The 57,671-nt window shown below is 37.0% G+C and carries 53 protein-coding genes and 1 tRNA gene (2 of these 54 only partly in view); 28 read left to right on the top strand and 26 right to left on the bottom strand.

From position 1 onward, the window contains the following. The 6 genes from D9O48_RS07550 to D9O48_RS07525 form a co-directional block, all read right to left on the bottom strand. Nucleotides 1–99 carry the 5' end (the start) of a PadR family transcriptional regulator gene (locus D9O48_RS07550; protein WP_126972264.1) on the bottom strand. It extends 258 nt beyond the left edge of the window, so only the first 99 of its 357 coding nucleotides appear in the window; the start codon lies at nt 97–99; its stop codon lies beyond the left edge, outside the window. Nucleotides 100–111: 12 nt separating this feature from the next. Then, nucleotides 112–330 (bottom strand): hypothetical protein, encoded by a 219-nt coding sequence (locus D9O48_RS07545; protein WP_126972262.1) that lies wholly within the window; start codon nt 328–330, stop codon nt 112–114. Between the two features lie 232 nt (nt 331–562). Beyond that, the gene (locus tag D9O48_RS07540; protein WP_126972260.1) at nt 563–1,966 is read right to left on the bottom strand and encodes a COG3014 family protein; all 1,404 of its coding nucleotides are present in this window, start codon (nt 1,964–1,966) and stop codon (nt 563–565) included. Between the two features lie 26 nt (nt 1,967–1,992). Further along, nucleotides 1,993–2,580, bottom strand: a complete 588-nt coding sequence (locus tag D9O48_RS07535; RefSeq protein ID WP_126972258.1) for a penicillin-binding protein activator LpoB — start codon at nt 2,578–2,580, stop codon at nt 1,993–1,995. Nucleotides 2,581–2,609: 29 nt separating this feature from the next. Continuing rightward, on the bottom strand, nt 2,610–2,957 hold the full coding sequence (locus tag D9O48_RS07530; protein ID WP_126972256.1) for a hypothetical protein: 348 nt from the start codon (nt 2,955–2,957) through the stop codon (nt 2,610–2,612). 203 nt (nt 2,958–3,160) lie between these two features. Continuing rightward, nucleotides 3,161–4,249 (bottom strand): S41 family peptidase, encoded by a 1,089-nt coding sequence (locus tag D9O48_RS07525; RefSeq protein WP_126972254.1) that lies wholly within the window; start codon nt 4,247–4,249, stop codon nt 3,161–3,163. A gap of 268 nt (nt 4,250–4,517) precedes the next feature. Between D9O48_RS07525 and D9O48_RS07520 the strand changes: the two genes are divergently transcribed. Continuing rightward, complete coding sequence (locus D9O48_RS07520; RefSeq protein WP_126972252.1) at nt 4,518–5,741, top strand: serine hydrolase domain-containing protein; 1,224 nt, start codon at nt 4,518–4,520, stop codon at nt 5,739–5,741. A gap of 146 nt (nt 5,742–5,887) precedes the next feature. Here the strand turns inward: D9O48_RS07520 and asnS are convergent, their stop codons facing one another. Further along, the gene (asnS, locus tag D9O48_RS07515; protein WP_126972250.1) at nt 5,888–7,324 is read right to left on the bottom strand and encodes an asparagine--tRNA ligase; all 1,437 of its coding nucleotides are present in this window, start codon (nt 7,322–7,324) and stop codon (nt 5,888–5,890) included. A 224-nt stretch (nt 7,325–7,548) separates the two neighbouring features. Here asnS and feoB point away from each other — a divergent pair, with 224 nt between their 5' ends. Together feoB and D9O48_RS07505 are read left to right on the top strand one after the other, a co-directional pair. After that, nucleotides 7,549–9,672 carry a ferrous iron transport protein B gene (gene feoB / locus D9O48_RS07510; protein WP_126972248.1) on the top strand — a complete coding sequence of 708 codons (2,124 nt, stop codon included), beginning with the start codon at nt 7,549–7,551 and terminating at the stop codon, nt 9,670–9,672. Between the two features lie 602 nt (nt 9,673–10,274). Further along, the gene (locus tag D9O48_RS07505) at nt 10,275–11,831 is read left to right on the top strand and encodes a hypothetical protein (RefSeq protein ID WP_126972623.1); all 1,557 of its coding nucleotides are present in this window, start codon (nt 10,275–10,277) and stop codon (nt 11,829–11,831) included. Nucleotides 11,832–12,257: 426 nt separating this feature from the next. On the opposite strand, the gene D9O48_RS07500 is transcribed toward D9O48_RS07505, so the two are convergent. The 5 genes from D9O48_RS07500 to D9O48_RS07480 all read right to left on the bottom strand — a co-directional run bounded on the left by D9O48_RS07500 (nt 12,258) and on the right by D9O48_RS07480 (nt 16,788). After that, nucleotides 12,258–13,400, bottom strand: coding sequence for a methionine aminotransferase (locus D9O48_RS07500; RefSeq protein ID WP_126972246.1), 1,143 nt, complete (start codon nt 13,398–13,400; stop codon nt 12,258–12,260). A gap of 6 nt (nt 13,401–13,406) precedes the next feature. Then, entirely contained in the window at nt 13,407–13,769 is a 363-nt protein-coding gene (locus tag D9O48_RS07495) for an MmcQ/YjbR family DNA-binding protein (protein ID WP_126972244.1), read from the bottom strand. A 5-nt stretch (nt 13,770–13,774) separates the two neighbouring features. After that, nucleotides 13,775–14,488, bottom strand: coding sequence for a 3'-5' exonuclease (locus D9O48_RS07490; RefSeq protein ID WP_126972242.1), 714 nt, complete (start codon nt 14,486–14,488; stop codon nt 13,775–13,777). Nucleotides 14,489–14,654: 166 nt separating this feature from the next. Further along, a complete protein-coding gene (locus D9O48_RS07485) occupies nt 14,655–15,740 on the bottom strand; it encodes a mannose-1-phosphate guanylyltransferase (RefSeq protein ID WP_126972240.1) in 1,086 nt (361 codons plus the stop codon). A gap of 82 nt (nt 15,741–15,822) precedes the next feature. Continuing rightward, on the bottom strand, nt 15,823–16,788 hold the full coding sequence (locus D9O48_RS07480) for a KpsF/GutQ family sugar-phosphate isomerase (protein ID WP_233589202.1): 966 nt from the start codon (nt 16,786–16,788) through the stop codon (nt 15,823–15,825). 441 nt (nt 16,789–17,229) lie between these two features. On the opposite strand from D9O48_RS07480, the gene recQ reads away from it, so the two are divergent. The 4 genes from recQ (at nt 17,230) to D9O48_RS07460 (ending at nt 21,844) form a co-directional block, all read left to right on the top strand. Then, nucleotides 17,230–19,509, top strand: coding sequence for a DNA helicase RecQ (gene recQ, locus D9O48_RS07475; protein ID WP_126972236.1), 2,280 nt, complete (start codon nt 17,230–17,232; stop codon nt 19,507–19,509). 143 nt (nt 19,510–19,652) lie between these two features. Then, nucleotides 19,653–19,725, top strand: a tRNA-Phe gene (locus D9O48_RS07470). Nucleotides 19,726–20,051: 326 nt separating this feature from the next. Continuing rightward, on the top strand, nt 20,052–21,170 hold the full coding sequence (locus D9O48_RS07465) for a hypothetical protein (RefSeq protein ID WP_126972234.1): 1,119 nt from the start codon (nt 20,052–20,054) through the stop codon (nt 21,168–21,170). 23 nt (nt 21,171–21,193) lie between these two features. Beyond that, nucleotides 21,194–21,844 (top strand): porin family protein, encoded by a 651-nt coding sequence (locus tag D9O48_RS07460; protein ID WP_126972232.1) that lies wholly within the window; start codon nt 21,194–21,196, stop codon nt 21,842–21,844. 144 nt (nt 21,845–21,988) lie between these two features. Here D9O48_RS07460 and D9O48_RS07455 read toward each other — a convergent pair whose 3' ends face one another. Next, nucleotides 21,989–22,480, bottom strand: coding sequence for a hypothetical protein (locus D9O48_RS07455; RefSeq protein ID WP_126972230.1), 492 nt, complete (start codon nt 22,478–22,480; stop codon nt 21,989–21,991). A gap of 265 nt (nt 22,481–22,745) precedes the next feature. Here D9O48_RS07455 and D9O48_RS07450 point away from each other — a divergent pair, with 265 nt between their 5' ends. Continuing rightward, on the top strand, nt 22,746–24,116 hold the full coding sequence (locus D9O48_RS07450) for a hypothetical protein (protein ID WP_126972229.1): 1,371 nt from the start codon (nt 22,746–22,748) through the stop codon (nt 24,114–24,116). A 442-nt stretch (nt 24,117–24,558) separates the two neighbouring features. On the opposite strand, the gene D9O48_RS07445 is transcribed toward D9O48_RS07450, so the two are convergent. From D9O48_RS07445 to D9O48_RS07430, 4 genes are all read right to left on the bottom strand, one after another. Beyond that, nucleotides 24,559–25,170, bottom strand: a complete 612-nt coding sequence (locus tag D9O48_RS07445) for a Panacea domain-containing protein (RefSeq protein ID WP_126972227.1) — start codon at nt 25,168–25,170, stop codon at nt 24,559–24,561. A 218-nt stretch (nt 25,171–25,388) separates the two neighbouring features. Next, a complete protein-coding gene (locus D9O48_RS07440) occupies nt 25,389–26,144 on the bottom strand; it encodes a LytR/AlgR family response regulator transcription factor (RefSeq protein WP_126972225.1) in 756 nt (251 codons plus the stop codon). Nucleotides 26,145–26,156: 12 nt separating this feature from the next. Next, nucleotides 26,157–27,665 (bottom strand): histidine kinase, encoded by a 1,509-nt coding sequence (locus D9O48_RS07435; RefSeq protein ID WP_126972223.1) that lies wholly within the window; start codon nt 27,663–27,665, stop codon nt 26,157–26,159. A gap of 46 nt (nt 27,666–27,711) precedes the next feature. Next, nucleotides 27,712–28,380, bottom strand: a complete 669-nt coding sequence (locus D9O48_RS07430) for a DUF2306 domain-containing protein (RefSeq protein ID WP_126972220.1) — start codon at nt 28,378–28,380, stop codon at nt 27,712–27,714. Between the two features lie 296 nt (nt 28,381–28,676). Between D9O48_RS07430 and D9O48_RS07425 the strand changes: the two genes are divergently transcribed. The 7 genes from D9O48_RS07425 to D9O48_RS07395 all read left to right on the top strand — a co-directional run bounded on the left by D9O48_RS07425 (nt 28,677) and on the right by D9O48_RS07395 (nt 36,168). After that, nucleotides 28,677–30,734, top strand: a complete 2,058-nt coding sequence (locus tag D9O48_RS07425; RefSeq protein ID WP_158624843.1) for a tetratricopeptide repeat-containing sensor histidine kinase — start codon at nt 28,677–28,679, stop codon at nt 30,732–30,734. An 18-nt stretch (nt 30,735–30,752) separates the two neighbouring features. Continuing rightward, complete coding sequence (locus D9O48_RS07420) at nt 30,753–31,505, top strand: LytR/AlgR family response regulator transcription factor (RefSeq protein ID WP_126972216.1); 753 nt, start codon at nt 30,753–30,755, stop codon at nt 31,503–31,505. A gap of 171 nt (nt 31,506–31,676) precedes the next feature. After that, on the top strand, nt 31,677–32,207 hold the full coding sequence (locus D9O48_RS07415; RefSeq protein ID WP_126972214.1) for a hypothetical protein: 531 nt from the start codon (nt 31,677–31,679) through the stop codon (nt 32,205–32,207). A gap of 242 nt (nt 32,208–32,449) precedes the next feature. After that, nucleotides 32,450–32,851, top strand: a complete 402-nt coding sequence (locus D9O48_RS07410; RefSeq protein WP_199750526.1) for a nuclear transport factor 2 family protein — start codon at nt 32,450–32,452, stop codon at nt 32,849–32,851. Nucleotides 32,852–33,510: 659 nt separating this feature from the next. After that, complete coding sequence (locus D9O48_RS07405) at nt 33,511–35,088, top strand: M28 family metallopeptidase (RefSeq protein WP_126972212.1); 1,578 nt, start codon at nt 33,511–33,513, stop codon at nt 35,086–35,088. Between the two features lie 155 nt (nt 35,089–35,243). After that, entirely contained in the window at nt 35,244–35,669 is a 426-nt protein-coding gene (locus D9O48_RS07400; RefSeq protein ID WP_126972210.1) for a hypothetical protein, read from the top strand. A 73-nt stretch (nt 35,670–35,742) separates the two neighbouring features. Further along, complete coding sequence (locus tag D9O48_RS07395) at nt 35,743–36,168, top strand: hypothetical protein (protein WP_126972208.1); 426 nt, start codon at nt 35,743–35,745, stop codon at nt 36,166–36,168. Between the two features lie 84 nt (nt 36,169–36,252). Here the strand turns inward: D9O48_RS07395 and D9O48_RS07390 are convergent, their stop codons facing one another. Further along, complete coding sequence (locus D9O48_RS07390; RefSeq protein ID WP_126972206.1) at nt 36,253–37,299, bottom strand: alkaline phosphatase family protein; 1,047 nt, start codon at nt 37,297–37,299, stop codon at nt 36,253–36,255. A gap of 334 nt (nt 37,300–37,633) precedes the next feature. Continuing rightward, the gene (locus tag D9O48_RS07385) at nt 37,634–38,716 is read right to left on the bottom strand and encodes a PIN-like domain-containing protein (protein ID WP_126972204.1); all 1,083 of its coding nucleotides are present in this window, start codon (nt 38,714–38,716) and stop codon (nt 37,634–37,636) included. A 478-nt stretch (nt 38,717–39,194) separates the two neighbouring features. Here D9O48_RS07385 and D9O48_RS07380 point away from each other — a divergent pair, with 478 nt between their 5' ends. Beyond that, nucleotides 39,195–39,473 (top strand): hypothetical protein, encoded by a 279-nt coding sequence (locus D9O48_RS07380; protein WP_126972202.1) that lies wholly within the window; start codon nt 39,195–39,197, stop codon nt 39,471–39,473. A gap of 34 nt (nt 39,474–39,507) precedes the next feature. On the opposite strand, the gene D9O48_RS07375 is transcribed toward D9O48_RS07380, so the two are convergent. Next, nucleotides 39,508–39,849, bottom strand: a complete 342-nt coding sequence (locus D9O48_RS07375) for a DUF3127 domain-containing protein (protein ID WP_126972200.1) — start codon at nt 39,847–39,849, stop codon at nt 39,508–39,510. Between the two features lie 337 nt (nt 39,850–40,186). Between D9O48_RS07375 and D9O48_RS07370 the strand changes: the two genes are divergently transcribed. After that, on the top strand, nt 40,187–41,494 hold the full coding sequence (locus D9O48_RS07370) for a DEAD/DEAH box helicase (RefSeq protein WP_126972198.1): 1,308 nt from the start codon (nt 40,187–40,189) through the stop codon (nt 41,492–41,494). Between the two features lie 139 nt (nt 41,495–41,633). After that, nucleotides 41,634–42,080: a hypothetical protein gene (locus tag D9O48_RS07365; RefSeq protein ID WP_126972196.1), complete on the top strand. Its 447-nt coding sequence runs from the start codon at nt 41,634–41,636 to the stop codon at nt 42,078–42,080. A gap of 131 nt (nt 42,081–42,211) precedes the next feature. On the opposite strand, the gene D9O48_RS07360 is transcribed toward D9O48_RS07365, so the two are convergent. Then, complete coding sequence (locus D9O48_RS07360) at nt 42,212–42,484, bottom strand: hypothetical protein (protein ID WP_126972194.1); 273 nt, start codon at nt 42,482–42,484, stop codon at nt 42,212–42,214. A gap of 157 nt (nt 42,485–42,641) precedes the next feature. Here D9O48_RS07360 and D9O48_RS07355 point away from each other — a divergent pair, with 157 nt between their 5' ends. Further along, nucleotides 42,642–44,297 carry a M28 family metallopeptidase gene (locus tag D9O48_RS07355; RefSeq protein WP_126972192.1) on the top strand — a complete coding sequence of 552 codons (1,656 nt, stop codon included), beginning with the start codon at nt 42,642–42,644 and terminating at the stop codon, nt 44,295–44,297. A gap of 83 nt (nt 44,298–44,380) precedes the next feature. Here D9O48_RS07355 and D9O48_RS07350 read toward each other — a convergent pair whose 3' ends face one another. Beyond that, nucleotides 44,381–44,857, bottom strand: coding sequence for a regulatory protein RecX (locus tag D9O48_RS07350; protein WP_126972190.1), 477 nt, complete (start codon nt 44,855–44,857; stop codon nt 44,381–44,383). A gap of 120 nt (nt 44,858–44,977) precedes the next feature. Here D9O48_RS07350 and dnaN point away from each other — a divergent pair, with 120 nt between their 5' ends. From dnaN to corA, 4 genes are all read left to right on the top strand, one after another. Further along, a complete protein-coding gene (gene dnaN / locus D9O48_RS07345) occupies nt 44,978–46,093 on the top strand; it encodes a DNA polymerase III subunit beta (RefSeq protein ID WP_126972188.1) in 1,116 nt (371 codons plus the stop codon). Nucleotides 46,094–46,234: 141 nt separating this feature from the next. After that, a complete protein-coding gene (locus tag D9O48_RS07340; protein WP_126972186.1) occupies nt 46,235–47,053 on the top strand; it encodes a sterol desaturase family protein in 819 nt (272 codons plus the stop codon). Nucleotides 47,054–47,079: 26 nt separating this feature from the next. Continuing rightward, nucleotides 47,080–47,814 carry a 3-deoxy-manno-octulosonate cytidylyltransferase gene (gene kdsB / locus D9O48_RS07335; RefSeq protein ID WP_233589201.1) on the top strand — a complete coding sequence of 245 codons (735 nt, stop codon included), beginning with the start codon at nt 47,080–47,082 and terminating at the stop codon, nt 47,812–47,814. Nucleotides 47,815–48,034: 220 nt separating this feature from the next. After that, nucleotides 48,035–49,075 (top strand): magnesium/cobalt transporter CorA, encoded by a 1,041-nt coding sequence (gene corA / locus D9O48_RS07330; RefSeq protein ID WP_126972184.1) that lies wholly within the window; start codon nt 48,035–48,037, stop codon nt 49,073–49,075. Nucleotides 49,076–49,183: 108 nt separating this feature from the next. Here the strand turns inward: corA and D9O48_RS07325 are convergent, their stop codons facing one another. Next, a complete protein-coding gene (locus D9O48_RS07325; protein WP_126972182.1) occupies nt 49,184–49,696 on the bottom strand; it encodes a DUF2480 family protein in 513 nt (170 codons plus the stop codon). A gap of 109 nt (nt 49,697–49,805) precedes the next feature. After that, nucleotides 49,806–51,923 carry a peptidylprolyl isomerase gene (locus D9O48_RS07320; RefSeq protein ID WP_126972180.1) on the bottom strand — a complete coding sequence of 706 codons (2,118 nt, stop codon included), beginning with the start codon at nt 51,921–51,923 and terminating at the stop codon, nt 49,806–49,808. Between the two features lie 570 nt (nt 51,924–52,493). Between D9O48_RS07320 and nadA the strand changes: the two genes are divergently transcribed. Next, nucleotides 52,494–53,495 carry a quinolinate synthase NadA gene (gene nadA, locus D9O48_RS07315; protein ID WP_126972178.1) on the top strand — a complete coding sequence of 334 codons (1,002 nt, stop codon included), beginning with the start codon at nt 52,494–52,496 and terminating at the stop codon, nt 53,493–53,495. A gap of 199 nt (nt 53,496–53,694) precedes the next feature. Continuing rightward, on the top strand, nt 53,695–54,171 hold the full coding sequence (locus D9O48_RS07310) for a GAF domain-containing protein (RefSeq protein WP_126972176.1): 477 nt from the start codon (nt 53,695–53,697) through the stop codon (nt 54,169–54,171). A 14-nt stretch (nt 54,172–54,185) separates the two neighbouring features. Here the strand turns inward: D9O48_RS07310 and mnmG are convergent, their stop codons facing one another. Next, nucleotides 54,186–56,045, bottom strand: coding sequence for a tRNA uridine-5-carboxymethylaminomethyl(34) synthesis enzyme MnmG (gene mnmG, locus D9O48_RS07305; protein ID WP_126972174.1), 1,860 nt, complete (start codon nt 56,043–56,045; stop codon nt 54,186–54,188). 169 nt (nt 56,046–56,214) lie between these two features. Beyond that, the gene (ybeY, locus tag D9O48_RS07300) at nt 56,215–56,640 is read right to left on the bottom strand and encodes an rRNA maturation RNase YbeY (protein ID WP_126972172.1); all 426 of its coding nucleotides are present in this window, start codon (nt 56,638–56,640) and stop codon (nt 56,215–56,217) included. Between the two features lie 93 nt (nt 56,641–56,733). On the opposite strand from ybeY, the gene D9O48_RS07295 reads away from it, so the two are divergent. The 3 genes in view from D9O48_RS07295 to D9O48_RS07285 are tightly spaced (at most 7 nt apart) and all read left to right on the top strand, a layout consistent with a single transcriptional unit that may run on beyond the window. After that, nucleotides 56,734–56,958: a FeoA family protein gene (locus D9O48_RS07295; protein ID WP_126972170.1), complete on the top strand. Its 225-nt coding sequence runs from the start codon at nt 56,734–56,736 to the stop codon at nt 56,956–56,958. A gap of 7 nt (nt 56,959–56,965) precedes the next feature. Continuing rightward, the gene (gene nadD / locus D9O48_RS07290) at nt 56,966–57,538 is read left to right on the top strand and encodes a nicotinate (nicotinamide) nucleotide adenylyltransferase (RefSeq protein WP_126972168.1); all 573 of its coding nucleotides are present in this window, start codon (nt 56,966–56,968) and stop codon (nt 57,536–57,538) included. Nucleotides 57,539–57,545: 7 nt separating this feature from the next. Beyond that, a protein-coding gene (locus tag D9O48_RS07285; protein WP_233589200.1) for a chromate transporter crosses the window boundary here: on the top strand, nt 57,546–57,671 show its 5' portion. It continues 1,134 nt past the right edge of the window; only the first 126 of its 1,260 coding nucleotides appear in the window; its start codon is at nt 57,546–57,548; its stop codon lies beyond the right edge, outside the window.

Genomic DNA, 57,671 nt, shown 5'->3' with positions numbered 1-57,671 from the left:
GATATCACTGGGGTAAGCTTCTCCCCTCCTGATAATCGAAAGAATACAGAACTCCAATATGCCCTTTTTCATTTGACTTTGAGTATTCTCTATATTCATTGCTTGGCATTTTTACTTATTTGCAGTGTTCTCCTTTGTACTGCTTAACCCTTTGTGTAATAGTTGAAAGTATTTCATCTCTTCGCCTACCTGGTCGATTTTTTTCATGGCTATACCCGACTTCGAAATGATGGTGGCAGAAGTAGTAGTTGGCTCCGCAGGAGGAGGATCTTTCGTTCCGAAAGCGATGAATGAACTCATCAACACTGCAAATAAGATTGAAAAAAACATGGCTTACTGATTTTGTAATACAAAGCTAATACAAAAAACAGTACTATGCAATACAAAGTACCTTTTTTTTTAAGGTTGTGGACATACTCTAATAGCTTCCATTACCTAATACACTGAAAATCAATATAAATACTTTTCAAAAGTTTTTTTGTTTTGATAAACGGTAAAAAAAAGCACCTGAAGTACGTCATTTACTTCAAGTGCTTCATCAATAATTAATTGTATTGCTCAACTATTGGGTAATGGTATAATTGGCGATGGTAAGTTGGTCCTGCGCATTAAACTCAAAACTGTGATAAACTTTTCCGTTCACTACCACGTCTATATTTGAATGGTCATTTTTCACTTTTACACGGCTATAATAGATACTATGAGGGAGGCTTTGCCAGTTTCTGGTATCAGCCTTTTCGCTTAGCGCACTAAAGAGTTGTATTCCCAGACCAACCAGTTCAGCAGTTGCCTGTGATTTTGAAGAATCTTTTTTGGCGGCTTCTTTTGCTGCTTTTACGGCAATTTCTTCTATCAGTTTTTTTACAGCCAGCCTTGATAATGTGCTTGCCAGTTCCTGAACCGTTCTTTGGCGTAATACCTCAAATGCCAGTGTATTGATGTCTTCTACTTTTTCCAGTGAGGTTGGAGTACCGTCTACCTGTAAAGACAATGATTTTACTGTTGAAAGTCGTTCTACATATCCCGGAAAAGCTACTCTGAACGATTTTATGTTTAAAGAGTTCAGGTCTCTTGCCGAGTAAGAGCCCATCATTGCGGTATTAAAAGGAATATTGAAACCTCCGTTCTGATCGGCAAAAAACAGGTCTCCTCCATGCGAATTCATCGTAAAAAAGAGGTTCTTTTCTACTTTCACCGGAGCATTTCCCGTTTCTACAAACAAAATCAGTTCGGGATCTTCGGAAAGATTCCGGTTGAACCTTTTGTTGAATATTCCTTCATAGCGGCTCAGTTCATCATAAAAACCAACCTTATAAGCGGTTCTCAGCACATCTTCCTGCAGCTGCTGCGGCATGGTTACATTGTAATAAACACCGTCGTTGTCGATATACAGGTTAGCTGCATTTCTGTAACTGATAAATGCATTGTTCTGGTCATTACTCAGTTCATAAATGATACCCTGAACAATTAATGAAAAGGCATCCTGCTGGTATCTCTTATCACGCTTATATTTATCATCGAGCGCATACTCTTTCAATGAAATTCTTCTTGCTTCAACCAATGCTGCATTAATATCACCGAGATAATAATAGTTCAGTGCTTTGTAGTAATGCATCATGAATTGCTCAAAGTCTTCTGCCTGGTATGGCTTCATCATAGGATTCATAATTGTTCCTACAACAGCATTGCCGATAGTTTTCCTTTGATCTTCCATATATACATCGGCAAGATTAAAGAAGTAGTTGCTGGAATCGTACACACCCATTGAGTGCAACAGCTTTCCTTTCTCAAAAAAGTATAGAAGCTGGTTGCGGTTACTTTGTAAAAGGCGGTTACTTTCCAATGCTTTGTTGGCTTTCACCCATTCTCCTGTGCTATAATAACCATAATACTTCGCCGCGCGCTCATGATAAGTTGCGCAAGACAAAAAAAAGAGCATCCACAACAACGCAAATGCTCTATTCAATTTTATATATCTAAATCTGTTGCTCATTAATTCTTAACGTACTTAGCAATTTTTTTATCTCCTATCCAAACAATCTCATTGGTTTCGAGATTAGTTAATTCAAGATTGATCTGATAATAAACTACTTTCTGACGTTTTTGTGAGTCAACGATTGAACTGATATTACCCTGAAGCATATAATCTGCACCTCTTTCCAAACCAAATTGTTTCATGGTGGTGGTAGATGCGTTTGTTTGCTGGTCAGCTCTTTCAGCACGTATAGCTGCTCTCTTCTCACCACCCTGTACCAGACGAACGGTACTGGTGCGAACAAAAGACTGCTCTATATCTTTGGTAAATGTTTCTGCGTCGATGTGTTCATGGCTTTTATTGGTAATCATACCCACAATTACTGTAGGTCTTTCTTTCTTTTCTTTATTGTGATCTTCTAACCAACGCTCCGTTAAGATCTGACCGGTCAGTTGCTCGGCAGCTAATCTTGAATCGGTATTATTCCATCTGCCGCTCAGGTCAATTTGTTCACCCGGATCGATACGGGTTACCTTACGAGAACAAGCTGTGGTCGTTAATGTGATTAAAGCAGTAAGAGCTATAGCGTAGCTTTTTATGTTCATATATGTGATTTTATTAGATAAGCAGGTTTTTAGAATCTACGATAATAATAAGGCCTTTGCCAGCCATATCCTAAACCGAATGAAGGATACCAGCCCACATTCCAGTTTGAATATCCCCATCTGGCACGTTGCATACGCAACTCATGCCGGTCTGCGCGACGCTGTTCTCTTGCTTCAGCTTTATCCGCTAAATAGTCAATAGCCTTGTAAGTACGCTGAGAAGTGGTTCCTTGTTCGGCATTGATTGAGTCAGCAATTCTCTGATAGAGTTCCTTACTCTGTCGATAATTTGGATTCTGATTTTGCACAGGAGTTTGAGCAGTGCTTACCACTGTAGTTCCTAATGCAATAATCATCGTTGTTAGCATTTTATTCATGACGCTCGCTTTATGTAACCTCTAAATTATAAATCTAAGACTTAAAGGTTTCTTAAAGAATATATTTTAACGTAAATTTTGTTGATTTACTATGTGTTAGCAGTAAATTTCTTTAAAATACACCTTTTTATGAACATCTGATTGAAAATCAGCCTGTTTTTAGTTCCTGATCAACCCCTGCTCAGCGTCTGCACAAAGGGTTATCAGCGCTTTAATGTTTCTGTTCGCATACTGTTCAGAAACAGAACGGCTTCTCTGATATATAACTCTTTTGAATCAATCACGTGTTTGTATCGTTGCTTAAAAGGGGCTTTGATATTCAGGCCGATATCAAATTTTTTGTCTGGCGCTATACCCTCTCCTATTTTATAAACCTTACCGGTTCTATCTTTTACAAGGGTGGTAGTAAGGTTCAGCATGTAATTGTTATTCAGACTAAAAGTTTCGTTCCCCGAGGTTTGCCCACTGGTGGTTTGTCCGATTACCGTTACATTTTCCTGTCCTTTGAAACAGGCTACAAAAAATTCGGCTGAACTACTGGTAATATTACTGGTTAAAATAACTACAGGAACTTTTGTGTTCTTCAACAAAACCGGTTTTACACTATCATACTGCAATTTTACCAGCTCATAATAACGCTTATCCTTGTTTTTTACCTGATCGAATATTTTCCGCTGATATTCTTCATTTCCTCTGTTATCAATAAAAGAAAAGGTTTCTGTCTGATCGATCAATGAGGCGAACTGCCAGATCATTGGGGTAATGGCACCGCCATCGTTTCCCGTAAGGTCTATAATCCATGCTTCAGGGTTCTGCTTATCTAACAGTAAAAGCTGCGCTCCAATTGTGTCTACATACGCTCTTTGTTCCAGCACTACAAAAGGAACTTTTATATAAGCATACCTGTTTTCAATCATGTAATGAGCATACTCTTTGGGCGGAAGGCCGGCTTCTTTGTCTGTAAGCCTAGCATAATATTCTTCCATATCGGAGTCATCTTCTACCTCGTCGTCTATTTCTTTGAAAAGAATATCGGAATGCCTGTCTTTTAATGTTTTTACAAAGTTTTTGAAGTGCGGGTAAAGGTCATTGAGCGACTGTACATCTTTTATCTTCTCAAAAAATGCCGGACGAACACTTTCCCAGTTAAGCTCATGACTAACAATTGAATACATTTGAATAGTATCTAAAAAGCCGGTGGCCAGATCTTTTACGCTTTTAGTCTGAGCATTTACATGAATACTGACGATGATCAGCAGCACAGATGTTATTCCCCCAAATTTTTTCTTCATGACGATATCTTTATGGATGAATCATTCTCATGGCTATTACGTACTGAAGTCACAAATGTTACATCGCCTGAATAATTTGAAGCAACAACCTTCGTTTACCCTTGTGGATATGGCCAACATTATATGTAGAAAAAACGTGTTTTACATTCCTGAACTTACAAGACGCATAAAACAATCATTTATAAATATTCATGGAAAGAACTTGATATAGCTTGCATACAGAAGATTCATTACGTATATTGAGCATCACAGCCAACATTAATCGTAAATGACGAAGAAGAAACGTATTTTCAGAACTATAGCATTCACACCTTTTATTGCTTTATGTATTCTCTTAAATGTTTTATCAATCAAATATTCTCCAACCTACGTTTATCGATTGATAACAATGAATGTAGCAGATGTGTATGATTATAAGAATTTTGAAAATCACCAGATTCGGGCGGCCAAAAGTAGCAATAAGTTTATTTCTCAACCTAGAGAGAAATATGTGGAGTCTTTATTTGATAAACTGGTAACTAAAACCGGATTTAACAGCTTTGAAGAATGGGCTATTGAATCTCAAACAACTGCACTGATTGTTATTCAAAAGGATACAATTATTTATGAAAAGTACTTTAATGGTTTTAGCAGAGATTCCTATTTCCATTCTCAATCTATGGCAAAGTCATTTATATCGTTTTTGATCGGAACGGCGATTGATGATGGCCTCATCAAAAGTGTAGATGACCCAATAACAAATTATATTCCTGAACTTCAGGAGCGGGACCGCCGATTTCAAAAAATATCCATCAAACATTTACTTGAAATGCGTTCAGGGCTTAAATACAATACAAGCCTTATACCTTTTACCCGTATTCATTCTCCCTGGCATGATGAGGCAGTAGGCTACTACCATCCCAATGTTCGAAAACTTCTATTGGAAAATGTAGAAATTTCATCCGAGCCTGGAAAAGATTTTCAATATTCTAATTACAACACCAGCTATTTAGGATTGATTCTTGAACGAGCTGTCAATCAAAGCGTATCGGGCTATCTCGAGCAAAAATTATGGTCAAAAATAATGGAGTACGATGCGCTGTTCTCTATCGATAGCAAAAAATCTAATTTTGAATATATGCCCAGTCGTTTGATTGCCCGGGCGATTGATTATGCACGTTTCGGCCAGCTGATGCTGAACGACGGAAACTGGTACGGCAATCAAATTGTATCAAAAGATTGGGTATGGGAGTCTACCCGCGAAAACAAATCAATTCCCAGAGAAATATACCCCAGATGGTTTGGAAGAAGCGATAAGAGAATTTATTATAATTATCAATGGTGGGGGCATGTAAATAAAGATTCAACCTTCCATTTCTATGCAAATGGAAATCTTGGACAAAACATTTACATGATCCCTGATAAAGAAACCGTAATTGTTCACTGTGGAAATTCACTTCAATATTATAGTAGTGATTTTGATTTATGGGATGTAGCTTTATTATTGAAGTAAGAATTGAGCGATACCACAATATTTTTCAAAAAAGTTCTTTTTATACTGACAAATTGAAAGCATAGCGATTGCTACAAAACAATATTCCATAAAAAACGCTCCGGGCGGAGCGTTTTTTATGGAATACCTTCTGATATTCTTATATTTTAGAATTCTGCACTTTTCGGTGTTCTTGGAAACGCTATTACATCTCTGATATTGGTCATTCCTGTTACAAAAAGAACCATTCTTTCAAAACCTAGACCGAAACCGGCATGTGGAATAGACCCGAATCTTCTGGTATCAAGGTACCACCAAAGGTCTTCAGAAGGAACATGCATTTCTGCCATACGGCTCTGCAACACATCAAGTCTTTCTTCTCTTTGTGAGCCGCCAACAATTTCGCCGATACCCGGTGCCAGAATATCCATTGCAGCAACAGTTTTACCATCGTCGTTCATACGCATGTAAAACGCTTTGATATCTTTTGGATAATTAGTAACAATTACCGGTTTTTTAAAATGCTTTTCAACAAGGTATCTTTCATGTTCACTTTGCATATCGATACCCCATTTCACATCATACTGGAATTTTTTCTTTTTATAGGCGGGCGATTGTAGCAATATATCAATCGCTTCGGTATAAGTTACGCGTTCAAAGTTATTGTTGACTACAAAATCTAACTTCTCCAATAAGCCCATTTCACTGCGTTTATCCTGCGGCAGTGACTTTTCTTCTTCTTTCAGTCTGGCATCTAAAAACTCAAGATCTTCTCTGTTATGTTCCAGTGCATATCGGATGATATATTTGATAAACTCTTCGGCAAGGTTCATATTATCTTCTAGGTCGTGGAATGCCATTTCCGGTTCAACCATCCAGAATTCTGCCAGGTGGCGTGTCGTATTAGAATTCTCGGCTCTGAAGGTTGGGCCGAAAGTATAAATATCGCCGAAAGCGGTAGCTGCCAGTTCACCTTCAAGCTGACCACTTACAGTTAAGTTCGATGAACGGCCGAAGAAATCTTCTTTAAAGTCGATTTGACCTTTTTCGTCTTTAGGTAACTTTTCAAGATCCAGAGTAGTTACACGAAACATTTCACCGGCACCCTCAGCGTCGCTGGCGGTGATAATCGGTGTATGCATATATAAAAATCCTTTATCATTAAAGAATTTATGAATAGCAAAGGCCAGCGAGTGTCGCACTCTGAAAACCGCTCCGAAAGTATTCGTGCGAAATCTCAGGTGAGCGATTTCTCTCAAAAACTCCAGACTGTGTTTCTTAGGCTGTAATGGATATTTTTCAGCATCAGAATCGCCTAAAATAACCAACGTATTTGCTTTTACTTCAATTTTCTGACCTTTTCCTAAAGATTCAACCACAGTTCCGGTTACTTTAATTGCTGCACCGGTAGTAATTCTTTTAAGTGTAGCATCGTCTAACAAACCCAACTCCACCACTACCTGCATATTATTATTAGTAGAGCCATCGTTCAAAGCAATAAACTGATTGTTTCTGAATGTACGTACCCATCCCATCAGGGTAACTTCCTGCCCGATGGTATAATCTGCCAATAATGATTTGATTTTTACCCTTGTGTTGAACATTTGTTAGCGTTTTAGCTCTATAAAAATTTGGAGAACAAAGATACATTACTATCTCACGAAAAATGAAGGCTTTGAGATTTTTAGCGCGTTTTTCGTGATTTTTATTCTTTTTTAAATTAATGTTATTTTAAGGATTGATTTTCACAATTCGTAAAAGTTAAATGGCGGGCATGTGGTATCTTCGCCGTTTTTATGCCCAAAAGGCTAAGATTAGATTTATACGCATGAGTAAACACATTAATATTGCCCTGGTAGGAAACCCGAACTGCGGTAAGACTTCTCTTTTCAACGTTTTAACGGGGCTAAACCAGAAAGTCGGCAACTTTCCTGGCGTTACAGTGGATAAAAAATCAGGTATTTTTCAACTGGATGACGGCGCAACCGTTAACCTGGTAGACCTGCCTGGTACTTATAGTTTATATCCCCGCCGCGAAGATGAATGGGTTGCTTACTCTGTATTAATGCAACAAGACCCTCAGGTGCAACCTGAAATGGTCGTTTTAGTGGCCGATGCCAGTAACCTGAAACGTAACCTGTTGTTTGCGTCACAGATTATTGATCTGAAAATTCCGGTAGTAATCGGGTTAACCATGATGGATATTGCCAAAAGTAAGGGTATCCATATCAATGTGCAGGACCTGGAGCGTGAATTGGGCGTACCAATTATTCCGATTAATCCGCGTAAAAACAAAGGTATCAGCGCGCTGAAAAAAACAATTTCACAAACAGCCAACCAATTATATAAAGCTCCGGCGCGTGATTTTATTCCGAATGCAGAATTAGCAAACGCTGCCATTACGGATGTAAAAAAATTATATCCTGAAGTGAGTGATTACAAAGCGATTCACTTTCTGATTAATCACGAATCGTTGAATACAATTCCGGCTGATAAACAACAGCTGATTGAATCAATAGAAGAAAAGCACAAATTCAATCACACCAAAACGCAGGCAGAAGAAATTTTACAACGATATCAAAAGATTGAGTCTGTTCTTAAACAAACGGTGACAGCACCTTCACCATTAGAAAGAAAGCTGAAAACCGACAGAATTGATAATTTGTTATTACACCGTTTTTGGGGATATGCCATATTATTAGGAGTATTGTTCTTAATGTTCCAGGCTGTATTCTGGCTGGCTGAATACCCAATGAACTTTATCGATTGGGCATTTGGAAGTATCAGTGACACTGTAAGCAGAGCGCTTCCTGAAGCCTGGTGGAGCGACCTGATCGTAAACGGTTTAATTGCAGGTTTAGGTGGTATCGTAATTTTTGTGCCTCAAATCGTAATTCTTTTCGGATTAATTACAATTCTGGAGGATACCGGTTACATGGCAAGAATTTCATTCCTGACGGATAAACTGATGCGAAAGGTCGGTCTGAACGGGAAAAGTGTAATGCCTATGATCAGCGGATTTGCCTGTGCCGTTCCGGCGATCATGAGTGCCAGAAATATTGAAAGTAAGAAAGAACGGCTCTTAACCATTCTGGTAACCCCATTAATGAGTTGTAGTGCGCGCTTACCTGTATACGCTATATTAATCGCTCTTGTAATTCCGAATACCTATATATGGGGATTTATCAGCCTGAAAGGGCTCGTGATGACAGGACTTTATTTGTTAGGATTAGTTAGCGCGCTGGTGATCAGCTATATAGCTAAGTTCTTTATCAAAATTCAAGAGAAGTCGTACTTTATTCTTGAGCTTCCTGTTTACAGGGCACCAAGATGGAAAAACGTTTTGGTAACCATGTATGAAAAAGCAAAAATTTTCGTAGTAGAAGCTGGTAGAGTGATTTTAGTGATCAGTTTGATATTGTGGGCACTTAGTTCATACGGCCCCGGAGATAGAATGGAAAAAGTAGAAGAGGAATATGCTGCCAAAATAGAAGCTCAACCCGAAAATGCAGATGAACTTGACAGAGAAATGCATACAGCTCTTTTACAAAACTCCTATGCCGGTATTGTTGGTCAGTCAATTGAACCATTTATCAGACCCCTGGGGTATGACTGGAAAATTGGTATTGCATTGATCACATCATTTGCAGCAAGAGAAGTTTTTGTAGGAACAATGGCAACATTATATAGTGTAGAAGGCGGTGATGATGCAGATGAAACTACCCTGACTGAAAAAATGCACGCGGCAGTTCATAGCGACGGCACCAAAGTATACACTTTGGCTACGGGTTTATCGTTAATGGTGTTTTATGTATTTGCCATGCAGTGTATGAGCACGCTGGCCATCGTAAAACGTGAAACAAAAAGCTGGAAGTGGCCAATGATTCAGTTGGTATATATGACAGCTTTAGCTTATCTGTTCAGCTTACTGGTTTATAATCTTTTTAGTTAAAACTTAAAATATGACAAACGCCTTTCTTATATATAAATATTTAATATATAAGAAAGGCGTTCTCTTTTTTGTAATTTTGTAAATATTTTTTACTTGTTAAACACAATTTTTCATGTAAAAGAAGTGTTTAACAATCAGAAACAGTACAGAAATAATATAATATATATTTTTAATATCTTATTCCCTGACAAACTATTAGTTCTTTGAGATTTTTTTTGGGCGGAAGTGAAAAGAAAATGGAAATAAAGTTTTGAGTTTTTGAGAAACGCTATATATTCGCAGTCTATTAGGGCCTGAATAAAAAAAAGGTCCACTGTAGAAACAGCCGACCTCTAACGATTGCTTGCCATATGAAAAAAGTTCAAAATCAACTTTGGTTGGTTTACGCCTCTAACGAGCTTGTCACCTGAAAGGACCTCTAACGTTTGCCATTTTCACGATTGCTTGTCACACTTGCCATTTCCGTTCGTCCTTCTGAATACAAATTTAGGACGTCTTATTGCGTAAATAAAATCATATTATACGCTCTTTGATTATCTCAAAATACTAAGAGTTTTGTTAAAACCCTTACTGGGTGTGGGTTTCAGGAAAATTTGTTTATGATGTCCAACCGTTTAACTGATACTTTATTTCAATTAGTTCATTCTTTAGAAAAGTCTGAAAAAAGGCATTTTAAGCTTTATATCAAGCGTAGTTCTGCTAAAGAAGACTTGAAAATCATACAGTTATTCGACGCTCTTGACAAATTGCCTGAATACGACGAAAAATTATTGCTTAAAAAACTTCCAGGCATTCAAAAGCCACAATTGGCTAATCTAAAATCGCATTTATACAAACAGTTACTGGCCAGTTTAAGACTCATTAAAGCCTCAGATAATATTGATCTTCAATTAACTGAGCAGTTAGACTATGCCCGTTTGTTATATACGAAAGGGCTAAAGATCCAAAGTTTGAAAATCATAGAGCGCGTTAAAGAAATTGCTCGCGCAAATCAAAAGTTTAATTTTTTGGCGTTGGTTCTTTCACTGGAGAAAAAAATTGAAACACTTCACATTACCAGAAGCTCGCATGAAAGTGTAGATGAAATGGCTGAAGAGTCTTTATTTATTGCCGGACACATTGATCGCGTTACCAGACTCTCTAATTTAGCACTGCAGTTGTATCGACGTTATATCAGAGACGGACACGCCCGTAATGAACAGGAAGAAAAAGTAATTAAAGAGTTCTTTAAAGCCAAACTACCTTCCAACGCACACGAAATTCAGGGTTTTTACGAAAATCTTTATCTCTGCCAGTCTTACTGCTGGTATGCCTTTATCCGGCAGGACTTTTTGATGTATTACAGGTATGCACAAAAATGGATCGATCTGTTCAATGCAGACCCACGAATGATTTCCGTTGAAACAGGGCATTATATCAAAGGGATGCACAATCTTTTAAATGCACACTTTGACCTAAGAAATTTTTCGAAATTTGATGATGTTCTTGAGGAGTTTATCAACTATTCAAAAACTGATACTGCTAATCAGCATGATAATTTCAGAACGCATACTTCTATTTATATAAACGGTGCTAAAATGAACGGGCACCTGATGAAGGGAACATTCAAAGAGGGGTTGGCATTAATTCCGGAAGTAGAATCAAAACTTCAGGAATACGCGCTTTACGTAGACAATCATCGTATTCTCGTATTCAATTATAAAATTGCCACTTTGTATTTTGGTAGTGGAAGTTTTGAAAAGTCGATTGATTATTTACAAAAAATCATGAATGGCCATCATGCGAATCTTCGTACAGACCTTCAATGTTATGCACGATTGATGCATTTGCTGGCACATTTTGAATTAGGGAATTATGATATTATCGAGTATCTGATTAAATCTGTATACCGCTTCATGGCAAAAATGCAGAACCTTACAGTTGTTGAAGAAGAAATGTTCAAGTTCCTGAGACATTCATTCGGAGTAAGTCCCAGAAAAATGAAACCGGAACTGGAAACGTTCCTTGACAAAATCAAGCACCTCGAAAAAAATCGTTTTGAAACCCGTGCTTTTGCTTATCTGGATGTGATTTCTTGGGTAGAAAGTAAAGTATATGAGAAACCAATGAGCGAAATCATTCATCAGAAGTATCTCGAAAGCAAACATACACGCAGATAATAAGTGGGGAATTGAAAATGGAAATTGCAGAGTAATACTTTCAGAAAATCGAAACACGAAAAGAAGGCAATTTCAAACATAGAAGAAATAAAGTTGATTGAAACCTACCTTACTTATAATCTCTCCCACTTTAAACCCCAATTGCAAACATGAAGTAAATGAAGGATGCTTCTGCCGAAGCAATTCCTTTTTTCTTCATTCTCTTATAACCGTCACAGGCTTCATTTCCTTCATGTTTTAAATGACAATTTCAAACATAGGAGACATTGCGTTATCCCGCAGATTATGCAGAAAGCATCATTTTAATTGATACTCTAAATTATCCGCGCAAATCAGCGGGAAGTTTTACCTGTCAAACAAGGGAGAAATCAGCTATTTGCCTATAACAACTTCCTATACTTTCAATTCTGCATTCTCAATTTTCCATTATACCCCTTTCAATCGTTCCACCGCTTTTTCAAGGGTCGAGTTTTCTTTTGCGAAACAAAAACGAATTACTTTTCTATCTTCCTGATTTGAGTAAAACGGACTTAACGGAATCGTGGCCACGCCGTATTCTTTTACCAGTCGCTGTACAAATTCAGTATCTTTTTCATCCGAAAGATGTGCGTACGAATAGCATTGAAAAAAGCTACCGCCGGTATATAAAGGTTTAAAAGAAGTTTGCGCCATCAGGTTTTGAAAATAATCTTTCTTTTGCTGCATAAAATCAGATAAACCCAGGTAATGGTCAGGAGTTTCCAGATGAGCAGCTAGTGCTTCCTGCATAGGCGTATTACACGCAAATGCAAGAAACTGGTGTAATTGTCTGAAAGGCAACATTGCGTCAGGTGACGATACTACATAGCCTAATTTCCACCCGGTACAATCAAAAACTTTTCCGAATGAAAAGATCACATAACTACGCTCCAGCAAATCGGGATATTTTAAAATACTTTCATGCTCTTTTTTATCAAATACAATATGCTCATATACTTCGTCCGCAATAATAATCAATTGATGCCGGTGTACGATTGCACGCAACGCTGCGATATCTTCTTTTGACAATACCGCGCCTGTCGGGTTATGCGGGTTGTTAATAATAATCGCTTTGGTATTAATATTTACACTTGCTTCCACTAAAGCCCAATTGATCGTGTAATCGGGATAATTCATGGGAATTGGTACCGCAACCGCACCATTGGCAAGAATGTTAGGGATATAAGAGTCATAAGTTGGGTCGAAAACAATTACTTCATCGCCCGGTTTCAGAATGGTTGTCAGGGCTGTATATATGCCGTAAGTTGCTCCCGGAACAATTGTAATCTGATCAACAGGGTTTACAATGGTTTTATAAAGAGATGCTATTTTTTTTGACAAAACTTCTCTGAGTTTCACTGATCCTGCCATTGGAGAATATTGATTAAACCCTGCTTTCATTGCCTGGCTTACGCGCTCCACCAATAAGCTATTCATCGGATAATCAGGAAAACCTTGTCCTAAATTGACCGCCTGATACTCCTGAGCCATTTTGCTCATAACAGTAAAAATGGTATTTCCTGATAAGGGTAGTTTACTTGGCCATTCCATTCTGATCTATTTATTTTCCCAGTGAATCGTTTCTTTTACTTTTTTAGGTAATGCATTTCCAACTAACAAATATGAATCTTCCATCATTTGTATTAGTTGTTTTCTGGATACCGATCCATCCAGAATTACCGTAAACCAGTGCTTTTTGTTCATATGATACGCAGGAATACATGCGCTGTATTGTTCCTGATATTCAAGCACTTTTTCCGGAATTGCTTTCAGATTCATGCGCAACGGATGTTCATCTAACCCGCACAACATAAATACCTTCTCACCGACCTTGTACACGAGTGTTTGCTCTCCAAAAGGAAACGAGGCAGTTACCCCCATTCTGGAAATAAACAGCTCTTCAATTTCATCAATATACATAGCACTTATTTAATTTCTATATTTTCAGCCGAAATTGTTTCTTCTCCTGTCATCCGCAAATATACCTGCGTAAGCGTTACTACATCTTTTTGACAGTAAGTAACGATTCGCCCGATATCCCTGTCCTCATAATAAATTTTAGCAACCATGCTTCCGTCAATATCATCTTTTGAACTTTTGATATTGAAAAGATGAGCCAGCAAGTCTAGTGAGGTAAAATGTTTATAATCGCCAAACTTCCACATGTCCATAGTGTCGAGCAATTTTACTTCCCAGGGTTTTTTTCCGGCAATTTGTAATAAGCCGGGTAAGGGGATCTGATGAATCATCATTCTTCTGCATAAATAAGGAAAATCAAACTCTTTTCCGTTATGTGCACATAAAAGCCGCTGTTCTCCGTTTGACCATTTATTGAGCATCTCTACAAAACCCTGTATGAGCTCTTTTTCGTTATCGCCCGAATACGACTTGATCAACAACTTTTTGCTTTGCTGATTTCCCTGAATAATGCCGCAACTGATGCAAATGATTTTACCAAATTCAGCATAAATACCCGCTCGCTGGTAAATAGAAGCAACATTTTCATCCAATGCATTTTTTAACAGATAGGTTGACTTATGCTCCCATAACGATTGCCACGAAGGAGGCAGTTCTTCAAAATGTTGATATTGAGGAACCGTTTCTATATCTAAAAACAATATGTTATTGTAAGTAATCATTGTATATAAATATCTATTAATATACGAATTAATCAGATTGAAAAGATGAGGACCACAAAAAGAATATTCAACCGCAGGTTTAAAAAACCGATTATACTTATATACAACAAAAAAGCTGCCCTCAATTATTGCAGAACAGCTTTTAACTATTTAACGGTGTAGTAATTTACAAGAATTTTTCTCCCTTATTTCGTTTCACTTCCGCAACATATTCTTTGATTTCCTGTTCCTTGTTTTTTTGACAGATCATCAAAACATCTTCAGTATCCACCACTATATAATCTTCAATACCCTGTACCAAAACCAGTTTATGGTGCGGTGCGTGTATCATATTCTTATGAGCATCAAAAACCATTACGTTATCTCCGTTCACAGCGTTCTCGAATAAATCTTTTTCCAGATTTTCATAAGCGCTGTTCCAGGTTCCGAGGTCACTCCAGCCGAAAGAAGAAGGAATTACATATACATTATCTGCCTTCTCCATAATACCGAAATCTATAGAGATATTTGTGCAAAGCGGATATGCTCTTTGAAGAGCCGAGTCTTCTTCTGGTGTATTGAATGATTTTTCTTCTGCGTGAAATACTTCATAAATCTCGGGGAGATGTTTTTCATAAGCAGAAAGTATGTTATTTACTTTCCATACAAAAATACCGGCATTCCACAAAAACTCACCGCTGGCAAGAAAAGCTTTTGCCAACTCAAGATTCGGTTTTTCAGTAAAGGTTTTTACTTTAAACACATTGTCTGAAACATCGTGTTGTTCATACTGAATGTAACCATATCCTGTATTTGGATAAGTCGGTTTAATGCCTAAAGTGATGAACGCATTGTGCATATTCACAAAACCCAGGGCTTCTAAACAAACTTTTGTAAAAGCTGTGTTATCGAGAATAAGGTGATCAGAAGGCGCAACAATTAAAGATGCATTTGGATTTAGCTGATGTATTTTAAAAGAAACATAAGCAATACAAGGGGCGGTATTTTTTCGTGAAGGTTCTCCCAGAATATTTTCCAGTGCTACTTCAGGTAATTGTTCTTTCACAATATTGATATACTCCGCAGAAGTAACAATAAATATATTTTCCTTAGGGATAAAAGTTGAAAACCGCTCATATGTTGATTGAATCAACGTTTTACCGTGACTTAAAATATCTAAGAATTGTTTCGGAAAGTTGGTTCTGCTTTTCGGCCAAAATCTACTTCCAATTCCTCCGGCCATAATGGCAACGTAATGATTATTATTCAGCATTTTAATTAATCTAAGTTCAAAAAATTCAAAGCAGTCAGTGTAGTTTTCAGGCACTCAAAAAGAGAGCATGTAATATACGAAATTATATTAAACCCTCTTTTACCAGATCATGTATATGCAGTACTCCCGCATATTGCTGACCGTCTAATACCAACAGTTGTGTAATATCATGTTTTCTTAAAACTTCTAATGCCTGTACAGCCAGAATATCGGCCTGTATGGTTTTAGGATGAGTAGACATGATATCTTTAGCGGTGATATTTGAAAGATCTGTACTCTTTTCGAGCATTCTTCTCAAGTCACCATCTGTTATAATGCCTAATAAACGGTTTTGTTCACCCAAAACTGCTGTAACGCCCAATCTTTTTTTAGATATTTCTACAATTACTTCACGCAATCCTGCATCTGCATGCACAAACGGCTTTTCATTCTGCACAAATAAGTCGCTTACTTTAAGGTAAAGTTGTTTGCCTAGCATTCCTCCCGGATGATAACGCGCAAAATCTTCCGTTTTGAATCCTTTTAATTCCATTAATGCTACTGCCAGCGCATCACCCATTACTAATTGTGCTGTTGTGCTGGAAGTGGGGGCAAGGTTGTTCGGACAGGCTTCTTTTGACACAGTAGTATCAATAATCCAGTTAGCAGATTTTGCCAGTGATGAAGTAAGTTTACCCACCATCGCAATAATGGGGTTTCCAAAACCTTTTATGAGGGGAACCAATGCTTTTATTTCCGGGCTTTCACCGCTTTTGCTGATAATTAATACAACATCGTCTTTCTGTACCATTCCAAGGTCGCCGTGGATAGCATCGGCTGCATGTAAAAAAATCGATGGTGTGCCCGTTGAGTTTAAGGTAGCAACGATTTTTTGTCCGATAATCGCAGACTTACCGATGCCGCTCACAATCAAACGACCATTTGTGTCAGCTATGAGTTGAACGATCTTGACAAAATCATCGTTGACCTTATCTGACAACTGAGCAATTGCTTGAGCTTCAAGCTGTACCGTTCTTAACGCAATAGATTTAATATCAATCGACTCCAATGTGCAAGGTTTTCGCAAACCTACTTATAAAAACTTAATTCTACAATGCCCGGGCTGGCTTGCAACTGTCATATCTCGAAAAATTTCCGTATCTTATGAAAATATTAGCAGTTTTTATTTGTTGAGATAACGCCGAATTAAGACTTTCGACTTTGATTTGTTAAGAGTTTATATAGCCATTGGTTTAGAGCTATAAATGAACTAGATTTGCAGCCCTTTCAGACCTCCTTATCCCAAAGTAATACCCGTTTCCTGACGAGATACCAGTATTATTTGAAATTCAGTTAGAATATGGCGAAAACTAAACGGGCTAAAAAAGAATATTTTAGAAACTGTAAACGATTGCCTTTTTAAACGGTTATTATAAATACTAAAAATAACTGTTGTACGTTTTCGACCAAGTCCATCATCACTTGAAAAAGTGATGAAAATATTACGAGCATGGCAACCACATCAAAAAAAACTACCGCAAAATCTTCTCAAAAGAAGTCTACCCCAAAAAGTAGCGCGAATAAACTAACTTTTACTAAAGACGATTTAACCGCCGCTCTTCAGGAGCACTTTGGTTTTAATAAATTCAAAGGAAATCAGGAGGCAATTATTACCAACCTGTTAAACGGAAATGACACTTTTGTGATTATGCCGACAGGTGGCGGTAAAAGCTTATGTTATCAACTTCCTGCCATCATGAGTGAAGGCGTGGCAATTATTGTGAGCCCTCTTATCGCACTGATGAAAAATCAGGTAGACCTTGTGAGAAGCTATAGCAGCAAAGATGATATTGCTCACTTCCTCAACTCCACCCTTACTAAAAAAGAAATCAAAGAGGTGCACGCTGACCTGACATCTGGTAAAACCAAAATGTTGTACGTGGCTCCGGAGACCCTTACCAAGCAGGAAAACCTTGATTTCTTCGCAAGTTTACCACTTTCATTTTTCGCCGTGGATGAAGCACACTGTATTTCGGAATGGGGACACGATTTCCGCCCGGAATACAGACGACTACGCGAAATGATGGAACAAATCAATGACGAAATTCCGGTTATTGCATTAACTGCAACTGCTACACCGAAAGTACAGAGTGATATTATTAAAAATCTGGGTTTAAGAACCCCTGAAATATTTATTTCTTCGTTCAACAGACCAAATCTTTATTACGAAATTCAATCAAAGGTTAAAAAAGACCAGACATTGAAAAGTATCGTTCGTTTTATCGTTCAGAACAAAGGAAAAAGCGGCATTATTTACACCCTCAACAGAAAAACTACTGAGGAATTATCAGATATGCTGGTAGCCAATGGCGTTAAATCGGTGGCTTATCATGCCGGCCTGGATGCTAAACTGCGTGCAGAACGTCAGGACCAGTTTCTGAACGAAAACGTACAGGTAATTGTGGCCACGATCGCATTCGGGATGGGTATTGACAAGCCGGATATCCGCTTTGTAATACACTATAACATTCCGAAAAGTATTGAAAACTATTATCAGGAAACAGGAAGAGCCGGAAGAGACGGTTTAGAAGGTAAATGTATTCTATACTACTCTCATAAAGATGTTGCAAAACTGGAACATCTTATGCGTGATAAACCTTTAAGTGAAAGAGAAGTTGGAACACAGCTGATCAACGAAACCGTAGCCTACGCGGAGTCTGGTGTATGTAGAAGAAAGGTTTTAATGAGTTATTTCGGAGAAAACTACGAACAGGAAAATTGTGGACAGTGTGATAACTGTTTACATCCTAAAGAGCAGGTTGAAGCAAAAGAAGAAACCGTAAATGTTTTAAAAGCAATTGTTGCTTTAGACGAGCAATTTGCTACAGAATATATTATAAACGTGGTAGTAGGTAAATTAACGCCTACCATTACCATGTACCGTCATGAAAAGCTACCTTGTTTCGGTACCGGAAAAGACCAACCGGAACATTTCTGGAATTCACTGATCAGACAACTTTTGTTATCCGGTCTTTTAAATAAAGAAATCGAAGATTATGGTGTTTTAAAGCTAACCGAAAAAGGACAGGCTTTCTTAAAGAAACCGAAATCGTTTAAAATCGTATTGAATAATCTTTTTGAAGATGCTCATGCCGACGATGAAGAAGGATTTGAAGATGTAGCCACCGCAGGAAGTACTGATGAACGTTTATTCGAAATGTTGAAAGAATTGCGTCAGAAAGAGGCGAAAAAGAAATCTTTACCGCCATTTGTGATTTTCCTGGAAACATCGCTGCAGGATATGGCAACCTTGTATCCAACCAATACCCAGGAACTGGAAAAATGTCAGGGGGTGAGTAAAGGCAAGGCGATTCGATACGGGAAACCATTCTTAGATATTATTAATCAATATATTGAGGATAACAACATCGTGCGCCCTGATGATTTCGTAATGAAATCGGTAGTGAATAAAAGCGGTAATAAAGTATATATTATCCAACAAACCGATAAAAAAATTCCATTAGAAACAATTGCCAAAAACAAAGGTTGGAGAATGGATGAAATGCTGGAAGAAATGGAAACCATTGCAGCCAGTGGAACCAAACTAAACCTCGATTATGCAATCGATGAAATGTTAGACGACCACGAGCAGGATGAGATTTTAGATTACTTTAAAGGTTGTGAAACCTCTTGTTTAAAGACGGCTCAAAAGGAATTGGAAGACGGAAACTATACCTGGGAGCAGTTAAAGATCATGAGAATTAAATTCTTAGCTCAATATGGAATGTAAAAAAGTGGCTACGGTATTGAGTTTCAGCAGATTTGAAAAAAAAATTTAAAAATAATTGGTCAAATCTTTCTGAAAATGAATACTGTGTCTTATTTTTGCATCCCGCTTGAAACAATAACACACAATGTTTTTTTTCAAGAGTTGGTGCGGTAGCTCAGTCGGTAGAGCAAAGGACTGAAAATCCTTGTGTCGGCGGTTCGATCCCGCCCCACACCACGAAAAGCGATAACAGTAATGTTGTCGCTTTTTTGTTATCTGCAACACATACTCCTGCCTAAAATATTTTTTATATAGCCGGTATAATAAATATAGCGAGCCTATTTTCTCTTTGTACGTCTATTAATTCCAACTCTTGCAGCACTTGTTATACGCAATGCTAATCAGCGTAAATTTTTAAACATGATGCCTGTCTGTATTTCTTTATCCGGCAAGGTTTTACCGCTTTTTAATTAAAAGACTCTTTATCGTGTCATCAAAAAATATCTTTTTTGATGACCTTTTATGATCATTCCGATGAGTTTGTAAGTAAACATCGTTTGATTATGAAAAAATATATTGATTTTTTAAAGACGTCCGTTCTTTACTGTTCACTCCTTCTCTTATCCGCCGGATGTAAAAAAGACAAATCAGAACCGCCTGCTCCGGCTCCTTTAACGCCCGAACAGGGTATTTACATCGCAGGTGAAAAATATTGGGGAGCAAACCCATGGGAAGTACACGCGGTTTCGATTGCCAACGAAGAAACAAACGAACTCACTCCGTCAGGTATAGAAGCCTATGCTAAAGCTATTACTCATCTTGATAAAGATATTTATGTTGCCGGCCACGAGGCAGTAGGTGAAGAAAATGAATTTGCCCGTAAACGTAATGTGGCTACAGTGTGGAAAAACGGTGTGGCCCAGCGCCTTACAGATGGAAAAAGAGCTGCCAAAGTACACGATATTGTTGTCAGCGGAAAAAGCGTCTACGTATCCGGTGAAGAGTCCGAAACCGCCACCGGTGTGCTAAACTTCAAAGTATGTTACTGGAAAGACGGTGTACAGCATAAACTGACTACTCCTCCAAATGGCCAGGCAGATGGCGTTATGACCGTGCAGGGGCAAGACGTATATATCGCCGGAAACATCATGAATGTACAATATACACCGGTTTACAAACAACTCTGGCAACCGATATACTGGAAAAACAATACGATTACCGAGTTAGACAAAAAAGATTTTGATTACGCAGCGGCATTCGGTATAGCAACATCAGGAGCAAATATATATGTTGCAGGCACCGGTTACCGAATTAACGCGGTCACCAATACCACCACCAGCGTACCAGTACTCTGGACCAACGGTGTATTACGTGAACTTACTACTGCAAACGGTACCAATATACAAGCCACAGGTATTGCCGTTAGTGCAAACGACGTATACGTCATTGGTAAAAAGGGAGCTATAGAGCCCTGTTACTGGAAAAACGGAACACTCATAGCACTGGAAGTACCACAAACTCCGGCATATCATGCACAGGCACAACGGATGTATATAGTAGACAATGATGTATATGTATGCGGTTATATCGACTTTAAACCGGTATACTGGAAAAATAATAAGCTTGTCCGGTTAAAAGATGACTGGCCCACCAAGCTAAACGATATCCTTGTTATCCATTAAATCCATCAACAAAAATTTACAAAATGAAATCAATAATAATTCTTGTCAATATAGCAGCCATGCTGATGTTCAGCAATAATATACAGGCTCAGCGCACTTTCAACATAGGTGTAGAAGGAGGACTAAATATTCCAAAATATTATGGTAAAACGCGCAATGATCAGGTTTTTTTCACGGGTTTGCGACTTGGAGCCAGCGTACAGACAGCTCTCACAGAAACATGGACACTTCAGTCGGGTTTACTATATACCCAAAAAGGTACAAAGTTTGAAAGTGTATTTGAACAAACCCCCGGAGGTTACGCACCCGACCTGGGGCCTTTGAGTAACCGCTACCACTTCATTGAATTACCCATACACGGAATCTATAACTTTTCTGGTAAGTTAATGAACTTTTATGCAGGGGCCGGACCATACTTCGGCTATCTGGCCGGCATAACAACCCGAACAGACGAGAAGAAAAGTAAAGTGGATTTTAGTGAAAGTAATTATTATAAAAGGTTTGATGCTGGTTTGAGCATATTAGCCGGATACAAAGTAACTGAAAAGCTTTCTGTACAATTGGGGCTGAAAAACGGATTTGTAACTATTTCTAAACTTAAAGATGCAGGTATTGGTAAACAGTACCATCGTAGTTTCGAAGTTTCGGCCAGGTATAGTGTGTTTAACAAGTAATAGATTTATAAATTCTTAATTCCATCTGCATAACTACAAGTTTATACACATCAATCAAAAAGACGCTCCGTAAACGGGGCGTCTTTCATTTCAAGCCAGTAAAATAGAGTTAAACCAAAACAAAGAAGTGTGGCACTGTCAGGTTTAATCGTTACGACCTATCTTATCCATTAATGTTTGATAATCGGGGTATTGCTCCTCCGGACGAATACTTAATGCAGTAATCTGACTGGCCGGAATAATTACAATCCGGAATTTGGTAAACGTAACTGCTGCATTATAAACAGCACCAGCAGGTGTCATTATTCTTACTCCCAGGAAAGGATTACCCGTATTATACCAAAATGAACGTACATGATAAAGTCCACCTGAGCCCATACCCGGTACACTATACCAGACTTCCGGCAATTCTGTTGAAGGGTTGTAGTAAGCTAACAACACACTCGAATCAAGCCGCGCCTGCGTTACTTCGGCCGGCAGGTTATAATTAATGGTTCCTCCTGAAGAGGTTTTAGGGCCAAAAGTGTAAATCATTACATTGGCATTTCCATCTTTACCAGCATCTCCTTCCTTCTTACATTGCGAAAACAGGACAGCTATACTTATACAAAACAAGGTCAATAAATACTTTTTCATGAGATAAGTTTTAAAACATTTAGATGTACTTAAATATAGAAGGCCGTATCCCCCCATCATAGTATATTTCAACAAGTTTTACCAGCCCGTCGTGTAAGGGGATTCTGCCAAAAGCTGAATCTGAACCACCAGGAGATATTTTTTCCATTCACAAAAGTGTAATCTCCTGATTTTGACAAAATTCTAACTTAATTGTAAGTAGCATCTAATGGATTTCTAATCGATAATTCTTAACTTCAGAATGAGCTCCAAAAGATGATAAAGCATGCCGGCGCACACCGTTTTTCCTTTTCTGAACGAGAATAATAAGTATAAATATGTTGATGCAGACTTTAACACCGTTATTGCTGGTGAATACAAGCGCGCCAGCTTGTTTACGGCAACCGGCTTTGCCGTGGTGATGAACGATTCTTTTCAATCGGCAGTGATTGATAAAAAGGGAGCGCTTCTGATTCCTTTCGGTGCGTATGAAATTGACCTGGCTGTAGTAAACGGAATCACACTCTTTCGCAAAACACTTGATTACAACAATCCTTTACGTTTCTGGAACTGGTCATATAGCCTTTTCAGCGGGTTAAACAAAGCGGTGATCAGATCAAAAATTGAAATTGGTGTACTGGAAACAAAACAAAGACTGCTGTTTAAAAGAATGATGACAAACGCTTATCCTAAGCCTTCCCTTTGTCCTATCACAGTTGATGAACAGCATTTTCTACTCAATGATTGCTTATACCGGATAAAAGATCAGAAAATAAGAAAGCTAAAAAATAATATTATCCGCATTACAGGCCATTCTACACTTTTAAAAAAATACAAAGGCGTGTATTCGCTTTTTTCCCTTTCGGGTAAACGAATCATCAAAGAAGATTTTATTCCGGTGGATAATTGGTATTTCAACACAAAACACGAAACAATTCTACTGGAAGGGCTCAACGAGTACGTCAAACGAAATACATTTCCTAAAATTCTGAAAGGTAAAAAATCAGGAAAAATATATTCTTACCCTGATTTTGATAAAACACTGCCGGCTGAAATAAGTGGTGCGAATGAAATTACTATAGAACAGATTAAAAAAGTTTCTATTATAGTTTCGGTACCACAGAGTATTTACTTTTTACTTGGCTATCGCGTCAATGAAACGAATCGATACGATTGGTTAGTGATTGACCAGCACGGAAACCTGTTACCGGAGTTACCGGTTGAAAATTTTTATATCACCAGTCAATTAGGGGAAATATTATGGCCCGATAAAATGAGTTTGCTGCCTGACACGTTTTTAAACGAAGGTTGGAAACTTAAAAAACTCAGCAAAATTAACGGCTCCGGTAAACACTTCATCGCTCATATAAAAGCCGGTAAAAACACCTGTATGGGCGTTTGGGATCAATCCGATCAAAGCTGGATAATACCCGCCGTACATAATAACATTCTGGTACTGGATCAGGAAAAAGGTATTTATGCCATAGAACAGGTGAAAAACAGTGGATATCTACTATACAATTCAAAGCAAAAAGTCTACATCAGTCATAAAAAATATCATACGATATCTTCGCGCGGTTATGTCAGCAGAAAAGACAATAGTGATAATATTGTCTATTTTTTTATTGATATTTACTCGGGTAAAGAGTTCATTTAATCAGGTAATAATCTTTTAATTTTACGTTTGGTAGAGACACTATTCTTAATACAATTGATCACCTCAATAAACTCGCTATCTATAAGCATATCGAGAACTTCATAATCTACCCCTCTAATCTTGTAAACATCTTCCATTAATTCCAATTCATAGTTTTCTACCTGATCACCATAAATGAACGTAGGGAGTTCAAAAGAAAAGCCTGATTTACCTATAATTTTTTTGCTTCAACAGCATAGCAGTTAAAACATCGTTCATCCAGGTTTATGCAACCATGAAACTTGTCTACCAGCAAAGGAGACAAATTGCTTCTAGTGGGCAAAGAAGCTACTATTAACTTTTGGCCAACTGCTAATACAATAAAATATTTTGGCTTCGATGTATTTCCATTTTTAAAGAAGAATTCTTTAAAGTAAACTATTTGACCAGGAATAAACAAGACTTAATATTTTAAATGACATGAAAAGCTTAAATTTTCTTTACATTCTAAATAATGTTGTAAGTCGATTGAGTCTTCCTGAAAAAGCAGACTGAAGTCTATTATATAATCTGTACTATTGACTAACTCATTTTCCAAAAGTTCCAGTACGCCGTATTTTAATGCCGACTGCCTCCACAAAGAATTGCTACCATGCGTCTGTTGAACCAAATAAGAAGCATTTTTGTCTTTTGCAAATTCAATTACCTGATCAAGCAAAGCAATATCATTATCACTAAACTCATCATCAATAAACTGTTTTTTAGCAACAAATTGTTCTGAGTTGTCAGGATGGCGATCGATGTAGTCTTTTAGTAAATTAGGACTGTCGGTTGGTATAGAAGACGTTAAATCAATGTAAATATCTTTTGCCACCGGACCATATTTCCATAACTGGAAATCTATTCCAAAAAAAGGTTTCCCATATTTTTTTATAGACGATTCTTCAAGAATAAATAAAAACTTTAAAATCTTGGTTTTATTAAGTTCGGGAATGTGTTTAGATAAATAGATAATAGTATTACCAATTTTATCTATTTGATCGCAGGTAAAAGCCTTATTTTCATGATTTAACATAGACCAGAAGTTAGATAAACAGGAATAGTGTGTTCACAGTTGTGAAATCCAATCTTAAATATCTGAATGTTTGCCTGTTATATCATTGATAATACAAAATTAATAAAGAATATGAACAAAATAAAGTCAACTTGATCAATACGCATAGTCTTTAAGCATTTATATTCATTTAATCTGGCTTTATACAATTCAGCCTTTAAACACGACGATACAATTTATCAAACCGCTTCCAGCCAGTCCTTAAAATCATTTACCTTTTCACGGCTAACGATCATTTCCTCTCTGTTATAGGAGTGTAAAATCACTCTTAAGCGCGAATTTGAATAAACCGTTATTTCTTTAATTGCATCCAATTGGATAATCTGACTGCGATTAATTCTGAAAAACTTCTTCGGATCGAGCTGTATCTCTAAAGCGTCTAATGTAAAATCCACAATAAAGTTTTTGTTTTCTTTTGTATGAACAAAACTCACCTTGTTCTCACTAAAGAAACATTCAATTTGCGAAGTTTCTATCAGTTTAATATTTGTACCTACTTTTACTGAAAACCTTTCTCTGTATTTTGTTGCAGCCTTTGGAGTAAGTAATTCTTTAATAGCTGTTAAATCGAAAGTTTGTTTCGGTTGTTGCAGGGCAAGAAATTTTTTAATCGCAAATTTCAATTCTTCTTCATCAACGGGCTTCAACAAATAATCTACACTATTGTGTTTAAATGCCTTTAAAACATATTCGTCATACGCCGTCGTAAATATTATTGAAGATTTCAATTCTATTGAATTGAGAATTTCAAAAGACAGCCCGTCAGATAACTGAATGTCCATAAAAACAAGATCAGGATGTTCGTTATTCTGTAACCATTCAATACTTTCCGTTACCGAATGCAACAGTTGCTGCACAGGATATCCCAGTTTTTCAACTCTTCGTTTTAGAAGACGGGCTGCCGGTTTTTCATCTTCAATAATTACTATTTGCATACGTTGTTTTTCTTAGTTCCACTTATTTTGATTTCTGTCTTTGTCCATTAATTCTCTTGCTTTGCGCTCTTCCCAATCTCCACCCATACCGAAAACCTTTAAAGTGGCTACGGCTGCACCAATACCCATACCCAATGCCGGCCAGTACCACCAGGTATTGCCGCCCGTTGTTACATAATCTAAAAGATAAAAGAAAATACAAAGAATAATGAATGTACCAATCGTACTGTAATAACCTTTCAGTTCTTTTGCGCGGGCTAATGCTTTTTTGTATGCCTCGTCTTCTGATGAATTAAAATCTGTCATTGCTTTAAATTTTTGTGTTAATAATGGTATTTTGACTTGAAAAATTTCTGTTGTTTGATTTACTTCTACTCGCCGGCGTGAAATCAGTTCGTATCTGTTTTGTATATTCTGTAAACCGATTCCCGTTGATGTTGCTATAGTAGATTTAGGTTGATAATTATTCTCTACCATCAACATATTTCCTTCTTTGTATATCCTGATTTTTAACGGATTTTCTGACGACACGATGTTATGCTTGACCGTATTTTCTAATAATATCTGTAGCGATAAAGGAACAATGTTTTCGCTTTCCTGAAAATCCGTTTCATTGAGCTCAAAAGAAATACTGTTTTCATATCTAAGCTTCAATAGATTCACAAACGACTTTGCAAAATTTAATTCTTCCTGAACAGGTACCACTTCTTTATCTTTCTGCTCGAGCACATATCTGTAAATTTTAGAAAGGGAAGTAGTAAAGTCGATGGCATTTTCCTGATTTTCTTCAATTAAGCCGGTTAGCACATTCAAACTGTTAAAAAGAAAATGCGGATCTAACTGGCTTTTTAAACTTTCAAATTGAGCAGTTACATTCTCAGCCTTGGTTGACTCAATATTTATTTTCTTTTCTGCCTTGATTTTATTACGCTGAATATAAAAAAACAGTAAGAGAAAAAAGGTTGTTATAATTCCTACCAATACATAATTAGAAGTATTGTTATAAAATATTACTACGTTAAAAATTGGTTTGGCAAAATTGGCAAAAACAAAATAAAGCAATTGTACACCTCCTAAAATCGATAGAAATAAAAAAGAAATGGTTACATAATCTGGTGTTGTTGCCTGTAAATTCCTTTTAATACTATTGAAAAATATAGCACTTATATAAGAAGCACACATACTGAACACAAAATAGCCGATAAAAAATCGCAATGATTTTAAACTGAATATCTGCGCAATATTATCATACGTTGAGGTGAAAAACATTGCCAGATATATACATACGTTTACTAACAAAATCACCCAAAAGTTTCTCCGGAATTGCGTTTTATCAGTTTTGACAAAGCCCACTATAACCAAAAAAACAGCAACAGTCAAAACCATTTGTTTAAGGATATAGGTACCAAAGTCGGTGTACGATTCAAAAGTCAACTGACCATTCCAGTAAACGGCGAATATCAAAAACACGCTTATAACAAGTGATATTGCCGCAATCATTACATATTGTGATGTCTTCATAATTCGTTCGATGTTAAACTGTTCAAACACTAAATCCTTTCTCTTCCTATTGTTGAGGCAAACTAATCAACCCTTTGTTCTTTATTTTTCTTATATGATAATAAATGTAAACTATTCCGATTATTGTTGGAAATATCCAATATTCCAAACCTCTTAACTTCATGCCACCCACCATAAAAGCAGTTACCGATGCGATCATTGCTCCTGACATTTTTCCGATATGCGACAATAGCCAGACGTTTTTCCGATGCATAAAAGTGCGGTACATTTTAAGATCCTGTATACTAAGCATTAAGGCAAGTATTCCGAAAAAGAAAAATAATACGCCGTTATTAGCCATTTTATTGATATATCCCCTTATGCCGAAAACTATCATACATAATGCAATCGCTAACATAGAAAAGGTAATCAAATAATCTACCCGGCTCGTCTTCGTTTTCATTTTTGGCTTAAACGTTAATGCCCTTTTGCCGGTAAGTACCATATAAACCGTAAAAAGGCCTATCAGAAACAAAAATGGGTTTTTATGCCCTGGTAGGTTACATACGACCAATGCGATGGCAGAACCGACAAGCAATGAGAAGTAAAATACATTTCCCAATTTTTTATGCAGAGAAGTACCCTTTTTTGTAACAAAAATCATCAGACCGGCCAGCAGTCCTATTGTTCCTAAAGCTGCGTGGATGTATATAAATGTTTTGATAATCTGTTCCATTTTCAGTTTGTTTTGTATTGCTGACTCAAAATTGCAGCAGAAAATATCATCTGAAAAACGAAACCGACCGAACTGTTGAATTCACCGGATGAGCTGTAAAATCACGTTACCAGCTGTAATATAGACTAGCCGGATTTACATAAATCCGAAAAGATTGATTAAAGGTGAGACACTTTGGTATTAAGCATCTTTTGTTACCCTTTTGTAGGTTTTTTAAGATTTTCATTAAATAATGACCCGCTAATTGCGATGTGATGCCGGCTAAAAAAGTATATTGTAGCTATAAATCAGGGTTAATGCGAAGTTTCTCTTTTATCATATTACTCACGGTTTCTTATTATAGTGGCTATGGTCAATCTCGTCTGGTAGATTCTTTACTGAAAGCAGAATCAATGAATCAGCTGAAAGATACTGCTCTCCTGAATACTTATATCGGACTAATCAGAGAGTTTGCAGTTTATGATACAGCAAAAAGTTTCATTTATTTTGATAAAGCTTTGCAGCTCAGCAAAAAGTTACAAAAGCCCGCCAAAACAGCCAGATCGTTTGCCGCTTTAATACTTACCTATTATTACAGCGGCCATTATGAAAAAGCTTTACAAGCCGCCGACAGTGCAGAGCTGATTTATTCCCGTGAAAAAGATATAGCCGGACAGGCCCTCACCGCTTATAAAAGAGGAAGAGTGTTGAACTCTCTTAGCCAAAACACCGCTTCCACTAAAGCATTATTGCGATCGCTTGAACTATATTCTCTTTTGAAAGATAGCTCAAAGTATGGAGCCACCGTTAACTGTATCGGAAGCAATTATTATATTCAGAGCGATTTTGCACAAGCCAGTAAATACTACACTGCAGGTTTAATCTTTTTTGAACAAAGACGCGATTCTGCTAACATTATTAATGCTCTGGTCAATCTCGGACTGGTTCATAAACGAATTAACAGGCTGGAGCAGGCATCTACCTATTTCAACACCGCAGAAGCCATCAGTCTTCGGTTCAATGACCAATATAACCTGGCTAAATTATATAGCTATAAAGGTGATATGCATGACCTGAAAAGCAATTACGATAGCGCTATGCTGGAATATGAAAAAGCCGGTTTTATTCAGGAAGCTATAAAAGACAGCGCCGGTCTTTCCTTAACATATACCAATTACGGTATTGCCGGCTACAATGCAGGGCTTTATTCACAAGCATATGATTTACTTCAAAAAGGAAGCAGCCTCTTATTCATGCGTAAAGATTTCAGGAATTATTCTGTAGCGCTCAGATACATGGGCCTTTGTATTCTTGCAGGCAAAGAGGACTTCCTAAAAAAACTGGGAATACCCCTTTATAAAAGATATCAGGTGGCTGAAGATTTTATTGTACAATCTCTAAACTACCCTGGTGAAGATGTTTCCAATGAAATGGAATCACTTAAACAACTGGCTTACATTTATAGTAAACAACAAAAGTATGATGCTGCCTATAGCGCCATGGTAAAAGCCGACTCCATTAAAGAAATAGTTTTCAATTCTGAAAAGAACGAAGAGATTATTCAGCACCGGCTTCAATATGAATATGAGAAAGAAACAACCATCAGAAAAATACAATATGAGGATGCGCTGGCCCGTGAAAAGTTGAATAGAAACTTTGTTGCTACAGCTATAGGCCTGATTGCAGTGACAGCCCTGGGGCTTTTTTATTTTAACAGCAGAAAAAAAGCCGCAATCGCCAGCAAAAAAGAAGCAGAGCTTAAAACGAAGGTTTTACGCCTGCAAATGAATCCTCATTTTATATTTAACTCATTAAATTCTGTAAGCGATTATATCAGAAAGAATGATATAGAGAATGCAGATGATTTTCTGATAAAGTTTGCTAAAACGATGCGAATGACATTAGAATATTCAGAACAAAAGTTTATCACGCTTTCTGAAGAAATTGGCTTTCTCAGGATATATACTCAGCTTGAATCAAGAAGAATGAACAACAGGTTCACATTTGAGGTATTGTTAGAGCAGCATATTCAACCTGAAAAAATACTGCTTCCGCCCCTGTTGTTACAACCTATTGTTGAAAACAGTATCTGGCACGGGATGACAAAAATCAAAACTGATGGAAAAATCATCTTACAGGTATCAAAAAAAGAAAACACTTTACAAATTCTGATCGAAGACAACGGAGCAGGATTAAGATTTTCTTCAGCTGCAAGCGACTATACTCACATAAAAGATTCAATGGCATTGAATATTACAAAAGCCAGACTGGCTTTATTGAACGATTCGTCAACGGTTATTCCGTGTATTGAGCTAATGGATAAAAAAGAGGGAGGAGTAAAAGTATTGGTTACTATCCCGTATATTAGTGAATAAGTTAAACCACCGATAAATATGGTACGAACCCTTATTGTTGATGACGAACGCCACTGTATTGACCGGCTTATTTATCTGTTGGAAAAAAATCACCCGGCGTCGATCGAAATAGTAGCAGCCGTTCAGTCTGTAGAAGAAGGACTGAATGTTTTAAAGGAACATACCGTAGACCTGCTTTTACTCGATGTTCAGATTCATGAACAAACCGCTTTTGACCTGCTTCGTAAAGCAGGCAACTTTAAATATCAGGTGATTTTTGTTACAGCTTATGAACATTATGCTATTGAAGCATTCAAATATAGCGCACTGCACTTTTTGTTAAAACCGGTTGACGGTGAGGAGTTAAACATAGCCATTTCGAAAAGCATTGAAGCAAAACATCAGGAAAAATATATCCGGCAAATTGAAACGCTGATGGAAAATATCAGCAGACCCGCAAATCAATCTAAGAGAATCGTTATTGCAACCTCAACAGGCTTAGAAATTCTTGAAACCACAGATATCATCAGATTAGAAAGCTCTATTAATTATACGAGCATTTATATTAAAAATCAAACTAAACTGGTAGTTGCAAAAACTTTAAAAGAATTTGAAGAGTTACTGTCGGGTTATTCCTTTTGTCGGGTACATCATTCACATCTTGTGAACCTTAAATACGTTAAACGGTATCTAAAAGGAACCGGTGGAAGTGTCATATTAGAGAACAATATAGAAGTACCGGTGTCTTCAAGAAAAAAAGAAGAGTTGTTAACTGCTCTTTCAAAGTTATAAAGGCTTTTCAAAGCTTCATCGATACGTCTAATCGTTTTACGACAGTTATGTTCCGTATAGCTACAGATAATAAACGCAGTGCGGCAGAAAATAAACAATCAAACAGTCATTGAACATAATCGGTAGTTTTGAAGATCATTCAGAATATTGATAAAATTCAACAACTGCTTTATGAAAAGATTTTTTGTTCTGGCGTTACTGTTGTCGGGCATGATGATCAACAAATCATCTGCTCAGGTATTTGAAAAAGGCACCAACATCATTAATGCAGGTATCGGCATCGGAGGTAATTATGGTAACTGGGGCGGAGCTTCCTCCTCACCCCAAATTAATGTTAGTTTTGAACACGGTATTTGGGAAGTCGGTGGCCCGGGAGTCATCAGCCTCGGAGGATACATAGGCCACAAATCCTACAAGCTCAACGCTTACGATTGGAAGTGGAACTATACCACCATTGGTGTAAGAGGTGCATATCATTATAATGGTTTAAACAATCCTAAAGTAGACCTTTACGGCGGATTAATGCTGGGTTACATGATTTATAATGCTACCGGTTATTCCGGTGGTTCGGGAGGTACCGGATTTAGTGCATTTGCCGGCGCAAGATATTTGTTTACAGATAATTTAGGCGCTTACGCCGAGCTGGGTGGAGGAAACTATAACTTATCCATTCTGAGTTTAGGACTGGCTTTGAAGTTTTAACCGCTATATCCATACTTACTGATGGGATAGTTTTAATCTATCCCATTTTTTTATTCATGTAAATTCAATCATATCTCTGCTTGAAAGCTAAAGGCCTCCTATTCAGCAACTCTCCAATAATTATTTTAGAATACGAGGTTAATCTCCGCAGATACATTATTATTGCTTATAATATTTAGTATATGCAATTAAGTAAAATAACTTTTTTCTGTATAATTACTTGTTTTATTTCAACTACTTGTTTGGCACAAAATACCGAGCTCAATAAAAAAATAGCTCAGCTGGATAGTCTTTTCTTTGGTGCGTACAATACCTGTGATACTGCTTTACAACGCACGATGTATTCAGATAAAATTGAGTTTTACCACGATAATACCGGGTTAGATACTTCTAAAAACAACATCATTGCCTCAACGGGAAAATACATTTGCGGACAGGTTTCAAGAGAACTCGTTCCGGGAAGTATGGAAATATACCCGATTCACGATTATGGTGCCGTTGCAATTGGTTTACACCGCTTTAAAAGCAGGTCGAACAATAACGAATTCTCTCCTCCTTTCAAGTTTATTATATTCTGGAAAAATACAAACGGTAAATGGACGATTGAGAAAGTAGTGAGCTTGCATATAGCAACTGAACAATAATCCAAAGCCTGAAGGTTTTAAATAAAAGCCGTACGCTATTATTAGTTGATTATGAGGTTATATTATTAAATAATTTCATAGCTCAATTTTGAGTGAATGATGTTTCTTTCCCTTTATTATTACTGTAAATACAAAACATCATTTTTGCCGCTCAAAAAATATTAAAAGAAAGTTGCTGATATGTTATGATTCTATAAATTAATTTACTTATTTCGCACTCGAATTTTACACATACATACTTTTACAATACACAACCATTACAATACAAACACTCTCCACCTGGGGGGTGTTTTTTTATGTATAGGAGCCGCGTACCGCCACCGCAGGTTCTACTTTTTTGCAGAACCGACAACATCTTCACCGTACTGATAACTTATTATTTTGTAGCAAAAGCGGCCTTGGAAAAACACAACAGCCTATACTAATAATATACGAATTTATCTGCACATCGCCAAAAATGAGGTAATAGTACCGAACCACTTTCAAATTATAAGAAAATTCAATATATTGTTCTTCTTAAGCTCTTAAAAAAGTGCTGCTGTTCAGCAAGTTTTAAGGAGATTTTGTCGTCTTATTGTACGACAGTTCAAAAATAGCCGGAACCGGTATGGGTTCCTGTCAGGATTTCAAATACTTTTCGCTAAAACAAACCAATGCACATGAGAAAAATTAGTACTACTCTCCTTCTCTGCTTATTTGCAGTTGTGTTATTCGCACAGGAGAAAGTAGATCTTGAAATGGTGAAAAAAATTCGCCAGGAAGGTCTGAACAATTCAAAAGTAATGGACTATGCTTTTTATTTAACCGACGTAAACGGACCAAGATTAGCCGGTTCTCCGGGTTATCTGAAAGCCGCTAACTGGGCTAAAGGTGAGCTTTCAAAAATCGGTCTGACCAATGCTGCACTGGAAGCATGGGGCGAATTCGGTAAAGGATGGGAATTACAAAAAAGTTATGTGGCTTTAACAGCTCCTTATTACAAACCTTTAATAGCTTATCCTAAAGCATGGACCGGTGGTTCAAACGGACTTAAAAATGCAGAAGTATTATTAATCGATGCTGCCGACACTACTGAATTATTAAAATACAAGGGCAAGCTGAAAGGTAAAGTTCTTATTCAATATAAAAACGATACATTAAAACATAGTTTCCGCGCAGACGCCGTTCGTTATACAGATGAAGAATTAACAGCAATGGCAAATGCGGCTCCTCCACAACCTCAGCAAAGACCAGCTGCCGGTGGCAATAACGACATGGCTAACAGAATGAGAACCATGCAGGCTGCTGCAAGAGTAGGTACCTTATTGAAAGAGTGGGCTATCAGTGAAGGTGCTGTTGCAATTTTAAGTTACAGCATGCGTGGCCACGATGGTACTTTATTTGTTTCAGGTGGCGGTTCTTATGCCAAAGGAGCTCCTGATGGTTTTCTTGATATCATGTTAACCGCTGAAGACTATCTTTCTATTTGCCGTTTAACAAAATCAGGTGTGCCTGTAAAATTAGATGTAGATGTAAAAAGTGCTTCTAATGAAAAAGATACAAAAGGATATAATGTAGTGGCTGAAATCAAAGGAAGCGACCCTACATTAGCTGCAGAAGTAGTAATGTTAGGTGGTCACCTGGATAGCTGGCATTCTGCCGGTGGTGCTACCGATAATGCAGCAGGAAGTGCTGTAATGATGGAGGCAGTTCGTATTTTAAAAGCAGTGGGAGCAAAACCCCGTCGTACTATCCGTATCGGATTATGGGGCGGTGAAGAACAAGGTTTACACGGCTCAAGAGGATATGTGAAAAATCACTTCGCCGATCCTGCTACCATGGAATTGAAACCTGAACATGCTAAATTCTCTTCTTATTTCAATATTGATAATGGTACCGGTAAAATCAGAGGTATCTATCTTCAGGGAAATGAGAAAGTAAAAGATATTTTCTCTAAATGGTTAGAACCATTCCACGATTTAGGCGCTACTACTGTTACCATTTCTAATACCGGCGGTACCGACCACCAGTCATTTGATGCAGTAGGTTTACCCGGTTTCCAGTTCATTCAGGATCCGATTGAATACAGCACCCGTACACACCATACCAATATGGATACATACGATCACTTAATTGCTGACGATCTTAAACAAATCGCTACCATCGTAGCTTCTTTTGTTTACCATGCAGCGATGAGAGATGAAAAACTTCCTCGTAAAGAGCTTCCTCAACCGAGAAGCACTGGTGGAAGACCATAATAAAGACTTTTTATCCCTGGTAAAACAACTGAAAACCCTGTCTGATAAGGTCAGACAGGGTTTTTTCTTTATAACAATTTACCCCTGGATAAGCAATATCGCATACATCCTCCCGTTTTAGTGAAGGAAACTCAATTCGTTTAAACACAAACTCTATGAAAAAAACGCTTTTGCATGCCTTTTTTACTACCGTTCTGTTTGCATTTCTATTACCCGCCTGTTCGAAAGACAAAGAAGATGACAAAACTGTAGAACCTACTATTTATGGTACCTGGCAATCAACCACCTCAGGTGATTTTTATTTTAAAAGTGGTGAGCCGGACAATACTTCAGACGATAATGTGATTATAGAAATAAAAAAAGACGGAACAGGTGTTTTCAATTATACAGAGGGTGACTCGGAAAACTTTACCTGGAAAAGTGACGAATATCCCGATCATGTTCTCATCCAGAACTTCTATTTCATTGTAAAATCGGTAACTGATAACAACCTGTTTCTATTAGCTGATCCGGCAGTAAATGATATTGAAGTTACCAACGAGACACTTAGCTTCGGAGTGAAATTTAAAAAGATAAAGTAATCTGTTTAATCGTTTTCCGGTTGTATTCATATGAACCGGCTAATAAAACAATCATATACAAAACTTGAATTCTATGAAAAAAACACTTTTACGTGTATTCTTTGTTTCTGCCTTGTTTTCTACTTTTTTAATCAGTTGTAAAAAAGATAAAGATCCTGCACTGGAAGGAAAATGGGAAATGACTGCTACGGGCGTTTATTATTTTAATAGCGGAGCAAAAGTGGAAGGCGTTAACGCACCTGACCTTCCTTCCAATTTTATCATTGACCTGAGAGGTGATGGTTCCGGAACGGCTACTATTGGCGGTGAAACTGAGAATTTCACCTGGAAAAGCGAAGGCAACAACCAAAAAATCAGCCTGATGGAAAGCACATTCCATGTAAAAAAATTATCCGATAACGAATTATTCATTTTATTAGATCCGAATGACATCGGTGATGAAGAAGAAGATATTACCGATCAAACAATGACTATCGGATTAACTTTTAAGCGCCTCTAACGATTTATTCAGTAAACGGATTATTATTTCTTAATAGTCATTCATAATAATACTGAAAATGCCCGCAATCGATGCGGGCATTTGTTATTTTGTAATCTCTTTATAATAAGTATGATTCACCGTATACTTCATTCCCAACGCTTTCATAATAGTAGCAGCAAATTGTGCCTGGTATATTTTTGAATCAGATTCAAACAGTTTCGCCGATGGCCCAATGGCTGCAAACCAGATTTCATTAGACCCCTTCGTTCCGGATCCGTGCCCGATCCATCCCTTGTCCTCAATAGCTCCCCTTCCGTGATCAGTCGTAATTAATAAGGTTGTTTTGTTTTTATATTGTTTGTCTGATTGAATATAGTTCCATAATATTTTTAGCCATTTATCTGACTGATGAATGGCTTCTACATAGAAATCATATTGACTGCTATGTGCAAACTCGTCGGTATCGCCCAATGCTATAACAAGTACACGAGGCTTGTCTTTTTTCAGGTACTCCAGAGCATGGTAGAACGTTACATAATCTAAACGCTCTGCGTCATGAAACAATTTAGGCAACTCGTGTTGTTGTTGATTCAATAGTTTTTGAAAGTCATTCAGGTTACCTTCCAGATTGCGGAAACCGTCATTCACCAGCAGTCCTGAACGTTTATCATTTAAAATATAGCTGAATCGATCCCAGGAGCCGAATACCGCTATCTTGTTTTTAAATGCCGCTTGTTTCGATAATACCTCCAGGAAACTCACATTAGGGTTGTAGAACTTATCGTTTGAATTAATAGCCGAATCGGGATAGCCGGTAAAAATTTCGTTATATCCCGGATAAGAGAACCAATAAGGGTTGGCTACTTCAACCAGTGAATTTTCAGTTCTGTTTCCCAACAAAACACCGTTCGGTTTCAGTTGCTGATGTAAAAACGGCATTAAGAGGTTTGCTTTTTCAATTCCCGATTGTGCGTCAAATTGTTTTTTCAGGTGCTGATAATTTTTCGCGCTCATCATTGTGCTGTCTACTCCACCAAAAACTTCCTGCCAGCGAACGCCGTCAATGGTTACGATTACAAAATACTCTGATGTTTGTGCCTTAACGGCAATTTGCAAAAACAATAAAAAAGCTAAAGATATGAACCTCATCGTACTTGAATTTATTGATCCGAATGTACACTTTAGTTTTATTCAATCATTGACTTTTGCTTTAAGTATAGGTTATTTTGTTATTGACAAATGATAAATAAGTGTATTTTCTACCCATTTGCCCTAACCGCTTTGTATGATTTTATGCCAAAAAGAACAAGGGAAAAGCTTTATCTCGTATTTTTACGATCTCTAACAATTGTCATAGTTGGAGAAAGTTTTCTAAAGAATACTTTTAGGGGTTGACAAAAAAAAGCCTGTTCGAAAGAACAGGCTTTTGTATACAACCTTAATCTAAATTATGAACAAGTTATCCTTGTCAAACTCTTTATGATTAGTTCAAGTTTTTAATTAACTCGATCAATTTATATTTTGTATCACTTAATTCAGAAGTTCCTTCTTCTGTATTCAGTTTAATTACATTTGACTTCTGATCAATTTCACCGATTTCATTTTTGATGCTGGTAATTTCCTTATCAATATGCTTCAGTTCGGTGATAATATTTTTCTTTCTCAATAACTTGTTTCTAAGGCCTTCATAATCCTGAATCAATTTAGAATTCAGGTTTTCGTTGATTTCCTGAATTTCATTCAGTACATCTGCGGTTACAGAAAGACTAAACACAGAAGAACCATATTCCATAAAGTTCTTAGATGAATAAATATGGAAATCGCGTTTAGAATAACGGTGTAACTCTTCTACCAGCTCAGCTCTGGGACCAATTGTTCTGTTACCTTCAATCATCCAGATCCAATCCGGTTTATAATCGTCTGTTACTAATAAAATATCTTTATTGTGGTATTTAGAAATATCCATGATCTGTTTCCAGAAAACCAGGTCAGCATATTTTACTTCTTCGATCTCTGATTTCTGTTCAAATCCGGGAGGAATCTGCTTTTCGTAACGTTTTTTTCCTTCCTGGTAAATTTTCTTCATGCGCTCGTCATCGTACGAATTCGAGATTCTTGAAGTAAAGATCTGATCAATTCTTTCGAAAATCGGGTCGTCGTAAATAAAACGCTCAAATCTCTTTTTGCTTTTTACTACTTCCGCCTGAATTTCTTCAAAAGAAGCTTCAATCTTATCTTTTAATAAAGGAGATAAAAATGGTTGTTTATTGTCAGACTGAATTTCTACTAAAATATCGTTCAGGTTTTTCTGTAAATGCTCATATACTTTATACTGCTGCAAAATAACGTCAATTCTGTTTCTATTATAATCAAATGCAGCCTGATGGGGTAAATACACTCTTTCAGAAAACTTCTCAATGATTTCAAACAAGGCATTGGTGGTAGATTCTGAATAACGATAAAGGTTCAACAATACTTTCGCATCAAAAACAATTAAACCTTCGTTTAGGATTCTTACAATATCACTCTCTGATTTTAATACATAACCAGGAAATAATTTTTTCATAATTTAGTTGGATTAGGTTGGGGTTATTGTGTATATGAACGTCTGAATATTATTCTTAGTGTATAAAATTTTTTATTTTCTCCTTATTTCACAAAATTCACAGCATATTCCCTTAGCAAGGAATAAAGAATACACTTAAAAACATGTAAACAGAAGGAATTATTTTTTACAATAGACCTGATAAACTGGTCTATACATGAATAGATTTCATTGTATATAAAGAATTTTATATACAGAAGGGTATTACGAATTAGGGTGTTTTAGGTAGTGCAATTTAGTCTTTTCTAACTCATTTTTATTCTTTTATGTTTAAGTATTCATTAATTTTTTTGCTTAGTATCAACGAAATCAACGATTATGTAAACCATAAGATCAGCATTCCTGTATTTTATTGAAATGTTATTTAGTTGAAAAATATCGTTGATCGATTTCATATGTTTTAAATTCCGCTTATTTTCCATTCTTGAAAACTTAACATATGTTTCAAAACGTGGCTCCAGACAAGAAAAAACATTTTTGGGTAGGTTTAGCAATGGGAATTGTTTTGCAATTTTTCGGATTGATGATCTTCCATTTTCATTGGGCGATTATTCTGGTCATTGCATTCCTTGTTTGCTTTCTGATTGCTTATGGCTTTGAATTGTTTTCAAAGTTTACCGGCTGGGGGCATTATGAAGTGAATGATGCTATCGCAACTGTTATCGGTTCTTTACTGGGGTTAATATTAACTACAGTGATGTATTATATTATTATATAAAAAATCCCCCCAACTTTGTTGGGGGGATAATTATTTAAAAAGGAAGATCATCATCAGAATAATCCTGGTTTGTAACACCCGGAGGAGCGATATCCCCTTCGCCTGAATCACCTCCCGCCTTTACTACCTTCCATGCTTTCACATCAGTATACCATTTACCATTAAACTCCCTGCTCTCAACATCTATGGATGCCACCACTTTTTCTCCCATGGTAAACGACTTCAAATCTATTTTATCACCCCAAACAGTAATACATACTTTTTTAGGATAAGTATCGCCGGTTTCAATTACAAAACCTTGTTTAACCCACTCTCCGTTTTTACCACTCCCTCTTTGCTCGGGCAGAATCTGCTGTAATTTTCCAGTTATTTCCATATTAACTATTTGATCAAATTTATACCATATTGCTTTAACTATATACGTAACCCGCGAGAAGGTTGTTTAAAAACTGAAAAAAATATTAATATTATTAAATATCAATGTTATACATATGAAAATTATCAATATTTAGAGAAAATTTTACCTGTGTCAACATTTTATGCTTTTCGTCGCGTTTATTGTTAATACTTCTGCTTAAAATGCAGATTGATACTACTTTAGCGGCACTGTAAAGCTCATCTGATTTAAGTGTTGCCTCTGAATGAGCCTGTATTATAATGTTTGTTTTAGAGCGCCCTTAAAAAGCGCTCTTTTTATATGTACCTTTGTACCTATGAATTTTCAGGACTTACTAAATAATATCGGTATTAAATCATTGAACGAGATGCAGGAAGAGGCTTTAAGAATAGCTGAAGAGCAGGCTCAACTGATGATTTTAGCGAATACCGGTTCAGGAAAAACACTGGCTTTTTTATTACCTATTCTCCAAAAAATACAACCCGGCAGCAAGGGTACACAGGCGTTAATTATTGCTCCAACACGTGAGCTGGCCGTACAGATTGAAAATGTTTTCAAGTCTTTAAAATCGGGTATCGCCGTTACCTGTTGTTATGGTGGCCACAAAAGAGAAATTGAAGAAAACAACCTTCTTGAACAGCCCGCCATCATTGTTGGCACACCCGGGCGAATTGCCGATCACCTTCGCCGCGAAAATATTCATCCAAACACGATTGAAACGGTTGTTCTGGATGAATTCGATAAATCTTTAGAACTTGGGTTCCTTGATGAAATGCAGGAAATCTTTTCTTTCCTTCCTAAGGTTAAAAACAAGTTTCTCACCTCTGCAACGCATGATGTAGCTATTCCGAACTTTTTAAAGTTTAACAGCCACGCAACGCTCAACTATATTGTAGAAGAGCAGAAAGAAAGTCTGGAAGTACAGTTTGTAAAGTCAGCCGGCAAAGAAAAAGATGAAACATTATTTGAACTGCTATGCCATATAGGAAATCGCCTCACCATCGTTTTCTGTAACCAACGCGAACATGTTGAGATAGTTAATGACTTTCTCAAAGAAAAGGGTATTGCCAGTATTTTTTATCACGGTGCGTTAGAACAACACGAGCGTGATACGGCTTTAGCCAAGTTCAGAAACGGATCAGTAAATTTCTTGATTACCACTGACCTTGCAGCGAGAGGACTAGATATTACCAACATCAGATATGTAATACATTATCAGCTTCCCGAAAATGAAGCTGCTTTTATTCACAGAAACGGAAGAACAGCCCGTATGGAAGCCAGCGGAAATGTTGTATTGTTGTTAGGATCACATGAATACCTGCCTACATACGTGGATCCTCAAATACAGGAGCTGGTATTAAAACCGCCTTTTGTTTTACCAGAACGTCCCACATGGACCACTCTGTTTATTGCTGCCGGTAAAAAAAATAAAATCAATAAAATTGATATCGTAGGTTTTTTAGGTAACATCGGAAAACTTAAAAAAGAAGATATCGGTTTAATAGAAGTCAGAGATTTCCATTCATTTGCAGCAGTAAGAAAATCAAAGATGAACCAGGTATTGACGCTGATCAAAGGCCAAAAAATAAAAGGTCAGAAAGTAAAGATGGATATTGCTAAATAGTGTTCCGCAGATACATTGATTTTCTCTTTTGTATCTGCGTACAACTATACTAAAACCGCTATTGAAATATTTTCCTGATGGACGTTTCCATTCTATATAAACCTGTTGATTTAAATTTCTATAGGACGAATATTTTAAAATGAACCTGAGAAAGAAACCTGATGTAGATGTAATTAAGGAAATTCTGGAATGGGTCATTGTGGCCCAACCAAAATCCAGTTTTGCTCAAAGCCTATATATACAATATCAGGAAAGAGGAACACTGAGCAAAAAACAGTTGGAAGGACTCTTAAATAAGTGTTCCCGCCTTCCGTCGATTTCTGCTGCACATAAAGCCACTTTAGAAGCTATTATCAAGAGAAAGTTCAGTAAAACAAAATCTGTGCTGCCAGAGAACAAAGAACTGTATACCAAAGATGAAACTACACTGGAAAAAGTAACTTTCATTTTAACACATTTGCCGCAACATAAAGCGATTCAACTGATACATACGAAAATCGAATCTCATTTTCCGCTTAATCCGATCGAAACCAAAACCGTTGAACAGGTTTATGCCCTCGTAAAACAGAAGTTTTCCGGTCAATAAAATGAATGATCATTTTCCAAGGCGTGAAATTAAATGCTGAATGTAAAAATGGCCCTCCTTGCAATGATGCAGGAGAGCCATTTTTATTGGTATTCCAAAGAATGGACAGTTTTCAATAGGAATCAATATTATTAAGCCGCAATTTTTCTTTGTAAAAGAAGGTTAATTGCTCTTTTTGCATGTTCAGATAAAGGATCGATTCTACTACCATCAATTTCAACATAATGGGTTTGTTCATTATTTAAACCAAACACATGAATCGGCCCCTCATTAATACTCACCCTGAATCGGGATGTTCCGTCATGAATTTCATATACCGTAATTGCCACAGGTTCTTTCTTTTGATTTATCTCAATTTCTTCTACGAAATGGTACTGTATTCTTTTCTTATGTGTTCTTTTCATAGTGTTCCTTTTGATTCAGTATAAGAAAGCCAAGTATTGTGCCGAAACAGCGCCCGTTACACAGGTTTTAACAGTCCTTTTGGTTAATGCTTTGCTTTCACAAAATTTTATCAAATGCCTTTTTTCCGTTATTTTGTTGCTATTCAAATTTCAGATTATGAAAAAACTCACCTTTATTGCTTGTATCGGATTAATGATAGGCAGTTGTAAGAATAGCAGCTCTAATTTGAGTGATGCCGCCGGGTTAGATGCTATTTCAGTTGAACACTTGAAAAACAACATCAAAACGCTGGCTTCTGATGAATTTGAAGGGCGGAAACCTTTTACCACCGGTGAATCAAAAACAATTGCTTTTCTTGAAAAATCTTTTCAGGAAGCAGGCCTGCAGCCAGGCAACGGAGCCTCTTATTTGCAACAGGTTCCCATGGTAAATATTACTTCGTATGCCGGAGCAAACATGTCGGTTAAAACACCTACGCAAACTTTTTCTTTAAAAGGATTCGATGACTATGTTATCTGGACCGAAAAAACCGAAAAGTCTGTTTCCTTTAATCAAAATGAATTGGTATTCGCCGGATATGGTGTAGTGGCCCCTGAATATGGATGGAATGATTACAAGGATATTGATGTGAAAGGTAAAGTAGTGCTGGTGCTGGTAAATGATCCGGGATTCTACAGTAAAAATGAAAGTTTGTTCAAAGGTGATACCATGACTTATTACGGCAGGTGGACCTATAAATTTGAAGAAGCGGCTCGTCAGGGAGCTAAAGGTTGTTTAATCATTCACCACGATGAAGGCGCAGCCTATCCTTTCTCTGTTGTTCAAAACAGTTGGAATGCTTCAAAACTTCGCCTCGATCCAAGAGGTAAACAAGAGCAATTATGTGATATTGTGGGCTGGGTATCGTTTGATGCTGCTAAACAATTATTAACCGCAGCAGGAAAAGACAGTAGTTTGCTGGCAACCGCCGAAACCGCTGATTTCAAAGCAACTCCATTAAACCTCACTGTTTCTGCAAAAATTGATGTAAAAACCCAATATAATTCGTCTTATAACGTAGTGGGAATGATCCCAGGAACTACTCAGAAAGACGAGTATATCATCTATACCGCACACTGGGACCACCTCGGCATCGGTAAAGCAGACGAAAAAGGAGACACCATCTATAACGGAGCTTTAGACAATGCAACCGGTACTGCTGCACTGATTGAGGTAGCCCGTGCATTCAAGAGCCTGCCCCAGGAAACCGCGCGCACCATTGTATTTCTGGCTGTAACTGCCGAAGAGCAAGGGCTATGGGGATCTGCTTATTATGCCAATAACCCAATTTTTCCTGTTAAAAAAACAGTAGCGAATATCAATATGGACATATTAAACCCTTTTGAAAAAACTACCGATATCATTGTTGTTGGCAGAGGCCAATCAGAGTTGGAAGATTATCTTGAAGAAGCAGCGAAAAAAGTTGGCCGCTATGTGGCTTTTGAAAACAGCCCTTCGTCAGGATTTTATTACCGTTCAGACCATTTCAATTTTGCCAAGGTTGGTATTCCCGCTTTGTATACTGAAGTTGGTATTGATATGGTTACCAAAGGAAAAGAAGGTGGAGAAGCAGCAAAAAAAGAATATACCAATAGCAGATATCACCGCCCGGGTGATGAGTTTGATGAAAATACCTGGACTATGGAAGGCGCCGTTGAAGATATTAAACTTTTGTTTCAGGTAGGTAAAAAACTGGCTTTTGAAAAGAGTTTCCCAGGTTGGAAGGAAGGCTCTGAATTTAAAGCTATCCGTGAAGCTTCTCTAAAAAAGTAAATGATCGATTTTAATAAGATTAAACAGGAAGAGGCGAAGAAAATTACCTTTTGGTTTTACCGGCTTCGTTTCTTCCTGTTCAACTACTCAAGTAATTTCATTGCATCCTGGATAAGATTTCTTTCAAATCCCTTTTGTATGAGATAATCCATTGTTTTGCTCATTTTTACAAACCTGTTTACTCCTTCCCCCTTGATGGAATCCCACTTCTTTTTTGCCAAAGAAGCCAGCACTTTCGCGTATTCATCATTGTCAATTTCAAGCATTGCCTGTTTCAGATTGTAGGTAGAAACCTGTTTTTGCTTGAGAGCATGCATAATTTTTACCTTGCCCCACTGTTTCATACGAAACTTCCCTCTTACAAAAGCTTTTGCAAAACGCTCCTCGTTCAAATAGTTTTCCTCAATAAGAGTAGCAATGATATTATCCACATCATTGCTGAAAACACCGTACTGGTAAAGCTTTTCTTTCACTTCCGCATGGCTTCTTTCCTGGTAGGCGCAGTAATGTTTTAGCTTCTGGAGGGCCTGTTCGGGAGTAAATCTCTTTTTATATAACATAGTTTCTTCCTATTTTAGCTAAAACCGAAGCATTTTCAATAAATTTGCTTTCAAATTTCGTAAAAAACTGCACAAGGTTGCTACGTAAATTTTATATTTGCTCAAATCATTACTAACGATATGAAATTCATCGTTTCCTCTTCGACATTATTAAAACAATTACAACAGATTAGTGGAGTAATTAATGCTAACACTGTATTGCCCATTTTAGAAGATTTCCTTTTTGAGGTAGATACAAATAAGCTGACGGTAGTGGCTACCGACTTAGAAACTGTGATGAAAGTGCAGCTTGAAGTTGAAGCTAAAGAAACTGGTAGAGTATGTATCCCTGCAAAAATTTTGATTGATTCTTTAAAAAATATTCCAGAGCAACCGCTCACTTTTAGCATTGATAAAAGTTACGGAGTAGAAATTACCAGCGACAACGGTAAGTATAAAGTGATGGGCGAAAACCCTGACCACTTCCCGAAAGAACCGGTAGCTGATGATACCAGCTCTTTCACAATGACTTCCAGTGCTTTAATTACAGCTGTAAATAAAACAATTTTTGCGGTGAGCACCGATGATTTACGTCCTGCAATGACCGGTGTTTTTTTTGAAATGAACACTGAATATCTGCAATTTGTAGCTACAGACGCCCACCGTTTGGTTCGTTACAAACGCAGTGATGTAAAATGCCCTAAAAACGATTCAATGATTGTTCCGCGCAAACCGTTGAACATTCTGAAAGGCGCTTTACCTGATAATCAGGACGAAATCACTGTTAGTTATAACACTAACCACTTATTTGTAAAACACGGAACCACTCAAATGAGCTGTCGCTTGATTGATGCCCGTTTCCCTGATTATAAAGTGGTGATTCCGGTTGACAACCCTTATAAACTGACTCTACAAAAGTCTGATTTCCAGGGAGCTTTACGTCGCGTATCTGTTTTCTCAAACAAAAGTACCAATCAGGTAGTTTTAAATATCAGTGGCTCTGAATTACAGCTGGCTGCGCAGGATGTAGATTTTTCATTTGAAGGTAACGAGCGTATGAAATGTTCTTACAATGGTGAAGATTTACAGATTGCTTTCAATGCTAAATTTTTGATAGAAATGTTGAACGCTGCAGAATCTGACGAAATAGTAGTAGAACTTTCTACTTCTACAAAAGCAGGTATCATCAAACCTACAGAACAGGATGAATATGAAGAAATGTTAATGCTGGTTATGCCGTTAATGTTAAATAATTAATTGTAATACAAATAGTTAAAAAGCCGGATAAATATTTTATCCGGCTTTTTTTGTCAATGGTCCGGTGTAAAAAATCTGTTCTCTACGCTTGTAATTATCGCTGATTTTTCGTATCTTATATATACAACCCCTTGTTGCTATATGGAAACTTTCATTGATTTTTGGAATAACATTCAAAGCTGGCAAAGGATTACCATTTTGATGGGTGGGATGATCTTTTTCTGGCTGCTGGAAGGCTATTATCCGCTCTCCCGCCAATCTTTCAACCGGTATAAACATGCCGGCGTAAACCTCGTTTTTCTTGCCACCACCGTTTTATTAAATGTAATTCTGGGGCTGATTACTTTAAAAGTCTGTGCTTATACTTCTGAAAATCAAATCGGATTACTCAATATCATTCACATACCTCTCTGGTTAAAGATAGTTTTTGGTTTAATGCTGATGGATTTTTTCAGCCAATATGCTCCACATTGGTTAATGCACAAAGTGAAGTTTATGTGGCGCTTTCACATGATTCATCATAGCGATACGCACGTAGATGTTACTACCGGAACACGTCATCATCCGGGAGAATGGCTGTTCAGAGAAACCACTACTATCCTGGGCGTATTGTTAATTGGCGTACCTGTATGGATGTATTTTCTTTACCGGTCGGCTTCTGCCCTCTTTACACATTTTAATCATGCCAACATCAGGGTTCCTCTTTGGTTAGATAAACCAATTTCGTGGATTTTTATCTCTCCAAACATGCATAAAGTGCATCACCACTATAAACGCCCTTATACTGATACAAACTATTCAAACATCTTTTCGATCTGGGACCGTTTATTCGGCACATTTGCATATGTAGATCCAAATCAACTGAGATATGGTTTAGACGTTCTGGAAGATGCTACTGATCAGGATTTGCTGTATCAATTTAAATTACCGTTTAATAAAAACATTAAAACGGATGAATAATTAACTTTGCTCTGTAAATTAAAACTATGGGTAAAGTTATTGCCATGATTCCTGCACGATATGCAGCGAGTCGTTTTCCTGCCAAATTAATGCAAATGCTGGGTGATAAAACCGTCATACGGCACACATATGATAATACTGTTGCTACCGGCATCTTTGATGAGGTTTGGGTGGTTACAGATAGCGATATCATTTATCAGGAAATTGCTTCAAACGGTGGAAATGTAAAAATGAGCATTAAAGAACACGAATGCGGGTCAGACAGAATCGCCGAAGCCATTACAGATATGGATATTGATGTTGTGTTAAATGTTCAGGGCGATACTCCTTTCGTAGATGCCAGGGCACTGCGCGAATTAGTTGATCAATTTAAAGATCCGGCCGTACAAGTAGCTTCTTTGATGCAGAAACTGACACAAAAAGAAGATATTGAAAATCCCAACTTTGTAAAAGTAGTAGTAGATTTAAAGAATAACTCTTTATTATTCAGCAGAAGTGTTATTCCATATCACAGGAATAAAGAGATTACTCCTGTTTATCATAAACATATTGGCGTATATGCTTTCAGGAAAGATATATTAATGCAATTCTCTACATGGCCATTAACGCCACTGGAAGATGCTGAAAAAATAGAATGTATCAGGTATTTAGAACACGGGGTTCAGCTAAGAATGGTATTAGTCGATTATAATGGTGTAGAAATAGATGTTCCGGATGATTTGACAAGAGCAAACGAATACCTGAAAAGCTTAACTAAATAGGGTTTTAATGGCATACTTTGAATACATTGAAAAAAAATTTTTATTGAAAATCATTAAGAATCTTGATTTTAATGAAAAAAAATATAAATTTATCGATATAACTCTTTGTAAAAAGATATTTGGTTAAGGTTCTGAACGAAGAAAAAATAAATGCGTAGTGATTTTCACTGCGCATTTTCATTAGGTATCAAATTTGTCAATAATCGTTAAAAGTGTAGTGATGTCCACCAGCGTTCACCCATTCAATCCACTTCATCCGGTATCGAGAGAAGACGATGCACAAGTAAAGTATCACCTGATTAAGTACAACTCTACAGAATATTCTCATCAGGTTTTTACCGAATTACCACCGGTACTTACACCTATTGACAATAACTATAAGTTATGGATACATGTTGAAGGTATTCATCATACTGATGTCATTCAGTTATGTGAATTTTATGGTATTCATAGTTTGCTGATTGAAGACATTCTGAGTAGTGATCAACGTCCGAAAATGGATGATGCCGAAGGTGTTTTATTCTTTCTGTTGTACTCACTAAAGCTTTCAGACACTTATCAGCATATCAGAAAATCGCAGATTACCATTGCGATGACCAGAAACTACATCATCAGTTTTGAAGAGAAAAAGGCAGTTTCTTCTTTTCAGAATCTTTTTCTTAAACTGGAGAATAAAGCACATAAATCAAGAATCAAGGATATAGATTATCTTCTTTATAATCTACTTGATCATATTGTAGACCATTATTATGTACCTCTCGAAAAAATGGGAGAAGTGCTGGAAAATATTGAAGGGGAGATAATGGGCAGAACTAATCAGAAATCATTAGCGAAAGTGAATTTATTCAGAAAAGAGATTCTGCTGATGAAAAAACATGTTCTACCGATCAAAGAAATTATCAATACGATTCTAAGATCAGATAATAAATATATTTCAGAAAAAACGAAGAAATACTTTAAAGACATTCTTGATCACGTAGCGCAGGCAGGTGATACACTTGACAACTATAGAGATGTGATGATGAGTTTACAGGAATTGTATATTAATAAACTTAATATGCGCTTGAATGAGGTGATGAAAGTGATGGCGATTGTAACCTGTTTAATGGCTCCGGCCACTGTTATCTCGGGAATATTTGGGATGAATTTCGAAAGAATTCCAGGATTAAACCATGCGTACGGTTTTTACATCACCATTTCGCTGATGCTCATTATTCCGATTATTATGTTGTTTATATTTAAAAAGAGGAACTGGTTTTAAAAAACAAACAGTAATAAAAGAATAAATACAATTCCCAATAAAAAGATAACCCCGAAAAGGGTTAATTTTTTTCTAATCTGAAAATTGATATTTTCTTTTTCGCTCATTTTATTTTTTCTTATAAATCGGTACTGTACTGCAGGGTTCTCCATACATCATGCTTTTCACATAGGGGGCCAGCTGTGCGGCAATCATCACATAAAACTCTTCGGTTATTGCCTTGATACCACAACCCTTTACAACAATTCGCTGATCTGTATATTGCGATCCGTCTATCTCTTCAATTCTTTTTTGAAAGATCTTTTTCTGTACTGCCGGAATATCCCCTTTCACAATTTCTATCGCATAGGGAGCCAGGCTCACTGTTACCAGCATATAAGCCCAGTAAGGAATAATAGCATCAGTACTGCAATGAATGGCTACATTTTTACCTTCAAACTGTGTCCAGTCTATATTTTTTAAATGCTCCCTGAAATCTTTTTCTTTTAAAACCATTTCCATAAAAAGGTATGGTTTTAAATCAAACAGTACAATATCCTCTTCTTTAGGGAAGTAATCAGCCATATCAATGGTAATTAATCCGCTGTTAGCCACCCGGTTTACAATTTCTCCTGTACTCATTTGTTCTTTTCTTTTATAACAAATTTAAAGATAAATATGTTGTGTTCAGGGTCAGGCTAAAAACAAAAACCCCCAACAATGTTGGGGGTCAGGAAGTAATATATTTCTACTAATAGAATTTGCTACGACTATCTTTTACATCGGCAGATTTTTGAATGATATCAAATAATCTGTATCCGATCATAGATTTTTGTTGTGCAATCATCGACTTTTGAGCTTCTTCAACCGGAGTTGGAATAGTAGTTACTGCCTTGATGTCTTTTACTTTTACAAAATAAACACCTTGTTCACCTACAATTGGTGCAGAAACTTTTTCTTTATTGGCCGGGTTGAAAGCACTACCAATGAATTTTTGCTCTTGTCCTACGTTTGATACGTAAGGGTTACTAAAGCTTACACTATCAGCTACTAATACTAATTGACCGGTTGCTTCAGCAATTGACTGCAGGTCAGCCTGGTTTTTAGCATCATTTACGATTTTCTCAGCTTTCTTCTCATTTCTTACTTTGAATTCAACTAATGCACGTGCTTTTTTCACATCCATTAATCCTTCTTTATAGTCGCCTGTTACTACAGGAACAATATATTTATTTCCAACGTTAAATGAAGTATTAGAAACTTCACCTACAGAAGCATCATTGTAAATCCATTTTACCAATTCGCGGCTATTACCGATGCCATAGATATTTGCATCTAAGTTTTTAATATCGGTAGCAGTGAATCTGTTCAGATTCTGAGATTTTGCTTTCTCAACAAACTGGTCGTAATTTTTAATACCTGCAGCAAAGGTAGATGCAGCTATCTGAGCAGCATTGATGGTTCTGTCAGAAGGAGAAATAGACTGTGTGAAATAAGCTACTTTATAACCGGTACCATTTCCTTTTTGTGATAAAATTTCAACATAGTGATAACCAAAGTCTGTTTTTACCACACCTTTTGCTCCGGTAGCATTTTTAAAGATAAAATCATTGAACTCAGGCATCATGCTACCTGTAACAATTTTATCATATTCTCCACCATTTGCGATAGATGACTGATCATCAGAAAACTGTTCGCATAATGCTGTGAAAGAAGATCCTTTTTTAATTGCATCGGCAATAGAATCGGCTAATTCTTTTGCATCGTTATCAGCTCTAACCGGATACATGTTTCCAGCCTGGTCTCTTTGATTTGTTGCAATTAATATATGACGAACTTTAACTGTGTCAGGAATTACTTTTTTCTCTACCATTCTGGCTAAAGATACGTGACCGCCGTCGATGTATGGTCCGTAAACTTCACCTACTTCAGTAGAAGCAATATCATCAAAATTTACAATTTTAATTTCCTTGCGGCTGATGATACCATCATAATATTGTGATTCACTATTTTCTAAAGAAACATATTGATTCACATCCGGAGCATTTTTAAATGCTTCTTTTCTTTGCTCGAAAGCCTGTACTAAAGAAGCTGTATCCTGTGCGTTCGGAGAGGCATCGAAAACTACATACTCAATACTTCTTGTAGCTTCTTGTTTATATAAATCTTTATTTTTTTCCAGATATGCTTTGATATCAGCATCTGTTACTTTAATAGTAGAATCGGCAATAGAAGTATAAGGAACAGCTACATACTCGATATCTGCTACCTGAGCATTATTACTATTATTTTTTTCTACTAACCATTTTGGTACATATGCACTGTTAGCAATAGCAGCAACATATTTTTCTTTAATTCTTGCTTCTCTTAAAGCAGGAATGAATTCACCATAAATACTTTTATGTTGAGGACTTCCCGGTTGTAAAGATCTGATAGCAGTATAAGCTGCCTGCGCATCATAGTTACCCAAACTATCAATAAATTGTTGTCTTAATTGTGCAGGAGGATTTGCTCCATATAATATATCATACACTTCATTATCGGTTACCTGGAAACCTAATGTTTTAAATCTGTCATTTAAAACCTGATCGATAATCATTGAATTCCAAACCTCATCACGAATTTGTTGACGTACCTGCTCATTTACATTATAACCCTGAGCCTGATAATTATCTTCGTAATTTTTAATCTTTTGTTCGAATTCGAATAAATCAACTGATTTACCATTGATTTTACCTATGGAAGTATCTCCCTGACCGAACATACCACTTCCTTGAAATCCATCTTGAACAATAAAGGCAATCAACGCGACTGCAATAGCGACAAAAATAATCCACGCTTTATCGCGGATAGTTTGAATAATTGACATAATTTAATTAATTACTTCCGTTTTTTAAGGATAGCAAAAATAGGGTAAAAATGGATATTAACAAATTGTGGAAAACCAGCATAATCTGCATAAATACAAGCTTTTCCCTCGATTCGGTTTTCAATATACACATATTATTTATATATCACAGACTTGCGTGAAACATTTCGTGAAAACAAAATTGACATAACTCTGTGAATAACGTGGTTTTACAGTGGATAAACCAGTTTTTTGACATTTCCGGACAGTGGATATTTGGGGAGTAATTTTGGAGAAACGTACCGGTCAGATTTTTATTGTCTATAACTGCCTATTTATTCCACATAGATTCACATAAAAATAATGTAGGATTAATAACAAATTTATATACAGCTTTTTTCATCCACAGAAGTGGATAAACATAAAAATACCGCTAACAATCTGCCTTCCGGTATGTTATTTATATGTTGATAACTGTGGATAAACTAGTTATTGTAACTTTACCAAATATTTGGATCTGAGATTTATCCACTAATCCACAGCCGTAATAATAATAGAGTTTTTTTAAAAATATATAATATAATAGTTACTATGGTAGATATTAACATAGTGAATGCAGTTCCTGAAAAAGGATTTTTAGATTTGCCCGTGTCGCCAGATTTGGACTTGTTTGCCGAGATCGAAAAATTGAAAAAAGAAAAAAATGCAATTGTTCTCGCGCACTATTACCAGGAAGCAGATATTCAGGACATCGCCGATTATATTGGGGATAGTTTAGGTCTTGCACAGGCTGCTGAGAAAACTGATGCCGATATCATCGTTTTTGCCGGTGTGCATTTCATGGCTGAAACAGCGAAGATTCTGAATCCGAACAAAAAGGTTTTATTGCCCGACCTGAACGCAGGTTGTTCGTTGTCAGACTCTGCCCCACCAGCATTGTTTGCCGATTTCAAAAAAGCACATCCTGATCACCTGGTGATTTCGTATATCAACTGCTCTGCAGGAATTAAGGCTTTGTCAGATATCATCTGTACCTCCTCAAACGCCGAAAAGATCGTTTCTACGATTCCGGATGATCAACCGATCATCTTTGCCCCGGATAGGAATTTAGGCGCTTATTTGAACAAAAAAACGGGTAGAAACATGCTTTTGTGGAATGGAGCCTGCATGGTGCATGAAATATTCAGCATAGAGAAATTACTCAAGCTAAAAGCTCAATACCCAAATGCAAAAATTCTTGCACACCCTGAATGTGAAGAAGCTTTGCTGAAACATGCCGATTATATCGGATCTACTACAGCTCTGCTGAAATATTCTACTGCAGATAGCGCTGATACTTACATCGTTGCTACAGAAACAGGCATTCTTCACCAAATGATGAAAAATGCACCTGATAAAACATTTATTCCGGCACCTCCTGATAACAGCTGTGCCTGTAACGATTGTCCACACATGAAACTCAACACTTTAGAAAAACTCTACTTGTGTATGAAGCATGAAATTCCAGAAATTACCATGGATGAGCAATTACGCCTGGCTGCATTAAAGCCGATTCAACGTATGTTGGATATCAGTGCTCAATTCGGATTATAAAGATTATTGACATGGGTTATTCACATTATTGTTAATAACCCATGTTAATTTATAATATATTAATTATTTGTTGTTTTTAAATTATTGACATACAATATTTAGAGTGTTTTTTTCACATTCTCACATAATTTTCTGTTTGTTAGTAACTGCGTAATAGTTTGTTCATTTTTATTCACTTTTATCTTTCTACTTTTGTGTCATGGCAGAGAACTTATACATAGCAAGTGGCAGTAAATCAGCGCAATATGAGGCTTTAATTCCGCAGATAAAAGGTTTGTTGGAAGGTGAAACTGATGCCATTGCAAATCTGGCAAATACTGTTGCTGCTTTATGGCAGCAATTCGGATGGTTCTGGATTGGTTTTTACCTGGTGAAAGAAGATCAGTTGGTTCTAGGACCATTTCAGGGTCCGATTGCCTGTACGCGTATCCGTATGGGAAAAGGTGTTTGTGGTACAGCCTGGGAAAAAGCCGAAACTATCATTGTTCCGGATGTGGAAGCATTCCCCGGGCATATTGCCTGTAGTAGTTTGTCTAAGTCAGAAATTGTTGTTCCCGTTATAAGAAACGGTAAAGTGATTGGTGTATTGGATGTAGATGCGGATGAATACAATCAGTTTGATGAAACGGATAAAGAGTTTCTCGAACAAATTGTTGAATTAATTCCTGCTTTATAAAAAAGGGAAGATAATTATCTTCCCATATGTATCATTAGTATTTGAATATCGCTGGGATTTACGCCGCTTATTCTGGCTGCTTGTCCGAGCGTTCTTGGTCTTATTCTCTTGAATTTTTGTAAAGCCTCTGCGGATAAGCTGCCTACTTTATCAAAATTGAAATTGTCTGGAATAAGTTTGTCTTCCAGTTGATTCATTTTATCTACCAGTTCTTTTTCCTTTTCGATATAGACGTCATACTTGATTTGTATTTCTGCCTGTTCAATTGCTTCTGCATCGAATGTTTTTAAGTCACTTAATGAAGGCAATTCTTTAATCATATTTTTCAAGTGAACGTTCGGGCGTAAAAGAATTTGCTGAGCTTTTTGTTTTTGTGGTAGAGGACTGGTTGAATATTTTTCGAGTAAAGCAGCTGCCTCTTCCGGTGAAATACTGGTTTCTTTAATAGTTGATTTTATTTTTTCTGTTTGTTCTACTTTACGAAGCATCAGATCTCTTCTTTCTTCAGTAGCTAATCCCATTTCGAAGCTTAGTTCTGTTAAACGTAAATCAGCATTATCTTGTCTGAGTAGTGTTCTATATTCTGCTCTTGAAGTAAACATTCTATAAGGTTCGTCGGTTCCTTTGCTAATCAGATCATCGATTAGCACACCAATATAAGCCTCACTTCTTTTAAGAATAAAAGGTTCCTTATTATTAACTTTCAGGTGAGCATTTATTCCGGCCATGATTCCCTGGCAACCTGCTTCTTCATAACCGGTGGTTCCATTAATTTGTCCTGCAAAAAATAAGTTTTCTATCAGTTTAGTTTCGAGGTTATGCTTTAATTGTGTAGGTGGAAAGTAATCATATTCGATTGCATATCCGGGGCGGAAGAACTTTACATTTTCAAAACCTTTCACCTGACGCAGTGCTTTATACTGAACTTCTTCAGGAAGAGAGGTTGAAAATCCGTTTACATAAATTTCATGTGTATTCCAACCTTCTGGTTCTACAAATAGCTGATGGCGATCTCTTTCTGCAAAGCGATTGATTTTATCTTCTATGGAAGGACAATATCTTGGGCCTACTCCTTCAATTCTTCCGGTATACATTGGACTTCTATCGAAACCTGTTTTTAAAATTTCGTGTACTTCGGATGAGGTGTAAGTAATCCAGCAACTTCTCTGTTTGGTAGGTTTTTGTACCGGCATATAAGAGAAGCCTATAATTTCTTCATCACCCGGTTGTTCCTCCATTTTTGAGTAATCGAGTGATCTTCCATCTACTCTCGGAGGGGTACCAGTTTTTAAGCGATCGGCTTCAAAACCTAAGGTTACTAATTGTTCGGTGATTCCTGTAGCAGCTTTTTCTGAAATTCTTCCTCCTCCCAATCTCTTTTCTCCTATATGAATTACACCATTTAAGAAAGTACCGGAGGTTACGATCACTGATTTTGATCTGATTTCATGTCCTAGCCCGGTAACAACACCACAAGCTTTTCCATCTTTAATGATCATTTCTTTCACCATATCCTGATAGAAGTCTACATTAGGTGTTGCTTCCAGCATTTCTCTCCAGGTAGCTGCAAACAACATTCTGTCACTTTGTGCTCTTGGGCTCCACATGGCAGGGCCTTTACTCCTATTCAGCATTCTGAATTGGATCATGCTTTTATCGGTAACGATACCAGAATATCCGCCCAGGGCATCTATTTCTCTCACAATTTGTCCTTTAGCAATTCCTCCCATTGCCGGGTTACAGCTCATCTGTGCAAGGGTTTGCATATTCATGGTGATCAATAAAACTGTAGATCCCATGTTTGCTGCTGCTGCTGCTGCTTCACATCCAGCATGGCCGGCCCCTACTACTATAATATCATAATTTAAAAACATGCTGCAAAGATAATATGGAATAGAATATCTAGTAATTTTTTACCTTATAGTCTATTTGTTAAAAAAATAAGAGGTTCCACGTGGAACTTAACTTAGCCGAGAAGTTGATATGTTTCACGTGGAACATAGTTGATAGTGTAAGAAAAAGAAAGGTTCCACGTGGAACCTCTTATTTTAAGTATTGATTTAAGTATTTGTCTTCCATTTCACGCATCAGCTTCTCTTCTTTATCCGTCTTGTCTTTATAGCCACAAAGATGGAGTGCTCCATGAAATATTACTCTATGTAATTCTCTTTCGAGGGGTTGATTCATTTGTTTAGCATTATCCCTGATTCGGTCAATAGATAAATAAAGTTCTCCGATGGTTCCGTCCTCATCGTTTTCACTCAAATCGAAAGTAATAATATCAGTATAATAATCGTGTTGAAGGTGGTTTTTATTGATTTCTAAAAGATAATCGTCGTCACAGAATATATAAGTGAGCTGGTGTAAAGATTTGTTTTCTTGTTCAAACAACTGTTGAAGGAAGTTTTTAAGGGCTGTTTTATTTTTTAAAGGAGTGGCTTTTAAACTATGAAAACTTATTTTACTCATTGTAATTGAATTGTTTTGTAAAGGTAATATTTAAATTTTAGCATGGTAATTCGGGATTTGAATAGTAGTTTTGAGAAGCAAAAAATAATAAATATGAAAAGATTGTCGGAGTTGTCAGTGGGAGAACAAGGTGTGATACACTCTTTTGAAAGTAATGATCTGGTGTTGAAATTAATGGAAATGGGCTGTGTTCCGGGCGAAATGATTAAAGTAGAACAAGTAGCTCCTCTGGGTGATCCGATATCAGTGATGGTAGCAGGATATAATCTGAGTTTACGTTTGAATGAAGCTGAACATATTTTTGTTGAATTAATTTGATAGGCACATGAAGGTGGGTTTGTATTTCGGTTCTTTTAATCCGGTTCATAACGGACATTTAATAATAGCTAATCATCTGCTACAGAATACTGACCTGGATCAGGTATGGTTTGTAGTAAGTCCGCAGAATCCTTTCAAACCCTCCTCTACTTTATTGAACGAATATCACCGCTTACATTTAGTACAAATTGCAATAGAATCTGTTCCTCAAATGCAAGCCTGCGACATAGAGTTCAGATTACCTAAACCTTCTTATACGGCCGATACCCTGGCTTATCTGATCGATAAATATCCTCATCATGAGTTTACCATTGTAATGGGGAGTGATAGTTATCAGAATTTACCACGATGGAAAAACAGCGAATACATTATTAATAATTATCAGGTCTATATTTATATCCGCCCTAATTTTCCGGTTGAACATTTATATAAAGCAAATCATCAGATCGTTCATGCACCCCATCTGGATATCAGTGCTACCTTTATTCGGGAAGCTATTCAGAAAAATCATTCAATACAATTTCTGGTACCCGATGCAGTTTGGAAAGAAATAGAAACGAATCGTTATTATAAAAAGTAAGCTTTAGTTGAAGGCCTTAATCAGACATATTCCATTCCTTAGAGCCGTTTTCCTGCATAGCATCACCGCTTTTGGAGGACCACAAGGTCATTTCGGGATGGTGATGAAAACCTTTGTGAAAGAAAGAAAAGAT

The organism is Gynurincola endophyticus (assembly GCF_003991195.1).
Lineage (GTDB): Bacteria > Bacteroidota > Bacteroidia > Chitinophagales > Chitinophagaceae > Gynurincola > Gynurincola endophyticus.
This window is presented reverse-complemented; position numbering and strand designations above follow the sequence as displayed.

Excerpts from the sequence above, each read along its gene's own strand:
- D9O48_RS07295 (WP_126972170.1), top strand. The coding sequence starts at position 56,734 with ATGAAAAGATTGTCGGAGTTGTCAGTGGGAGAACAAGGTGTGATACAC.
- ybeY (WP_126972172.1), bottom strand. The coding sequence starts at position 56,640 with ATGAGTAAAATAAGTTTTCATAGTTTAAAAGCCACTCCTTTAAAAAAT.
- D9O48_RS07530 (WP_126972256.1), bottom strand. The coding sequence starts at position 2,957 with ATGAATAAAATGCTAACAACGATGATTATTGCATTAGGAACTACAGTG.
- D9O48_RS07325 (WP_126972182.1), bottom strand. The coding sequence starts at position 49,696 with ATGAGTACAGGAGAAATTGTAAACCGGGTGGCTAACAGCGGATTAATT.
- D9O48_RS07355 (WP_126972192.1), top strand. The coding sequence starts at position 42,642 with ATGAAAAAACTCACCTTTATTGCTTGTATCGGATTAATGATAGGCAGT.
- D9O48_RS07445 (WP_126972227.1), bottom strand. The coding sequence starts at position 25,170 with ATGTTAAATCATGAAAATAAGGCTTTTACCTGCGATCAAATAGATAAA.
- D9O48_RS07465 (WP_126972234.1), top strand. The coding sequence starts at position 20,052 with ATGAAAAAATATATTGATTTTTTAAAGACGTCCGTTCTTTACTGTTCA.
- asnS (WP_126972250.1), bottom strand. The coding sequence starts at position 7,324 with ATGTTCAACACAAGGGTAAAAATCAAATCATTATTGGCAGATTATACC.
- D9O48_RS07415 (WP_126972214.1), top strand. The coding sequence starts at position 31,677 with ATGAAAAGATTTTTTGTTCTGGCGTTACTGTTGTCGGGCATGATGATC.
- D9O48_RS07380 (WP_126972202.1), top strand. The coding sequence starts at position 39,195 with ATGTTTCAAAACGTGGCTCCAGACAAGAAAAAACATTTTTGGGTAGGT.
- D9O48_RS07385 (WP_126972204.1), bottom strand. The coding sequence starts at position 38,716 with ATGAAAAAATTATTTCCTGGTTATGTATTAAAATCAGAGAGTGATATT.
- D9O48_RS07460 (WP_126972232.1), top strand. The coding sequence starts at position 21,194 with ATGAAATCAATAATAATTCTTGTCAATATAGCAGCCATGCTGATGTTC.
- D9O48_RS07395 (WP_126972208.1), top strand. The coding sequence starts at position 35,743 with ATGAAAAAAACACTTTTACGTGTATTCTTTGTTTCTGCCTTGTTTTCT.
- D9O48_RS07520 (WP_126972252.1), top strand. The coding sequence starts at position 4,518 with ATGACGAAGAAGAAACGTATTTTCAGAACTATAGCATTCACACCTTTT.
- D9O48_RS07425 (WP_158624843.1), top strand. The coding sequence starts at position 28,677 with ATGCGAAGTTTCTCTTTTATCATATTACTCACGGTTTCTTATTATAGT.
- D9O48_RS07370 (WP_126972198.1), top strand. The coding sequence starts at position 40,187 with ATGAATTTTCAGGACTTACTAAATAATATCGGTATTAAATCATTGAAC.
- D9O48_RS07365 (WP_126972196.1), top strand. The coding sequence starts at position 41,634 with ATGAACCTGAGAAAGAAACCTGATGTAGATGTAATTAAGGAAATTCTG.
- D9O48_RS07340 (WP_126972186.1), top strand. The coding sequence starts at position 46,235 with ATGGAAACTTTCATTGATTTTTGGAATAACATTCAAAGCTGGCAAAGG.
- nadA (WP_126972178.1), top strand. The coding sequence starts at position 52,494 with ATGGTAGATATTAACATAGTGAATGCAGTTCCTGAAAAAGGATTTTTA.
- D9O48_RS07420 (WP_126972216.1), top strand. The coding sequence starts at position 30,753 with ATGGTACGAACCCTTATTGTTGATGACGAACGCCACTGTATTGACCGG.
- D9O48_RS07495 (WP_126972244.1), bottom strand. The coding sequence starts at position 13,769 with ATGTATATTGATGAAATTGAAGAGCTGTTTATTTCCAGAATGGGGGTA.
- D9O48_RS07435 (WP_126972223.1), bottom strand. The coding sequence starts at position 27,665 with ATGAAGACATCACAATATGTAATGATTGCGGCAATATCACTTGTTATA.
- D9O48_RS07450 (WP_126972229.1), top strand. The coding sequence starts at position 22,746 with ATGCCGGCGCACACCGTTTTTCCTTTTCTGAACGAGAATAATAAGTAT.
- D9O48_RS07310 (WP_126972176.1), top strand. The coding sequence starts at position 53,695 with ATGGCAGAGAACTTATACATAGCAAGTGGCAGTAAATCAGCGCAATAT.
- D9O48_RS07400 (WP_126972210.1), top strand. The coding sequence starts at position 35,244 with ATGAAAAAAACGCTTTTGCATGCCTTTTTTACTACCGTTCTGTTTGCA.
- D9O48_RS07505 (WP_126972623.1), top strand. The coding sequence starts at position 10,275 with ATGTCCAACCGTTTAACTGATACTTTATTTCAATTAGTTCATTCTTTA.
- corA (WP_126972184.1), top strand. The coding sequence starts at position 48,035 with ATGTCCACCAGCGTTCACCCATTCAATCCACTTCATCCGGTATCGAGA.
- D9O48_RS07490 (WP_126972242.1), bottom strand. The coding sequence starts at position 14,488 with ATGATTACTTACAATAACATATTGTTTTTAGATATAGAAACGGTTCCT.
- recQ (WP_126972236.1), top strand. The coding sequence starts at position 17,230 with ATGGCAACCACATCAAAAAAAACTACCGCAAAATCTTCTCAAAAGAAG.
- D9O48_RS07430 (WP_126972220.1), bottom strand. The coding sequence starts at position 28,380 with ATGGAACAGATTATCAAAACATTTATATACATCCACGCAGCTTTAGGA.
- D9O48_RS07455 (WP_126972230.1), bottom strand. The coding sequence starts at position 22,480 with ATGAAAAAGTATTTATTGACCTTGTTTTGTATAAGTATAGCTGTCCTG.
- D9O48_RS07360 (WP_126972194.1), bottom strand. The coding sequence starts at position 42,484 with ATGAAAAGAACACATAAGAAAAGAATACAGTACCATTTCGTAGAAGAA.
- D9O48_RS07320 (WP_126972180.1), bottom strand. The coding sequence starts at position 51,923 with ATGTCAATTATTCAAACTATCCGCGATAAAGCGTGGATTATTTTTGTC.
- D9O48_RS07390 (WP_126972206.1), bottom strand. The coding sequence starts at position 37,299 with ATGAGGTTCATATCTTTAGCTTTTTTATTGTTTTTGCAAATTGCCGTT.
- D9O48_RS07535 (WP_126972258.1), bottom strand. The coding sequence starts at position 2,580 with ATGAACATAAAAAGCTACGCTATAGCTCTTACTGCTTTAATCACATTA.
- D9O48_RS07525 (WP_126972254.1), bottom strand. The coding sequence starts at position 4,249 with ATGAAGAAAAAATTTGGGGGAATAACATCTGTGCTGCTGATCATCGTC.
- D9O48_RS07485 (WP_126972240.1), bottom strand. The coding sequence starts at position 15,740 with ATGCTGAATAATAATCATTACGTTGCCATTATGGCCGGAGGAATTGGA.
- nadD (WP_126972168.1), top strand. The coding sequence starts at position 56,966 with ATGAAGGTGGGTTTGTATTTCGGTTCTTTTAATCCGGTTCATAACGGA.
- D9O48_RS07545 (WP_126972262.1), bottom strand. The coding sequence starts at position 330 with ATGTTTTTTTCAATCTTATTTGCAGTGTTGATGAGTTCATTCATCGCT.
- D9O48_RS07350 (WP_126972190.1), bottom strand. The coding sequence starts at position 44,857 with ATGTTATATAAAAAGAGATTTACTCCCGAACAGGCCCTCCAGAAGCTA.
- dnaN (WP_126972188.1), top strand. The coding sequence starts at position 44,978 with ATGAAATTCATCGTTTCCTCTTCGACATTATTAAAACAATTACAACAG.
- D9O48_RS07500 (WP_126972246.1), bottom strand. The coding sequence starts at position 13,400 with ATGGAATGGCCAAGTAAACTACCCTTATCAGGAAATACCATTTTTACT.
- D9O48_RS07375 (WP_126972200.1), bottom strand. The coding sequence starts at position 39,849 with ATGGAAATAACTGGAAAATTACAGCAGATTCTGCCCGAGCAAAGAGGG.
- feoB (WP_126972248.1), top strand. The coding sequence starts at position 7,549 with ATGAGTAAACACATTAATATTGCCCTGGTAGGAAACCCGAACTGCGGT.
- D9O48_RS07405 (WP_126972212.1), top strand. The coding sequence starts at position 33,511 with ATGAGAAAAATTAGTACTACTCTCCTTCTCTGCTTATTTGCAGTTGTG.
- mnmG (WP_126972174.1), bottom strand. The coding sequence starts at position 56,045 with ATGTTTTTAAATTATGATATTATAGTAGTAGGGGCCGGCCATGCTGGA.
- kdsB (WP_233589201.1), top strand. The coding sequence starts at position 47,080 with ATGGGTAAAGTTATTGCCATGATTCCTGCACGATATGCAGCGAGTCGT.
- D9O48_RS07440 (WP_126972225.1), bottom strand. The coding sequence starts at position 26,144 with ATGCAAATAGTAATTATTGAAGATGAAAAACCGGCAGCCCGTCTTCTA.